General features: G+C 64.5%; 40 protein-coding genes. 17 read left to right on the forward strand and 23 right to left on the reverse strand.

Annotated features, from left to right (window positions below; genetic code table 11):
* Window positions 1-162 precede the first annotated feature (162 nt).
* The 3 genes from mutM to AC13FW_RS05070 form a co-directional block, all read right to left on the reverse strand.
* Window positions 163-975, reverse strand: a complete 813-nt coding sequence (gene mutM / locus AC13FW_RS05060) for a bifunctional DNA-formamidopyrimidine glycosylase/DNA-(apurinic or apyrimidinic site) lyase (RefSeq protein ID WP_296250349.1) — start codon at window positions 973-975, stop codon at window positions 163-165.
* Between the two features lie 312 nt (window positions 976-1,287).
* Complete coding sequence (locus AC13FW_RS05065) at window positions 1,288-1,617, reverse strand: EF-hand domain-containing protein (RefSeq protein WP_482988399.1); 330 nt, start codon at window positions 1,615-1,617, stop codon at window positions 1,288-1,290.
* On the reverse strand, window positions 1,614-2,816 hold the full coding sequence (locus tag AC13FW_RS05070) for a DesA family fatty acid desaturase (RefSeq protein ID WP_482988400.1): 1,203 nt from the start codon (window positions 2,814-2,816) through the stop codon (window positions 1,614-1,616). The genes AC13FW_RS05065 and AC13FW_RS05070 overlap by 4 nt, the downstream gene beginning before the upstream one ends.
* A 126-nt stretch (window positions 2,817-2,942) precedes the next feature.
* Here AC13FW_RS05070 and AC13FW_RS05075 point away from each other — a divergent pair, with 126 nt between their 5' ends.
* The 3 genes from AC13FW_RS05075 (at window position 2,943) to AC13FW_RS05085 (ending at window position 6,399) form a co-directional block, all read left to right on the forward strand.
* The gene (locus AC13FW_RS05075) at window positions 2,943-3,767 is read left to right on the forward strand and encodes an ABC transporter ATP-binding protein (protein ID WP_482988401.1); all 825 of its coding nucleotides are present in this window, start codon (window positions 2,943-2,945) and stop codon (window positions 3,765-3,767) included.
* A gap of 340 nt (window positions 3,768-4,107) precedes the next feature.
* A complete protein-coding gene (locus AC13FW_RS05080; protein WP_482988402.1) occupies window positions 4,108-4,947 on the forward strand; it encodes an acid phosphatase in 840 nt (279 codons plus the stop codon).
* A 300-nt stretch (window positions 4,948-5,247) separates the two neighbouring features.
* Window positions 5,248-6,399, forward strand: a complete 1,152-nt coding sequence (locus AC13FW_RS05085; RefSeq protein ID WP_482988403.1) for a glycoside hydrolase family 18 protein — start codon at window positions 5,248-5,250, stop codon at window positions 6,397-6,399.
* 304 nt (window positions 6,400-6,703) lie between these two features.
* Here the strand turns inward: AC13FW_RS05085 and AC13FW_RS05090 are convergent, their stop codons facing one another.
* On the reverse strand, window positions 6,704-9,031 hold the full coding sequence (locus tag AC13FW_RS05090; RefSeq protein ID WP_482988404.1) for a TonB-dependent receptor: 2,328 nt from the start codon (window positions 9,029-9,031) through the stop codon (window positions 6,704-6,706).
* A 173-nt stretch (window positions 9,032-9,204) separates the two neighbouring features.
* On the opposite strand from AC13FW_RS05090, the gene AC13FW_RS05095 reads away from it, so the two are divergent.
* Entirely contained in the window at window positions 9,205-10,218 is a 1,014-nt protein-coding gene (locus tag AC13FW_RS05095; RefSeq protein ID WP_296250363.1) for a TIGR00266 family protein, read from the forward strand.
* Between the two features lie 110 nt (window positions 10,219-10,328).
* Here AC13FW_RS05095 and AC13FW_RS05100 read toward each other — a convergent pair whose 3' ends face one another.
* Entirely contained in the window at window positions 10,329-11,204 is an 876-nt protein-coding gene (locus AC13FW_RS05100) for an HNH endonuclease (protein WP_482988405.1), read from the reverse strand.
* A 231-nt stretch (window positions 11,205-11,435) separates the two neighbouring features.
* Between AC13FW_RS05100 and AC13FW_RS05105 the strand changes: the two genes are divergently transcribed.
* Window positions 11,436-12,503 carry a patatin-like phospholipase family protein gene (locus AC13FW_RS05105; protein WP_482988406.1) on the forward strand — a complete coding sequence of 356 codons (1,068 nt, stop codon included), beginning with the start codon at window positions 11,436-11,438 and terminating at the stop codon, window positions 12,501-12,503.
* Window positions 12,504-12,646: 143 nt separating this feature from the next.
* Here the strand turns inward: AC13FW_RS05105 and AC13FW_RS05110 are convergent, their stop codons facing one another.
* Window positions 12,647-13,129 carry an Lrp/AsnC family transcriptional regulator gene (locus AC13FW_RS05110; RefSeq protein WP_282271903.1) on the reverse strand — a complete coding sequence of 161 codons (483 nt, stop codon included), beginning with the start codon at window positions 13,127-13,129 and terminating at the stop codon, window positions 12,647-12,649.
* Between the two features lie 132 nt (window positions 13,130-13,261).
* On the opposite strand from AC13FW_RS05110, the gene phhA reads away from it, so the two are divergent.
* Window positions 13,262-14,152, forward strand: a complete 891-nt coding sequence (phhA, locus tag AC13FW_RS05115; RefSeq protein ID WP_482988407.1) for a phenylalanine 4-monooxygenase — start codon at window positions 13,262-13,264, stop codon at window positions 14,150-14,152.
* 111 nt (window positions 14,153-14,263) lie between these two features.
* On the opposite strand, the gene AC13FW_RS05120 is transcribed toward phhA, so the two are convergent.
* Window positions 14,264-14,971 carry a DUF2306 domain-containing protein gene (locus AC13FW_RS05120; protein WP_482986993.1) on the reverse strand — a complete coding sequence of 236 codons (708 nt, stop codon included), beginning with the start codon at window positions 14,969-14,971 and terminating at the stop codon, window positions 14,264-14,266.
* A gap of 166 nt (window positions 14,972-15,137) precedes the next feature.
* Between AC13FW_RS05120 and AC13FW_RS05125 the strand changes: the two genes are divergently transcribed.
* Both AC13FW_RS05125 and AC13FW_RS05130 read left to right on the forward strand, forming a co-directional pair.
* Window positions 15,138-16,244, forward strand: coding sequence for a sensor histidine kinase (locus AC13FW_RS05125; protein WP_482988408.1), 1,107 nt, complete (start codon window positions 15,138-15,140; stop codon window positions 16,242-16,244).
* Entirely contained in the window at window positions 16,241-16,876 is a 636-nt protein-coding gene (locus AC13FW_RS05130) for a response regulator transcription factor (RefSeq protein WP_482988409.1), read from the forward strand. The genes AC13FW_RS05125 and AC13FW_RS05130 overlap by 4 nt, the downstream gene beginning before the upstream one ends.
* 207 nt (window positions 16,877-17,083) lie before the next feature.
* On the opposite strand, the gene dmeF is transcribed toward AC13FW_RS05130, so the two are convergent.
* Window positions 17,084-18,037, reverse strand: a complete 954-nt coding sequence (dmeF, locus tag AC13FW_RS05135; RefSeq protein WP_482988410.1) for a CDF family Co(II)/Ni(II) efflux transporter DmeF — start codon at window positions 18,035-18,037, stop codon at window positions 17,084-17,086.
* Window positions 18,038-18,099: 62 nt separating this feature from the next.
* Here dmeF and AC13FW_RS05140 point away from each other — a divergent pair, with 62 nt between their 5' ends.
* Complete coding sequence (locus tag AC13FW_RS05140) at window positions 18,100-18,372, forward strand: metal/formaldehyde-sensitive transcriptional repressor (protein WP_296250379.1); 273 nt, start codon at window positions 18,100-18,102, stop codon at window positions 18,370-18,372.
* Between the two features lie 148 nt (window positions 18,373-18,520).
* Here the strand turns inward: AC13FW_RS05140 and AC13FW_RS05145 are convergent, their stop codons facing one another.
* The 4 genes from AC13FW_RS05145 to AC13FW_RS05160 all read right to left on the reverse strand — a co-directional run bounded on the left by AC13FW_RS05145 (window position 18,521) and on the right by AC13FW_RS05160 (window position 23,075).
* Window positions 18,521-20,131 (reverse strand): PepSY-associated TM helix domain-containing protein, encoded by a 1,611-nt coding sequence (locus tag AC13FW_RS05145; protein WP_482988411.1) that lies wholly within the window; start codon window positions 20,129-20,131, stop codon window positions 18,521-18,523.
* 10 nt (window positions 20,132-20,141) lie between these two features.
* Window positions 20,142-20,444: a hypothetical protein gene (locus tag AC13FW_RS05150; RefSeq protein ID WP_482988412.1), complete on the reverse strand. Its 303-nt coding sequence runs from the start codon at window positions 20,442-20,444 to the stop codon at window positions 20,142-20,144.
* The gene (locus AC13FW_RS05155) at window positions 20,441-20,728 is read right to left on the reverse strand and encodes a hypothetical protein (RefSeq protein ID WP_482988413.1); all 288 of its coding nucleotides are present in this window, start codon (window positions 20,726-20,728) and stop codon (window positions 20,441-20,443) included. Before AC13FW_RS05155 ends, AC13FW_RS05150 begins: the two co-directional genes overlap by 4 nt.
* A 130-nt stretch (window positions 20,729-20,858) precedes the next feature.
* Window positions 20,859-23,075: a TonB-dependent siderophore receptor gene (locus tag AC13FW_RS05160; RefSeq protein ID WP_482988414.1), complete on the reverse strand. Its 2,217-nt coding sequence runs from the start codon at window positions 23,073-23,075 to the stop codon at window positions 20,859-20,861.
* Window positions 23,076-23,281: 206 nt separating this feature from the next.
* Here AC13FW_RS05160 and AC13FW_RS05165 point away from each other — a divergent pair, with 206 nt between their 5' ends.
* The 4 genes from AC13FW_RS05165 to AC13FW_RS05180 are packed head-to-tail and all read left to right on the forward strand — an operon-like array spanning window position 23,282 to window position 27,396.
* The gene (locus tag AC13FW_RS05165) at window positions 23,282-23,998 is read left to right on the forward strand and encodes a DUF3348 domain-containing protein (protein WP_482988415.1); all 717 of its coding nucleotides are present in this window, start codon (window positions 23,282-23,284) and stop codon (window positions 23,996-23,998) included.
* Between the two features lie 10 nt (window positions 23,999-24,008).
* Window positions 24,009-26,096, forward strand: a complete 2,088-nt coding sequence (locus AC13FW_RS05170) for a DUF802 domain-containing protein (protein ID WP_482988416.1) — start codon at window positions 24,009-24,011, stop codon at window positions 26,094-26,096.
* A 5-nt stretch (window positions 26,097-26,101) separates the two neighbouring features.
* Window positions 26,102-26,752 (forward strand): OmpA family protein, encoded by a 651-nt coding sequence (locus tag AC13FW_RS05175; RefSeq protein ID WP_296250394.1) that lies wholly within the window; start codon window positions 26,102-26,104, stop codon window positions 26,750-26,752.
* Window positions 26,749-27,396 carry a DUF2894 domain-containing protein gene (locus AC13FW_RS05180; RefSeq protein WP_482988417.1) on the forward strand — a complete coding sequence of 216 codons (648 nt, stop codon included), beginning with the start codon at window positions 26,749-26,751 and terminating at the stop codon, window positions 27,394-27,396. Before AC13FW_RS05175 ends, AC13FW_RS05180 begins: the two co-directional genes overlap by 4 nt.
* A gap of 349 nt (window positions 27,397-27,745) precedes the next feature.
* Here AC13FW_RS05180 and AC13FW_RS05185 read toward each other — a convergent pair whose 3' ends face one another.
* Entirely contained in the window at window positions 27,746-28,456 is a 711-nt protein-coding gene (locus AC13FW_RS05185; RefSeq protein WP_296250398.1) for a pirin family protein, read from the reverse strand.
* 137 nt (window positions 28,457-28,593) lie between these two features.
* Here AC13FW_RS05185 and AC13FW_RS05190 point away from each other — a divergent pair, with 137 nt between their 5' ends.
* Window positions 28,594-29,520 (forward strand): LysR family transcriptional regulator, encoded by a 927-nt coding sequence (locus AC13FW_RS05190; RefSeq protein ID WP_482988418.1) that lies wholly within the window; start codon window positions 28,594-28,596, stop codon window positions 29,518-29,520.
* Window positions 29,521-29,566: 46 nt separating this feature from the next.
* Here AC13FW_RS05190 and AC13FW_RS05195 read toward each other — a convergent pair whose 3' ends face one another.
* The 10 genes from AC13FW_RS05195 to AC13FW_RS05240 form a co-directional block, all read right to left on the reverse strand.
* Window positions 29,567-30,298, reverse strand: a complete 732-nt coding sequence (locus AC13FW_RS05195; protein ID WP_482988419.1) for an outer membrane beta-barrel protein — start codon at window positions 30,296-30,298, stop codon at window positions 29,567-29,569.
* A 278-nt stretch (window positions 30,299-30,576) separates the two neighbouring features.
* Window positions 30,577-31,752 (reverse strand): GDSL-type esterase/lipase family protein, encoded by a 1,176-nt coding sequence (locus AC13FW_RS05200; protein ID WP_482988420.1) that lies wholly within the window; start codon window positions 31,750-31,752, stop codon window positions 30,577-30,579.
* Window positions 31,753-32,129: 377 nt separating this feature from the next.
* The gene (locus tag AC13FW_RS05205; RefSeq protein WP_296250408.1) at window positions 32,130-32,768 is read right to left on the reverse strand and encodes an RpiB/LacA/LacB family sugar-phosphate isomerase; all 639 of its coding nucleotides are present in this window, start codon (window positions 32,766-32,768) and stop codon (window positions 32,130-32,132) included.
* Window positions 32,769-33,148: 380 nt separating this feature from the next.
* Window positions 33,149-33,904, reverse strand: coding sequence for a 2-dehydro-3-deoxy-D-gluconate 5-dehydrogenase KduD (kduD, locus tag AC13FW_RS05210; protein ID WP_282270993.1), 756 nt, complete (start codon window positions 33,902-33,904; stop codon window positions 33,149-33,151).
* Between the two features lie 218 nt (window positions 33,905-34,122).
* Entirely contained in the window at window positions 34,123-35,208 is a 1,086-nt protein-coding gene (locus AC13FW_RS05215) for a LacI family DNA-binding transcriptional regulator (RefSeq protein ID WP_282270996.1), read from the reverse strand.
* A 15-nt stretch (window positions 35,209-35,223) separates the two neighbouring features.
* Complete coding sequence (locus AC13FW_RS05220) at window positions 35,224-36,801, reverse strand: family 43 glycosylhydrolase (protein WP_482988421.1); 1,578 nt, start codon at window positions 36,799-36,801, stop codon at window positions 35,224-35,226.
* An 88-nt stretch (window positions 36,802-36,889) separates the two neighbouring features.
* Window positions 36,890-38,173, reverse strand: a complete 1,284-nt coding sequence (locus tag AC13FW_RS05225; protein ID WP_282271000.1) for a TRAP transporter large permease — start codon at window positions 38,171-38,173, stop codon at window positions 36,890-36,892.
* A gap of 3 nt (window positions 38,174-38,176) precedes the next feature.
* Window positions 38,177-38,713 (reverse strand): TRAP transporter small permease, encoded by a 537-nt coding sequence (locus AC13FW_RS05230; RefSeq protein ID WP_482987008.1) that lies wholly within the window; start codon window positions 38,711-38,713, stop codon window positions 38,177-38,179.
* Between the two features lie 13 nt (window positions 38,714-38,726).
* Window positions 38,727-39,731, reverse strand: a complete 1,005-nt coding sequence (locus AC13FW_RS05235; RefSeq protein ID WP_482988422.1) for a TRAP transporter substrate-binding protein — start codon at window positions 39,729-39,731, stop codon at window positions 38,727-38,729.
* A 37-nt stretch (window positions 39,732-39,768) separates the two neighbouring features.
* Window positions 39,769-40,596 carry a 2-keto-4-pentenoate hydratase gene (locus tag AC13FW_RS05240; protein ID WP_296247406.1) on the reverse strand — a complete coding sequence of 276 codons (828 nt, stop codon included), beginning with the start codon at window positions 40,594-40,596 and terminating at the stop codon, window positions 39,769-39,771.
* Between the two features lie 140 nt (window positions 40,597-40,736).
* Here AC13FW_RS05240 and AC13FW_RS05245 point away from each other — a divergent pair, with 140 nt between their 5' ends.
* The 3 genes from AC13FW_RS05245 to AC13FW_RS05255 all read left to right on the forward strand — a co-directional run bounded on the left by AC13FW_RS05245 (window position 40,737) and on the right by AC13FW_RS05255 (window position 44,055).
* Window positions 40,737-41,723, forward strand: coding sequence for an alpha/beta hydrolase (locus tag AC13FW_RS05245; RefSeq protein ID WP_482988423.1), 987 nt, complete (start codon window positions 40,737-40,739; stop codon window positions 41,721-41,723).
* A gap of 80 nt (window positions 41,724-41,803) precedes the next feature.
* The gene (locus tag AC13FW_RS05250; RefSeq protein WP_482988424.1) at window positions 41,804-43,408 is read left to right on the forward strand and encodes a carboxylesterase/lipase family protein; all 1,605 of its coding nucleotides are present in this window, start codon (window positions 41,804-41,806) and stop codon (window positions 43,406-43,408) included.
* Between the two features lie 56 nt (window positions 43,409-43,464).
* A complete protein-coding gene (locus AC13FW_RS05255; RefSeq protein ID WP_482988425.1) occupies window positions 43,465-44,055 on the forward strand; it encodes a cysteine dioxygenase family protein in 591 nt (196 codons plus the stop codon).
* The last annotated feature ends 126 nt before the right edge of the window (window positions 44,056-44,181 follow it).

Here is a 44,181-nt window from a genome sequence, read left to right on the forward strand (position 1 = left end):
TCGGCTGAAGCTTTACCGGTAATGCCGCTGCCGAGCATGGCTCGGCACTACAGGTGAGGCTCTGCCGGTAAAGCCGCTGCCGAGCATGGCTCGGCACTACAGGTGGGACTCTGCCGGTAGAGCTTCTGCCGAGCATGGCTCTGCACTACAGGCGTTCGGCCCTCAGCGCTGGCAGTTCCCGCACCACACCGTTGCGCGCTGGCCAATGCTGGCATAGCGCAGCGCGCGCCCACATTGTTTGCAGTTCTCGCCTTCGCGCCCGTACACCAGCAGCTCCTGCTCGAAGTAACCCGGCGCGCCATCGGGACTGATGAAGTCACGCAGGGTCGTGCCCCCCCGGGTGATCGCATGCCCCAGGATTTCCTTCACCGCATCGGCAAGCCGCTGGTAGCGCGCCCGCGATACCTTGCCGGCCTCGCGTAGGGGATTGATGCCTGCCATGAACAGGCTTTCCGCCGCATAGATATTGCCGACGCCGACGACAATGCCCTGGTCCATCAGGAAGGTCTTGATCGGCGCCTTGCGGCCACGGCTGCGCTGGAACAGATAATCGCCGTCGAACGCATCCTCCAGCGGTTCCGGACCAAGTCCAGCCAGCAGCTCATGCGTTTCACCTGCAGGCTGCCACAACAGGCAACCAAACCGACGCGGATCGTTGAAGCGCAGCAGGCGACCGTCTTCCAGGCTGATATCCACATGGTCGTGCGCACGCACCGGGGTGTCACCGGGCAAGACGCGCAGGCTGCCGGACATGCCCAGGTGCAACACCGCACTTCCCGCTTCAGTATCCAGCAGCAGGTATTTGGCACGGCGACGGATGGCCTCGATGCGCTTGCCCGGCAGCTGCTGTTCGATCTCGGCGGGAATCGGCCAACGCAGGTCCGGCCGGCGCAGGATCACACCGTGGATGCGGCGGTCTACCAGATGTGGTTCCAGGCCGCGTCGGGTGGTTTCTACTTCGGGTAGTTCTGGCATGCGGGCCTCAAAGCGTAGGTATCTGATTGTTCTTGTGGGAACGGCGTGAGCCGTGAAACTGATGATGGCGAATGGCGCGGCGGTATCAACTGCAAAGCGCTACCGGCTGCGGCTGGATTAGTGGCTTCGCGGCTTACACCGCTCCTACAAGCGCACATCCTGGAGCCTTCGTGGATGATTTGTGGGAACGGCGTGAGCCGTGAAGCTGATGGTGGTGAACAGCGGGCCGGTATCGATTGCAATGCGCTATCGGCTTCGGTTGGATGTTTGGCTTCGCGGCTTACGCCGCTCCCACATTCAATGTCCCGTGGCTCAGCGTGGTGGTGCCATCAGCTCGCGGGCACTGAGGTAGCCGTCGCCGTTGGCATCCTGGCGGGCGAAGCGGGCCAGGATCACCTGCCGCTGTTCCTCGCGGCTGATCGGCTTGCCGCGTCCGCCCGGCTGCTCATCCGGCTGCAGGACGCCATCGCCATTGCGGTCCATCTTGTCGAAGGCGTACAGCATCCACTGCAGGTACTCATCCGGGCTGACCCGGCCATCACCATCGCTGTCCATGCGCTGCAGGTAGGCATTGGTGTCCTGTACCTGGGCGATCGCAGGCAAGGAAGCACCAAGCAGGAAAAGGAGGGCAATGGTCTTCATGCAGCGTTGAGCGAATAGCCTTTCAGGCGCGCCGCATACGCCTGCAATGCCGCGCTGCCGCTGGCCTCGGCGTCCTGGCACCACTGCTGCAGTTGGCGCAGGCGCTCGGCGGCGTCATGGCTGCGAGCTTCCAACAACGCCGACAGGCGCGCGCGGTGCTCGACCAACAGCTGGATGCGTGGGCGCTGCTGCACCCAGCTCTGCAACTGCGCGCGGCAATCGGGTTTGAGCCAGCGACCATCATTGACCAGGCCCTTGCGCATGCGCCGCGGCAACAGCTTGCGCAACTTGGCACCTGCTGCTGCAGCCTCTTCCTTCAAAGCCGGTGCGAATACATTGCGCTGGTAATCGGTCATCGCCTGGAAGCGATGCGACAACAATGCCTTCAAGGTATCGGCATCGGGCACGGCGATGTTCGGACGGATGTCCATCGTCGGTGCCACCCGCAGCACCTTGGCCAGGCGCAGGAACTGCAGCAGGCGGATCACCTGCCAACCGATGTCGAACTCCCAGCGCCGCATCGAGAAGCGCGCCGAGCTGGGGAAGGCGTGATGGTTGTTATGCAGTTCTTCGCCGCCGATCCAGAACGCCCACGGGGTGAGGTTGGTCGATGTGTCGGCCGATTCGAAATTGCGATACCCCCACCAATGGCCAAGGCCATTGACCACGCCGGCGGCCCAGAACGGAATCCACGCCATCTGGATCGCCCACAAGGCGATGCCGGACAGGCCGAACAACACGGTGTTGAGCACGAACAGCAGGATCGGGCCGAGATTGGCATGCGGGGTATAGAGCCTGCGCTCGATCCAGTCTTCCGGCGCACCGCGCCCGTATTGTTCAATGTCACCCCGCAGCGTGCGCGCCTCGCGGTACAACTCCACGCCACGCCAGAACACGGTGCGGATGCCCTTGGTGACCGGGCTGTGCGGGTCGTCCTCGGTCTCGACCTTGGCGTGGTGCTTGCGATGGATGGCCACCCACTCGCGGGTGATCATCGAGGTGGTCAGCCACACCCAGAAGCGGAAGAAGTGCGACACCAGCGGGTGGAAATCGACGCCGCGATGGGCCTGGCTGCGGTGCAGGTACAAGGTGACCGCGAAGATGGTGAGCTGGGTGAACACCAGCAGCACCGCCAGCATGCCCCACCAGCCCAGGCCGACGATGCCACCGGTAAGGAAAACGAGCAGGGCGTCGGACATCACGAATACTCCAGGCAGTCGGTGCCAGATGAAACAACTGCTACACATCATGGGGGCTGTCGGCGCAAACTTCATCCACCGGCGGCAGGTCCGTTGGTCGAATCCTCAGCTGCCACCTACTCCTGAATGTCCATTGCACCTGCCGCCGAAGCGGCACCCCTGATCGAACTGGACCATGCCTGCGTCATCCGCGGCCAGGTCCGCGTGCTGCACGAACTGAACCTGCGCATCGAGCAGGGCCAGCACACCGCCATCCTCGGGCCGAACGGCTGCGGCAAGTCCTCATTCATCAAGCTGATCACCCGCGAGCTTTATCCCTTGGCGCGCGCCGACGGCCACGTGCCGGTCAAGGTGATGGGCCAGACCCGCTGGCAGGTGGACCGACTGCGCGCGCAACTGGGCATCGTCACCGGCGATTTGTCCAGCAACCTGTCCAGCATGCCCGGGCTGACCGTCGAGGAAGCGGTGATCGCCGGCTTCTTTGCCAGCTTTGTGGTGCCTGCGCACCGCGATGTCACCGATGCCATGCGCCAACGCGCGCGGCATGCGTTGGAACTGGCGCGTGCCCTGCCCTTGCTCGGCCGCAGCTATGCCGAGCTGTCTGCCGGCGAAACCCGCCGCGTGCTGATCGCCAGAGCGCTGGTCAACCAGCCCAAGGCCTTGCTGCTGGACGAGCCGTCCACCGGCCTGGACCTGATCTCGCGCCAGCATCTGGTCGACAGCATGCGCAACCTTGCCCAGCAGGGCATCACCCTGGTGCTGGTCACCCACCACATCGAGGAGGTGATCCCGGAGATCAACCGGGTGGTGCTGATGAAGGGTGGTCGGATCTTTGCTGATGACAGTCGTGCTGAGCTGCTGCGCTCGGGGCCGCTGTCGGAAGTGTTCGGCGGCCCGATCGAGGTGCGCGAGGATGATGGGCGGATGTCGGCCTGGGTGGGCAGTTTGTAAGTTGGCGATTGCTTGAAAGGCAAAAGCACCCCTCCCAAACCCTCCCGGCCCGAGGCATAGCCTTCGGTCGTTCATCAGGCCGCGCGCCAATGGCGCGCAAGCAGGCCTTCTTCACCCCCTGCGCGTTGCGCAAGGGAGGGAGCTCTGGCCCCTCCCCTTTGGCGCAGCCAAGGGGGAGGCTGGGAGGGGGTGGCTTTGGCCGTTGCTTGTGCTGGTTGCTGAAGCTCATGCGAAGAGCCCCCTCCCCAGCCCTCCCCCGCGCTACGCGCAAGGGAGAGAGCACGGCCAAGCCGTTGGTGCGATGATGCCCGTCCGCTCCCGTAATCCCCTTGTCGTCGCAATGTCACTTCCTGCTTCCCCGCTGCGCGTTGGCGCAGCCCTCGCGCTGGCCGCCGTGCTCAGCGCCTGTTCCAGCACCCCTACCCTGTCCTCCACTTCGGGCGGCGACTCCAGCAGCAAGGCCACCGGCTATCTGACCGGCACCGCCATCCCCGACAGCCTCGCCCTGAGCCCGGCACCACCGGCGCCCGGCTCGGCATCGGCACAGCTGGATGACGCCGTCGCCAGCCAAGCCCTGAGCATGCAGGGCAGCGCGCGCTTCGCGCAGGCACATACGGACGCCGACCTGAGCTTCCCGGCCGGCGCCGACCAGTTCAGCTGCGCGCTGGGCGTGGCGGTCACCGCCAAGACCACGCCGGTGCTGTACCGCCTGCTGGAACGCAGCCGCATCGACGCCAGCGCCGCCACCAAGGCAGCAAAGACGCACTACCAGCGGCCGCGCCCGTTCATGGTCAACAACGCGCCGACCTGTACGCCCGACGATGAGGAAGGCCTGCGCAAGAGTGGTTCCTACCCGTCCGGCCACACGTCGATCGGCTGGGCCTGGGGCCTGATCCTGTCGGAAATCGATCCCGACCATGCCACCGCCTTGATCGAACGCGGCCGCAACTACGGCCACAGCCGTCTGGTCTGCAACGTGCATTGGTATAGCGATGTGCAACAGGGCCAGTTCATGGGCGCGGCCACGGTCGCGCGCTTGCACGACAACCCGGCGTTTGTCGCCGATCTGGCCAAGGCACGCGAAGAGCTTGCCCATGCACGCACGCTCAATCTGCCGCTGCCACGCGATTGCGCCGCAGAAACCGCAGCGCTGACCTCGGACATCCCCGAAGCGCGCTGAGCAGTCCTACCTGTAGTGCCGAGCCATGCTCGGCATCGCGGTCCTGGCAATCCGCTTTTGTAGGAGCGGCGTCAGCCGCGAAGCTGGCATTGCTTCAATCGCAGGCATATCGGCAATCTGGCTGACCATCAGCTTCGCGGCTGACGCCGCTCCTACAGGAGCTTCGGCAGGCTATCGGTAACGCCCCAGCCGAGCATGGCTCGGCTCTACAGTGGCCGAGATGGTTTCCGACGTCACTGCCTGCCACTGCGCTGTGCGTCCAAGGTTACAGTCCGGGGTCCTCTCATTACGGGACCTCTCATGCCTGTACTCCTTCGCAGTCCACGCCTGCATGCGCTGTTGCTCGCCGCATTGCTGCCCTTCGCCGTACAAGCACAGACGCCGCGTCTGATCGGCTATGTGATGGACAGCCCCGAGCCGTTGCAATTGTCCGCGCAGAAACTCGATGTGGTGAACTTCGCCTTCGCCGTGGTTCGCCTCGACGGCAGCGTCTACCTGCCCGAGAACGTCGATCCGGCACGCCTGCACGCCGTGGTCGCCAAGCGCGCGGACAACCCGTCATTGCAGATCGTGTTGTCGATTGGTGGCTGGGGTGCCGGCAACTTCTCCGAGGCCGCCGCCACTGCACCGGCACGCGCACGTTTCATCGACAGCAGCGTCGCGTTGATGCACCAGTTCAAACTCGACGGCCTGGACATCGACTGGGAATACCCCACGCTCGGTGATGCCGACATCAGCCACAGCCCGGATGATCGCCACAACTTCACCGTGCTGCTGGAAGAACTGCGCGCGCGCCTGGACCGCGAAGGCAACGGCAAGCGTCATTACCTGCTGACCATCGCCGCTGCCGAAGGCCGCGCCGCCGAAGGGCTGGAGCTGCCGCGCATCGCCGAGTCGTTGGATTGGATCAACCTGATGACCTACGACTTCTATGGCAGCCTGACCAAGACCACCGGTCACCATTCCGGGCTTGCGCGTTCCTCGCTGGCTACGCCGCAGGGCCGTACTACCGTGGATGCGGTGAAGTATTTCCTCGATGCCGGCGTGCCTGCCGGGAAGATCAACGTCGGCGTGCCGTTCTACGGCCGCACGTTTGGTGATGTCGGCACGGACAACAACGGCCGCTTCCAGAAGTTCACCAAGGAAGGCGGCTTCATCACCTGGCGTGACATCGTCCATACCCGCCTCAATGCGCCGGGGTGGCAACGTCATTGGGATGACGAGGCGCAGGTGCCGTGGCTATGGAACGCCAGCGAGCGACGCATGATCAGTTACGACGATCCGCAGTCGCTGCTGATCAAAGCCAACTACGTGAAGCAGCAGGGCCTTGGCGGCGTGATGTATTGGGAGCAGCGCGGTGATGACAACGAGCAGTTGCTTGATGTGTTGCATGAGGCGTTGCGCGCTGACCCGGTAGTGCCGAGCCATGCTCGGCAGGAGCTTCACCGGTAACGCCCCAACCGTAGTGCCGAGCCATGCTTGGCAGAGGATTTACTGCCACCCTTTTGTGGGAGCGGCGCTGGGTGGCCTAGGGCCATAAGCCGCGAAGCCTGCATTGCTTGAATCGCAGGCACTACCGCAGTCTGGTCGGCTATCGGCTTCGCGGCTTATGGCCCTAGGCCACCCAGCGCCGCTCCCACACGATGTTTGGCGTGGCTATCGGTAACGCCTCTTGCCGAGCATGGCTCGGCACTACAGGAATGCAGAAGGCGCGGATTGCTCCGCGCCTTCTTCGTTGCATCACACAAACCTGAGCTTAGAAGCGGGTCTTGAACTCCACGCCCCACAGACGCGGCTCGTTGATGAAGCCGGTGAGGTTGTTGAAGTCGATGCCGCCGGTGGCGCGGATCTGGTTGGTGATGTTGCGGCCGTACAGCGCCACGTCGTAGTCACCGTCATTCCACTGGTAACCCACGCGCATACCGCCTTCCAGCAGCGACTTGCCGGTGAATTCCTTGGACTCATACAGGAAGAAATTCACTTCGCTGCGGTACGCCCAGTCGGTGAACACGTACAGCTGGGTGCCATCGGCCAGCGGCAGCGACCAGCGTGCGGTCATGTTGTGGGTCCACTCCGGTGCCTGCGGCAGCGAGTTTCCGTTGATCCGCGCCTTGCCGTTGATGACCGGGTCGGTCACGGTGCAGGAGAAGCACGGCGCCACGTCCAGGTCCGAATCCTTGATCTCGGTATGGTTGTAACCGCTGCCAAGGGTGACCAGCAGGTTGTCGGTCAGGTAGGCCTGCAGGTCCAGCTCGAAGCCCTTGCCTACGCTCTTGTCGGCATTGAGCAGGATGTTGGCATTGCCATCAACACCACCCACGGCGGTCAGCTGCTGATCCTTGACCCGGTAGTGGTAGACGCTGGCGTTCAAGCGCGCACGGTTGTCCCAGAAGTCCGCCTTCACGCCGGCTTCGAAGGACAGCACGGTCTCAGGATCGGCCACAGTCTTGTTGTTGAAAGCGCCAGCGGACTGGATCGAGCTGCCACGGAAGCCGGTGGCGACGCGGCCGTAGACGTTGACCGTGTCATTGACCGCGTAGGTAGCCGAGAAGTCCCAGTTGAACTTCTTGTCCTTGGTCGAGGCCGACAGGTAGGGATCAACAGCATCACCCTTGGCGTAGGCGTCCTGCTGCGCGGCAAGCAGACCGGCGAGGTCGCACTTGGCGATACCCGGGGGCGTGGTCTGGGTCGGTGCAATGCACGGCGAGAAGCCAGTGTTCCAGTAATCCTTGACCTTCAAGTCCTTCTTGTCGACGGTGTAACGCACGCCGGCGCGCAGTTCCAGCTTGTCGGTCGCCTGGAAGTTCAGGCCGCCGAACACCGCCCAGGCATCATTGGTCTGGTTGATGCGCTGGAAGCCGTCCTGCTTGCTGCCGTTGGTGCTGTCGTAGCTGACGCTGTCGACGTCGTAGTCTTCCTTGAAATAGAACACGCCGGCCTGCCAGTTCAGCGGGCCTTCGTTCTGCGATTCAAGACGCAGCTCCTGGGTCCACTGCGAGTGGCTGGGGATGCCATCGGCGGTTTCCGAGGCGAACGGCACGTCTTCGGTGAAGTACGGGCCGGAGGTGCCGTCGATGTCGCCGACGCTGAAGGTATCGACGGTCTCGTAACCGGTGATCGAGGACAGCTTGTAGTTGCCAAGGTCCCAGCTCAGGCGTGCATTGGCACCGCTGCTGTCGAGCTCGGAGTGGTTCAAACCATCGATCGAGACCTTGTTCTCGTCGAAGCCGGGCACGAAGTCGTTGCTGCCCTTCTTGAAGATGTTGCCGCGGAACAGGCGCGCGGTACCGTTGAGGTGACGCTTGTGTGCGCCCAACAGTGCTTCGAAATTGTCGCCTTCGTACAGGAACTGCGCACGCACGGCCGATTCGTCATAGCCTTCCAGGCCGTCGTTCGGGCCGGTGCCGGTGTTCTTCACCCAGTCGTCGCGGCGCTGGTACAGGGCCGACACGCGTGCCGACCAGCGCGCGCTCAGCGCGCCACCGACGGCGGCTTCCACGTTCCACAGGTTGTCACTGCCGTAGCCGACCTTGCCGTAGCCCTCGAACTCCTGCGACGGACGCACCGAGTCGAACTTGACCACGCCAGCCGGCGTGTTGCGGCCGAACAGCGAACCCTGCGGGCCGCGCAGCACTTCCACCTGCTCCACGTCGAAGATCGGGAAGCCCTTGAGGATCGGGTTTTCCTGCACGATGTCGTCATACACCAGCGAGACCGGCTGCGAGGTGTTGAGACGGAAGTCGGTGTTGCCGTAGCCGCGGATGTAGAAGCGCGGGAAGGCACGGCCGAACGAGGATTCGATGTTCAGGCTGGGCACGCGGCCGGACAGGTAACGCACGTCGGTACCGCCGGAAGCCAGCGCGTCGAGCTTCTCGCCGCTGACGGTGCTGATCGACACCGGCACGTCCTGGATGTTTTCCACCTTGCGTGCGGCGGTGACCTTCACCGCATCCAGCGTGGCGGCTTCCTTCTGGGCCGGGGTCGCATCCTGCGCGGCAGCGGTGAGTGGCAGTACGGCGAGAACGGCGACAAACAGCGGATGCGCTGCCGGCAGGCGGCGGCGGACGGTACGGGTCGGGGACATGGCGGAGAAGGGCCTGTTGAGGAGGAATGGGGAACTGCGCCTAGCATGGAATTGTTGCAGTACAACATTCGTATCGCAATCGTTCAGGTATTCAGCGGCATGACGCCTGTCAGGGGTAACCGCCCCTTCCGCCGCATAGACTGGGGGCTTCCTTCCCGCCCAGGCACGTTGTCATGACCCAGTGGTATTTCCATATTCCCGGCCAGGCCGACCGCGTCGGCCCCTTGGACGACGAGGCCGCGCGTCGCTTTGCCCAGGGCAGCCGCCAGGCACTGGCCTGGCGCGAGGGCATGCAGGGCTGGCAGGCGGTGACCGAGATCGCCGACTTCGGCGGCCAGGCCGGCCCGCCGCCGACCCCGCCGCCGGTGGGTGGCAGGGGCAACCGTGCCGACGATATCGACTTCCGCATCATCGGGCATGAGATGCAGTTCGTGGAAATCGAACTGGACCCGGGCGAAAGCGCGATTGCCGAGGCCGGCGCACTGATGTTCAAGGATTCCACGGTACAGATGGACACCGTGTTCGGTGACGGCCGCCACGAGGGCCAGGGCGGCGGCTTCATGGACAAGCTGATGTCGGCCGGCAAGCGCGTGATCACCGGCGAGAGCCTGTTCGCCACCGTGTTCACCCACACCGGCAACGGCAAGGCCAAGGTCGCCTTCGCCGCGCCCTATCCCGGCACCGTCATCCCCATGAAGCTGGACCAGCACGGCGGCAAGCTGATCTGCCAGAAGGACAGCTTCCTGGCCGGCGCGCGCGGCGTGCAGGTTGGCGTGCACTTCCAGCGCAAGGTGATGACCGGCCTGTTCGGCGGCGAGGGTTTCATCATGCAGAAGCTCGAAGGCGACGGCTGGGTATTCGTGCACGCCGGTGGCTGCGTGGTGGAACGCGAGCTGGCTGCAGGCGAACGCATCGATGTGGATACCGGCTGCGTGGTCGCCTACCACGCTGGCGTGGACATGGATGTGCGCCGTGTCGCTGGCCTGAAGAGCATGTTCTTCGGTGGCGAAGGCGTGTTCCTGGCGACCCTGACCGGCCCCGGCAAGGTGTGGCTGCAGTCACTGCCGTTCTCCCGCCTGGCCGGCCGCATGTTTGCCGCCGCACCGCAGGGCGGTGGCCAGAGCCGCGGTGAGGGCTCGGTGCTGGGTGGGCTGGGTCGCTTGCTGGATGGTGACAACAAGTTCTGAGCTGAATCGCTTGCGTGATATGACATCCACGTGTGGACCGTATGTCGATACTTACGGTGCCGGCACGTGGATGTCATGCCGCATTGCAGCTCCCAATTGGCTACGTTCAATTAAGCCAAGCCAGCACTGTGCCTATGCATACCCAGGTAGCTCTTCTGCTTTTCACTTGGGGTACGCAGCAGCCTCATCCCCGGTCGGATCCCAAGCTGTTCGTACTTGCCCTCCAATTCGTCGGCGATCAGCATCGTTCCGTCTTCAGCGAACGAAACAAGACCGCGATCGAACAGTGCGTCCAATGTCGCCACCAAAGGAAGACCGTTCTCCGGGTCGAGTTTTTCCTCGTCGTTCGCCTTGTTCCAGGCAACGATATGGGACGCCCGCAGCGCCTGCAGAACCCCAGATCCGGTAACAGCACAACATCCACCCCATCTGGTGAGAACCTGATCCCGGAACTTTCCTTGACCTATTCTCGCATCGACCATCTGCTTGCGGACTGTTGGTTCAAGATTATTCGACGCCGCAATACGCAGGATATCGTCGGAAGCAGCCTGGTCGATTTCGACTAGGCCGGCTCCCTCCATCCGCTGTGCCAGCTCAAGCTTTGTTGCGGACCATTGCAAATACTTCTGCAACTCATCCCGATCTTCCACAACACGCCCAAGCTCGAATCGCTGGTGGTAGCTATACCTCTCACCTTCCAGCGCTGCTCGCAGTTTTTTGTCCTCGAAGCGCAAGCCAAAGGTAACGTTTGCGCCGGATGATTTCGGCCCATAGAACGCGAATACCGGCTTGTTTCGGCCTGCTCGATAAGTACCAAAAATCACGCATTGAGTGGGACCACGCAAAGTACCTGCCCAAACGTCATGCCGCGGAAACACAGTACGAATCATCCCGAGGATGGAATCAACGCCATTGCGCTCTGCAATATGGAACGAACCCAGACGACCTTTATCGAAGACAACCTGTTCAACCGCACCTGCATCCATTCATTCGCTCCAAGATTGAACTCACCGGACCTGCATGATTGCAGGCCCCACCCAGGCCCATGCGCCTGGATAAACCATCCAAATTGACACAACTGCTTTGCGTTATCGGCGCACAGCGCAAGAAGTTGACCCTGCGATTCAAAGCAGAGAAGGTCTGCTGATGCTCTCCAAGCACTTGACGTGCCCATGCCACAACCTGGCCTGTTACTTCCCATTGAACGATTTGGAGCTATGCTGGCGCCCTTTCCAACACCCCTGTTCATCATGAAAGCGCGCAACGTCCGTCTGCTGCTGTCCCTTTCCCTGTTTGGCCTGCTGGCAGCCTGCGGCGGTGAGAACACCAAGCCCACCCCGCCGGCAGCGGTGCAGCCGACCACGCCGGTAAGGCCGGTCAAGATCGGCGTGGCACTGGGCGGTGGCGCGGCCAAGGGGTTTGCCCATATCGGCGTGATCAAGATGCTGGAGGCCAATGGCTTCGAGCCGGTGGTGGTGTCCGGCACCAGCGCCGGCAGCGTGGTCGGTGCCCTGTATGCCAGCGGCATGAACGCCTTCCAGATGCAGCAGAAAGCCGTCGCACTGGATGAAGCCAGCATCCGCGATATCCGCCTGTTCTCCGGTGGCCTGGTGCAAGGCCAGAAGCTGCAGGACTACGTCAACGCGCAGGTCGGCAACAAGCGCGCCGAGCAGCTGCAGAAGCCATTCGCCGCAGTCGCCACGCAGCTGGAAACCGGCGAACGCGCGGTATTCGTGCGCGGCAATGTCGGCCAGGCGGTGCGGGCGTCCAGCTCCATCCCCGGCGTGTTCGAGCCGGTGATCATCGGTGGCAAGAGTTATGTTGACGGCGGCGTGGTCAGCCCGGTGCCGGTGGATGCGGCCAAGCAGCTGGGTGCCGAATTCGTTATCGCAGTGGATATTTCCAGCCGCGCCACCGGCCAGCGCCCGACCGGCCTGCTGGGTGCGGTGGGCCAGTCCATCACCATCATGGGCCAGCGCCTGGGTGAGCAGGAACTGGCGCGCGCCGACGTGGTGATCCGCCCGGCGGTGCTGGACATCGGCGCAGCCGATTTCGAGCAGCGTGGCCGCGCCATCCTCGAAGGCGAGAAGGCCGCGATGGCCGCAATGCCGCAGATCCGTGCGGGCATTGCCCGCCTGCAGCAGGCGCGTGCTGCCAGCGCGCGCAATGCCGATGCACGCGCCGCCGCCGTACAGGCCGAAGCGCACCAGCGCTGCCAGGACAGCCGCAGCCGCATCGAAAAACTGCGTGGCATCGAGAAGAACTGCAGCGCCCCAGCGCGCTGAGGTTTGAAGCCCCTCTCCAATGGGAGAGGGGTTGGGGTGAGGGTACGGTTGAAGCGAGTTGCTGCAGGGTGTTCCATTGGCTTCGCCCCTTACCCTCATCCGCCCCTGCGGGGCACCTTATCCCGCAGGGAGAAGGAACTTCCTTACCGCCCCAATTGCGACAGGGGCAGGGCACGGAACTCCTTCACCGTGCGCAGCACGAAGCTGGAATTGACGTCGGCCACACCGGCTGCGTTGAGCAGCTTGTCGAGCAGGAATTCCGAGAAATGGTCCAGGTCGCGCACGTAGACCTGCAGCAGATAGTCCATGTCGCCGGTCAGCGCATGGCAGGCCACTACTTCATCCCATAGCTGCACCGCCTGCACGAAGTGATCGATCGCCGCCTGGCCGTGCTTGGACAACTGCACGCGCACGAAGGCCTGCAGGCCCAGCCCGATCGCGCGTGGCTCCAGCCGTGCGCCATAACCGGCGATCACGCCTTCCGCTTCCAGCCGCTGCACCCGCCGCAGGCAGGCCGACGGCGAAAGATTCACCCGCGCCGCAAGCTCAGCGTTGGTGGCGCGGCCATGCTGCTGGATTTCGACCAGAAGCCGCAGATCCGTGCGATCAAGATTCACCGACGCCATCTTTGTTGCTCCGCACCATTGAATGGACGCAACAATATTGCGTCATAACCAACTGACAGCGCAATTACGCACACCTGTTGCGCGGCAGGCTTCCTACCATGCGGTTATCTATTCCCTTCAGGAGCTGCCGCCATGGAAGCCAACCCGCGCCGCGTCGAACACCAACAGACCGACAAGGGTTACGTGCCGGTCTATACCACCGCCGTGGTGGAGCAGCCCTGGGACGGCTACAGCGCCGACGACCATGCCACCTGGAGCACCTTGTACCAGCGCCAGCGCGAGCTGCTGGTTGGCCGTGCCTGCCAGGAGTTCCTCGACGCCCAGGACGAAATGGGCATGAGCGAGCACATGATTCCGCGCTTCGACCAGCTCAATGAAGTGCTGGGCGCGGCCACCGGCTGGACCCTGGTCGGGGTGGAAGGCCTGCTGCCGGAACTCGATTTCTTCGATCACCTGGCCAACCGCCGCTTCCCGGTGACCTGGTGGATCCGCCGCCCGGACCAGATCGACTACATCGCCGAACCCGACCTGTTCCACGACCTGTTCGGCCACGTGCCGCTGCTGATGAACCCGGTGTTCGCCGACTACATGGCCGCCTACGGCCGAGGTGGCGTCAAGGCGCATGCGATCGGCCCGGACGCGCTGCAGAACCTGACCCGCCTGTACTGGTACACGGTGGAGTTCGGCCTGATCAACACCGCCGAGGGCCTGCGCATCTACGGCGCTGGCATCGTCTCCTCCAAGGGCGAGTCGCTGTACTCGCTGGAGTCGGCCGCGCCGAACCGGATTGGCTTCGACCTGGAGCGGATCATGCGCACCCGCTACCGCATCGACACCTTCCAGAAGAGCTACTTCGTCATCGACGGCTTCGAACAGCTGATGGCCGCGACCGAACCGGACTTCACCCCGATCTACGCACGCCTGGCCAACGCCGAACATCTGCCTGCCGGTGACGTGCAGGAAGGTGACACGGTGTTCCAGCGCGGCAGCGGCGAAGGCTGGGCTGACGGCGGCGACGTCTGAGCCAACACAGATCGCTGCAACGGAAGAAGCCGCCCAAGGGCGGCTTCTTCGTCTGCGTCCCACGTAGCCCGGGTAAGCAAAGCGCACCCGGGGCTCACAGAATCATGCAGCTCACTGCGCCGCCTTGGCCACCCGCCGACCGCCGTACTTGCGGTCCAGGTAGACGCCAACCAATACCGCCACCAGCAACGGTGCCGCCCACGGGAACAGCTCGATCAGCAATGCCGGCACCGTGGTATGGCTGTGCAGCCACTGCCATACCGGCCGCATGCCGATGCCGAGGAAGGCCACATGGGTAGCGATGCCCGCACCCAGGATCGACTGGTAGTGCTGGCGGAACGCCCAGTCCGGACGCGACGGGCCACGGCGGGCGAACTTCAGCATGCGCCAGCCCACCCACAGGCCAATCGACGAGAAGCCCAGGAACAGGGGCTGGCGATGCTGGATGCCGGTGCCCACCACCACCAGGGCCAGGATCACCATCGGCCACAGCGCCAGATGCCAGCCCGGCCGTGACACCAGCTGCTTCCAATCGCGCTTGTCGGTGACCGCACGCCAGGCCAGCCACGTCGCGTTGCCGGTGATCGCCATCAGGTAGGCCAGGAACAAGGCCGACAACGGCTGCTGGCGGAAGAAGGCGAACTGGACGGTGATCGGCAGCGCGGTAACCACGATCACCGCCATCGCCACCAGATACACCTTGCCCAGCAAACGATGCCGGGGCGAGCCTTTCTTCATGAACGCCGCCGACCAGAAGCCAACCAGGGCGACCACGCCGGCCAGCACATGCAGCGCAACGATCAGGGAATATCCGGGCATGACAGCGATCTCTTCGGTGGTGGCCGGCGAATGCGATGGCCTATGCACAGCGTGCGTTTTCGGGCGCACGCACGGCAGTCGCGGCAGTCATTGATCGACCCTGCCGGAAGTCACTTTCTGCTCCGCCCCCCTTGCCGCTGCGGCCTGCGCCCACCAGCATGCGTGTATGGAAATCACTCCCCGTTCGCGCTGGCACAGGCTGCTGCACCCGCTCAACCTCGCCGGCCTGCTGACCTGGCTGGCGGTAGCGGCCACCCTGCCCTATGGCTCCGCCGAGCAACTCGCCCTGCGCTGGGGCAGCGCTTTGCTGTTCCTGGTCGCCTTTCTGTTTGCTGCCAGCTACGAGCGTCCCTCGGCGCAACGCAGCGTGGCGCTGCTGGTCGAGGCAGTGGCGGCGCTGGCGGTGATCCGCCTGGCCGCCAGCAGCGGTGTGGCGCCCGCCCTGCTGGTGATGCTGGCCGCGCAGGTGGCGATGAGCTGGCCACTGCGTATCACACTGGTGATGATGCTGCTGGTCAACCTGGGCATGTACCTGGTGTTGCGCGAGGTGCACAGTCACCCGGCCGCGGTGGTGCTGATCTTCGCCGGCTTCCAGGCTTTCGCCATGCTCACCACGCACTACGCAAGCAGCGCCGAACAGGCGCGCGACCGACTGGCACTGGTCAACGCCGACCTGCTGGCCACCCGCGCCCTGCTCGCCGAGAGATCGCGCGACATGGAGCGGCTGCGGCTGTCGCGTGAACTGCACGATGTGGCCGGGCACAAGCTCACGGCGCTGAGGTTGCACCTGCGCGCGCTTGCCGGCCGCACGGACGCAGCGCCTGAGCTGGCCCTGTGCGAACAGCTGTCCGCCGAGCTGCTGGGCGATATCCGCGCCGTGGTGCATTGCCTGCGCGACAGCGGCCAGCTCGACATGGATACCGCCCTGCACGCACTGGCCGCACCCTTGCCACGCCCACGCCTGCAGCTGCAGTTGGATGACGACGTACAGGTCAGCGATACCGCCAAGGCCGAAACCCTGCTGCGCTGCGTGCAGGAGGCGCTGACCAACAGTGCACGCCACAGCGATGCCAAGGTACTGCAGGTTACCCTGCAACGCCGTGACAGACGCTTGCTGCTGGCGATGGAAGACGATGGCCAGTTGCGCGGCGAACCACGCCCTGGCAATGGCCTGACCGGCATGCGCGAACGCGTGGACGAACAAGGCGGCAGCCTGCAGCTGCAACGTGCGGCTTCCGGTGCCCTGCAGATTCGTGTGGAATTGCCGGCATGAACGACTCCCCCCGCATTGCCCTGGTCGACGACCAGGCCCTGATCCGCGCCGGCCTGCGCGCCCTGTTGCAGCAGCTTGGCATCACCATCGTGTTCGAAGCCGACAGCGGCGACGCCCTGCTCGAACAGATCGCGCAGCAGCCGGTGCAGTTGATCCTGTCGGACATCCGCATGCCCGGCATGGACGGCATCCAGGCCTTGAAGGCCCTGCGCGGGCGCGGCGATCAAACGCCGTGCGTGTTCCTGACCACCTTCGACGAGAGTGATCTGCTGTTGCGTGCCACCGAGGCCGGTGCGCAGGGTTTCCTGCTGAAGGATGCAGCCCCGGAAGACCTGCACGACGCCATCGGCCGCGCCATCGCCGGGCAGACCTTGTTGCAGCCGGTAAGTACCGATGCGGTACGGCAGCGCTATCGCTACCACGCCGACGATGCGCCGAAGGAGTTGTTCACCCAGAAGGAAGTCGCGGTATTGCGGCTGATGGCCGGCGGCTACAGCAACCGCGAGATCGCCGGCAGCCTGTTCCTGGCCGAAGGCACGGTGAAGAACTACGTGTCGACCATCCTCGACAAGCTCGACACCCGCGACCGCACCCGCGCAGTGTTGAAAGCCATCACCCTGCGGGTGATCTAGCGCTATCGAACGAAGCCGTAGTGCCGAGCCATGCTCGGCAGGGCTTTGCCGTTAACCTGTCCGCCATTGTGGGAGCGGCGTAAGCCGCGAAGCCGGTGGACCTCCAGATTGCGGAAATGTCGGTTGTTCCAGCGTTGTTAGCTTCGCGGCTGACGCCGCTCCTACAACCGGTGCACAGGTAGAGCCCCTGCCGAGCACGGCTCGGCACTACGGCGCGGCTGCGCTGCGCACCTCAACTGTCACGTGCACGATCTCCTCGTGGATCGCCAAGGCGCGATGGAACACTTCCGGCGCCACCGCGGTTTCGGTCACCACTTCCATCGCACAGGCATAGCGGCCACGGCCAACCTGCCAGACATGCAGGTCACTGATCCGGGCAGGCACCTCGCCCTGCTCCACCGCCTCGCGGATCTCGGCCACCACCGGCGCGTCCATCTCCGCATCCAGCAGCACGCCGCCGGTCTGCCTGATCAGACCCCAGGCCCAGACCGACACCAGTACCGCGCCAACGATGCCCATCAGCGGGTCCAGCCAGGAGGCGCCGAAGTACAGGCCACCGAGCAGGGCGATGATCGCCAGCACCGAGGTCGCCGCATCGGCCAGCACATGCAGGTAGGCCGAGCGCTGGTTCAGATCATGGTGATGATGATGGTGGCCGCCATGCGCGTGGTGGTCATGCCCATGATCGTGACCATGATGATGGTGTTGATCGCGCAGCCACCATGCACACAGCAGGTTCACCGCCAAGCCGACCACCGCGATCGCAATGGCCTGCTGGTAGTGGATGGGACTGGGTTTGAACACGCGCAGGATGGACTCGAAGGCCATGATCGCGGCAACCCCCAGCAACAGGATCGCGCTGGTGAACCCCGCCAGAATCTCGATCTTCCAGGTCCCGAAGGCAAAACGTGGATCATCGCGGTAGCGCCGTGCGCAGGCATAGGCAAACGCCGCCAAACCGAGCGCCAGCGCATGCGAGCTCATATGCCAGCCATCGGCCAGCACCGCCATCGAGTTGAACCACCAGCCGCCGACGATCTCGATCACCATCATCACAATGGTCAGCACCATCGCGCACCGGGTGTTCTTCTCCGCCATCGGATTGCCTTCGCTGAAGGCATGGCTGTGGCGGCGGGATTGGGCGAGCGCGTCGAGTTGCATGGCAGTGGGTTGGGAGAAGGACGGCGTGATTCTATACCCCCAAGGGGTATATGATGCCAGCCATGGCTCATATCCAACGCGACAAGAAGAAACTACTGACCCGGGTGCGGCGCATCGCCGGCCAGGTAGCGGCCCTGGAACAGGCACTGGAGAACGGCGACGACTGCGACGGCGTGCTGGTGCAGATCGCCGCCGCCAAAGGCGCCATGCACGGGCTGATGCTGGAAGTGATGGCCGGCCACCTCAGCGACCATGTCGTCGCCGAAAAGGACCCGGCCAAGCGCGCGCAGGAAGCCGAGGTGCTGCTGGAGCTGATGAAGCGCCACGCAAAATGACCGGTAGTGCCGAGCCATGCTCGGCAAGGGCGTCACCCGCAAGCCATCAGCGCTTGTGGGAGCGGCGTCAGCCGCGAAGCTGACGAACCATCAGATTGCCAACACCTCGGTGATTGCAGCATTGCCAGCTTCGCGGCTGACGCCGCTCCTACAGCTGGTTTGCCGGCACGGCCTCTGCCGAGCATGGCTCGGCACTACCTTTTGACCAGACGCTGTCGGTATGGCCTTGCTGCAGGCGCATCCGCGTTCGTCTGGCGATGTACAGCATCACCGGCACTGACAGCAGTGCGGTCAGGTCGATCGGCCAGCTGCCGGCGTGGTACCAGCTTCCGCCTATTCCAAAGGCACCAGCAATGCTCGACAGCGGAATCGCCAACGTACACAGCGCACTCAAGCGCAGCAGTTCCACCGCAGCACGCGGCGCACCGCGCAGGAACGCCCAGGCGATGGCGGCGACGAATACCGCGTAGTAGATGCCCGTGTGCCAGGCCTTCAGATCGGTGACCAGCGACGGCAGCCATTTGGTGGCAGCGATGCTGGCCGATATGCCGGCCACGCAACCCAGCGAGACGCCAACCGTCAGGCAGGCCAACACCCAGGCCGAACGCTTCTGCACCGGCGTCTCCGCACCCTTGCGCTTGCGTCGCCGCGATTCCACCCACAGCAGGTTGCCGGTGTAGAACAGGGCAGCGCCGGCCAGGCCCATCAGCAGGTACAACCAACGCACCGGGTTGCCACCGAAGCTGCCGAAATGCAGCGCGAAGAACGCATTGACCGCGCCGTTCCAGCCATCCATGTGGCCAGGCAGGTCATGCGCATCCACCTCACCGCTATACGGATCCAGATGGGTGCTGGCATACACCCGCGCACGCGTGCCATGGCGGATATCCAGTCCGGTCACCGTTGCTTCAACATGGCCGTCCTTGTTCTGGAAGCCGAAGCTCTGCACCTCGAAGCCGGGCAACTGCTGCTCTACCCGGCGCAGCAACTCAGCGGCCGGCAACACTGCTGCCCCTCCGGGCGCTTCGGCGTGCTCCTCGCTCCACTCGATGCCCTGCGGATACACCACCGCCCCCTGGGCATCGTAGAACTGGTCATGGAAAGCGAACACCACGCTGGTCAGCGCGATGACGATGTGGAACGGCAGGCTGAACAGCCCCAAGGCGTTGTGTGCATCCAGCCACATACGCTTGATGTTCTTGCCGATGCGCAGCGCGAACACGTCCTTGCTCAAGGTGATCAGCAGCACGATCAGGCCCGATACCAGGGCAACCGCATACGCCATCGCCACTGCGCCCATGATCGGCCGTGCGATCTTGTCCGGGAATGGCAGGCCGACCAGCTGGTGCAGCGTATCCACCAACTGCGCCACCGGTGCCTTGCGCGTCTGCGCCACCTGCAGGCTGCCGTCGGCGGCGAAGCTGGCGCCATACTCGGTGAACTGGCGACGGCCCTGGCCGGGTGCACGCTCCTGCCAGTACACCCGCGCCGGTTGATCGGCGTGCGGACGCACCGACACGAAGTAGCGCGATGCGGCCTTGGGGTGTTCGGCAAGCACCGCGGCCACCAGCGCGTCGGCCTGTTGCAGTGACGGTGCCGGCGACAGCGCGGAAGGCGGCGTCGCCCAGCGCTCCAGCGGCTTCTCGAACATGGTGACCGAGCCGGCATAGAAAGCGATGAACAGCATCAGCCCGCTGACGATGCCGATCCAGATATGCACGTCCTTGTAGACCTTGATGATGTCGCTGCGGATCTTCATGCGATCGCCTTCATGACATCACTCCACGCACCAGCCACAGCGCGGCGAAGGCCAGCGCATTGGCCGTACCCAACCACTGCCAGGCACGCAGACTGTCGCGGAACAGGTAGACGAAGGACAGCACCGTCGCCCAGATCGGTGCCATCAGCCACATGTTGAACTGGTTCTTGCCGCCGCCGGCATTGATGCCGTCCGGGCCCAGCCACGCGAACAGGCCGGACAGTGCCAGGGCCAGGCCAAAACCCAGCACCACGCCAGCGCAGGTCTTGCCGAACCAGTGGCGGCTTTCCAGCCGCGGTTTCACCGCGCTCATGCCGACCGCCCCGCACGCACGCGTGCACGCCACGCACCGAGAAACGGGGCGAGCGACCACACCAACATCAGCAACACTGACCAGCTCGCGATCGCTTCCAGTGGCGCCAGCAGCGGCCACAGCGCCACCAGTGACAGCAGCACCAGCAGCGTGCCCGGCCACCATGCACGCCGCGTCGGCCAGGGCCCGGCAGCGCGCAGCTGTTGCTGTGGCGAAGCGACATACAACAGCAGCCCGCCAATGGTGCCGGCCAAGGTGCCGGCGATGCCCAGCCACAGGTTCATGCGGCCTGCCTGCCATGCGTGGTCGCGCGCCGGTGCCGGGCGCGCATGCGATAGGGTTTTTTCATCGGATCTGGCTCTTCGCTGGACATGCGCTGGCGGCACCTGCACGAACGCGCAGGCGCCGCGCCGATCACCAACTGAAACGTGCGGTGGCGGTGACGGTACGGCCGGTGCCGTAGTAGCAGGACGACACGCCGCCGCAGGTGGAGACGAAGCGCTTGTCGGTGAGGTTGCTCAGGTTGATCGCGAACTGCGTGCCGACCGCGCCATGCTGACCGGCGTCATAACGGATCGCCGCATCCCACAGGGTGTAGGACGGGATCAGGTAGAGGTTGGCGCTGTCGCCGTAGCTGCGGCCGTTGTAACGCACACCGGCTGCCAGACTCAGGCCTTCCAGGCCACCGGCGAGGAAGGTGTAGTCGGCCCACAACGCCGCCGTCCAGTCCGGCACCATCGCCAGCTGCTTGCCGGTATAGCCATTGTTGCTGCGGGTGACTTCCGAGTCCATCCAGCTGGCCGCACCAATCACGCTGAAGCCTTCCAGCGGGGTGATGCGCCCTTCCAGCTCGGCGCCACGCACGCGGCCTTCGCCGTCCTGCACCTGGCATGCGCTGTCTCCCTTGTTGCCGCACTTGTCCTGGTGCGCCGGGTCCGGATCATTGGTGACGATGTTCTGCTGGCGCAGATCGTAGGCTGAAAGCGTCAGCAGGCCGTCAAAGCTGGCCGGCTGATACTTGATGCCCGCCTCCCACTGCTTGCCCGTCACCGGGTCGAACGGCGTCTGTGTGTAACTCATGTTGATGTTGGTGGCAGCCGGCTGGAACGACTCGGCATAGCTCAGGTACGGGGTCAGGCCGTTATCGGCTACATACAAAACGCCGGCATTGCCGGTGAATGCCTTGTCTTTCACCCGGGTCGGAACTTTGGCAGCGTAGGTATTGCTCGCCACGGTATAGCCTTGGCTCCAAGTGTCATCCTTGCTCCAGTCATGGCGTCCACCAAAGGTCAGCCGCCACTTGTCGATAGCGATCTGGTCCTGCAGGTAGGCACCGGTCTGGCGGTTGATGCCGCCGGTGTAGTTGATGCTGGTGGTGACCGGCACGTAGTTGGTGTAGACCGGATTGAAGATGTCGATATCGGCCGGATTGACCATCCCACCACGTGCACCGGTCCAGTCGGCCTTCTGCCAATCCACGCCCACCAGCACGGTGTGCTCGGCGATGCCTGTGCTGAACTTGCCGGTCAAACGGGTATCGACGGTCTCGCCCTTGGAGTCGCCTTCACCCCAGGTCGCACGGCGCTTCTGGGTACGACCATCAGCATTGAGGCCGCCATTGGTCACCACGGTGCGGAACACCGATTCGACATCGGTATGGCGCGCGCTCTGGCTCAGGGTCCAGTTGTTGTTGAAGCTGTGCTCGAACAGGTAACCGGCGGTCCAGATGGTGCGATCGAAGGTGTTCCAGTTGGGCTCGCCGATGAAGGTGGTGTTCTTCATGTAGCCATACGCGGTGGGGCGCAGCGTACCGGCCATCGGCAGGAACTGGTAGGTCGAGCCGCCGTCGTCCTTCTGGTACAGACCGAGCAGGGTCAGGCGCGTGCGCTCGGCGATCTGGAAGGTGTAGCTGGGTGCCAGGAACCAGTGCTGCTGCTCGGTGCGGTCGATCTGGGTCTGGCCATCACGGTACAGGCCGACCAGGCGCAGCAGGTGACGGTTGTCGTCGCTACCGGTGCCGACGTCAAAAGCACTGCTGTACTGCCCATTGCCGTCGATGCCCAGGCGCAGCACCTGCTGCTGGTCGGGCACCGGCGTCTTGCTGACCTGGTTGACCATGCCGCCCGGAGCCACCTGCCCGTACATCACCGCGGACGGGCCCTTGAGCACTTCCACGCGATCCAGGTTCCAGCTGTCGACCATGCTTCGGTTCCACTGGCTGCCCTGCGGCGCGCGCATGCCGTCGATGGTGACGTTGTTGGCCCAGCTGCCAGCGTCGAAGCCGCGGATGCGGAAGTCATCGACACGGTTGTCGATGCCGCTGCTTTCCAGCGACACGCCGGCCACGTAGCGCATTGCTTCGTTGAGGTTCTGCACGCCACGCGCGTCCAGCTCCTCACGCGCGATCACCGACACCGACTGCGCAGTTTCAGCGATGGCGGTATCGGTCTTGGTCGCGCCGGAGGTGTGGCCGGTGGTGCGGTAGGCGTTGACCCGCACCGTATCCAGGGTCTGCGCGTCGGCAGCCGCTTCGGCTTCGGCGGCGATGGCGGCAAGCGGGAACAGGGCCGAGACGACGGCAAGGGACAGCAAGGCCGGACGGAGACCGGCAGAAATACGGGGGAGGGACACGGATCAACCTGCACAGACAGAAGTATTGGCTGACTGCCCGGGCAGCGGCTGATGTGCTGATTATAGTAAATAATAACCATTCTCAACAACATTGCTGGCACTGCCTGTTCTGCCAGCCGCGCTGGTGCCGCCCGCCGAGGCCTGAATACCCGGCCCAAGGCGCGCTTTGCGCCAGCATGTAAAATGGCCAATTTTTAGTCAGGACCATGGCGAAAGCATCCGAACGGGCGCCCGTTCTGGGCCCGGCGTTCATTCGCCTGCTGGCCCGCTTCAATGACGAGGGTGCATCCCCTGCGGCACCTGCGGTGCCGGAGCGGCTGGCGCAGTGGTTCGACTGGAACCGTGCCATCACCCTGTCCAAGGCGCTGGACAACCCACCGCCGGAGCCCGAACCCGGTGCCGCCTACGATCCGGCTCAGGATGCCGAATACGCCGCTGCGCGAACCAAGCTGGTGGACGCCATCCAGGCCGAGATCGACCTGAGCCCGCCACGCAACCCGGCGCCTGCCGACGCCGAGCTGCCGCCGGGCTTCGCCCCCTACCGCCAGCACTATCTGAACCAACAACGCGCCATGCAGACCGTCACCGGCCGCCTGCGCGGTCGCCTGCGTGACATGCTGGCGCGGCAATCCCCGGCAAAGGCGCGCCTGGCCGAAGTCGACGCGGTGATGGAAGCCACCCTCAGCCCGCGCGAACACAGCCTGCTCTCCCATGTGCCGGTGCTGCTCGGCCTGCACTACCAACGGCTGCTCGCTGCAGCCGCGCACGACCCCGCCGATGCCGCCGCATCGGATTCCACCGCGGCACCCACCGGCCCCTGGCTGGTCACGTTCCGGCAAGACCTGCGCATCGCGCTGCTGGCCGAACTGGATGTCCGTTTCCACCCCATCGATGGCCTGCTCGCAGCGCTACGCACCCGGTAATCCGTACCTCATGTCCAGAAACCTCGTCGCAGTCGTTGTCTTCCTTGTTGGCCTGTTGGCCGTGTGCTGGATCGGCGTCGGCTATGCCGGCACCCATCCGCTGGCCGCGGTGGTCGCCGCGATCATCGCTGCCTGCTACCTGGCCGGCGCGCTTGAATTGTTCCGTTACCGCCAGGCCACCAGCACCTTGCAACAGGCCTTGCCATCCATCGGTGAAGCGGCAGACAACCTCGACGGTTGGCTCAGCCGCCTGCAGCCGGGCCTGCGTGGTCCGGTGCGCCTGCGCGTACAGGGCGAACGCGTCGGCCTGCCCGCACCTGCGCTGACCCCGTATCTGGTCGGCCTGCTGGTGCTGCTGGGCATGCTCGGCACCCTGCTCGGCATGATGGCCACCCTGCGTGGCACCGGCCTGGCACTGGAAAGCGCCACCGACCTGGACGCGATCCGCAGCTCGCTGGCCGCACCGGTCAAGGGTCTGGGTTTTGCCTTCGGCACCTCGATCGCAGGTGTTGCCAGTTCGGCCGCACTCGGCCTGCTGTCAGCCCTGCTGCGCCGCGAACGCGCGCAGGCCGTGCAGGAACTGGATACCGGCATCGCCAGCCAGTTGCGCATGCATTCGCAGAGCTTCCAGCGCGGCGAGACCTTCCGCCTGCTGCAGGAACAGAACGCGCTGATGCCGACCCTGGTCGAGCGCCTGCAGGCCATGATGGGCAGCCTGGAGCAGCAGCACCAGGCCAACAACGAACGCCTGCAGGCCAGCCAGCAGGAGTTCCACCAGCGCACCGAAGCGGCCTATACGCAGCTGGCGGCATCGCTGCAGCAATCGATGCAGGCCGGTATCAGCCAGCAGGCCAATGCGGTGGGCGCCGCACTGCAGCCCGTCGTTGATGCAACCATGGCCGGCCTGGCTGACAAGTCCAATGCCCTGCACGCCAGCATCGACAGCGCCGTGCACAAACAGCTCGAAGGCATCAATGCCGCCGTGCAGAGTGCGGCCGCAACCGCTGGCAGCAGCTGGAACACAGCACTTGAGCAACAGCAACGCAGCAACAGCGCGCTCAACGAACAGTTGCAGCAAGCGTTGGCACAGTTCAGCAGCAACTTCGAGCAGCGTTCCAACAGCTTGATCGAGGGCGTTGCCACGCGCATGGAAGACAATGCTAGCCGCACTGCCGATGCCTGGCGTGATGCACTGGCACAGCAGCACAGCGCGCATGACGAACTGGCGCAGCGCAATGAGCAGGCCTTGCTCGCGGCTTCGTCGTCGTTTGAACAGCACGCGCAGTCGCTGCTGTCTTCGCTGCAGCAATCGCACGAACAACTGCAGAGTGCATTCGCCGAGCGCGACGAACAGCGGCTGGGCCAATGGTCGCAGTCGCTATCGGCAATGGTCGGCACGTTGGACAGCAGCTGGCAGCGCAACGGCCAAGCCGTCGCACAGCGCCAACAGCAGATCTGCGACAGCCTGGCGCAGACCACGCAGGCCATGAGCGAACAGCAGCAGGCGCAGGCCCGCGACACCATCGCCGAGATCTCGCGCCTGGTGCAGACCGCCTCCGAGGCACCGCGCGCCGCCGCCGAAGTGGTGGCCGAGCTGCGCCAGAAGCTGTCCGACAGCATGGTCCGCGACACCGCCATGCTGGAAGAACGCGGCCACCTGTTGTCGACCCTGGAAACCCTGCTCGGCGCAGTCACCCACGCATCGACGGAACAGCGCAGCGCGGTCGACGCCTTGGTCAGCACCTCGGCCGAGCTGCTTGAACGCGTCGGCAGCCGCTTCAGCACCCAGCTTGAAAGCGAGGCCAGCAAGCTCGACCACGCCGCCGCCAACGTCACCGCCAGCGCGGTGGAGATGGCCAGCCTGGGCGATGCCTTCGGCAGCGCCGTGCAGCTGTTCGGCCAGTCCACCGCGGCCTTGAACGAGCGCCTGCAACTGATCGAAAGCGCGCTGGACAAGTCATTGGCCCGCAGCGACGAGCAGCTGGCCTACTACGTCGCGCAGGCACGTGAAGTGGTGGACCTGAGCATGCTCTCGCAGAAACAGATCATCGGTGAGCTGCAGCAGCTGGCCGAAGCCCGCGACAACGCCGGAGCCTGAGCGCGATGAGCGACGAAATCGAGTTCGACGCCGAATCCAGCGCCACCACCTGGGCCGCGTTCGGCGACCTGATGTCGGTGCTGCTCGGCGCGTTCGTGCTTATCCTGGCCAGCGTGATCGGCATCCAGCTGCTGTTGCACAACCGCCTGGATGAAGAGGTCAAGCAGCGCCAGGAACAGACCGCCAAGCTCAAGACGCTGGAGCAGGCTCTGGCCGCGCCATTGGCGGCTGGGCGCGTCACCGTCATCAATGGCCGCATCGGCATCAGCGGCAGCGTGTTGTTCGCGCTCAACTCCGACCAGCTGCAGCCGGAAGGCCGTGAACTGCTGCAGAGCATCGCCGCGCCGTTGCGCGACTATCTGGGCGCACGCGAGGAAATCCTGATGGTCAGCGGCTTTACCGACAACCAGCCCGTGCGCGTGGCCAACGGCCGCTTTGCCGACAACCTGGAGCTGTCCGCCGCGCGCGCGCTCACCGTCACCCGCACCCTGATCGCCGATGGCGTGCCCTCGCAATCGGTGTTCGCCGCCGCCTTCGGCGCGGAGCAGCCGGTCAGCAGCAACGATGATGAAGCTGGCCGCGCGAAAAACCGCCGCGTCGAGATCGCACCGATCCCGCGCCCCAAGCAGGACGGCAAGGCCGATGCCGCGCAATGATGCACGCTGATTCGACAGCACTGGCACAGCTGCAGGCCTGGCGCGACAGCGGCGCTGATCGCTGCGATCCGCCACGTTTCGAACTGATCGCGGCGCTGGCGCAGCGTGCACAGCGCTATGCGGGCAGCGCGCGCGCGCAGCTGGATGCGCGCCTGTCACAGCTGACCGATGCGTATGCACAGCTTGTTGCTGTTGAAGTTGCCAAGCCTGCGGCGACAACCAGCGTGGAAAGACCGTTGCAATCACTGCTGCAGCAGCTGGAGGCAGATCCGCTGCAATACCAGTTGCCGCTGAGTACCGCCAACGCAGTCGTCATCGACAGCGACAGCGACAGCGGTGATGGCAACGACACAGCGTTGATGCCCGCGCTGGATGAGTTCCAGCAGTTGTGGAGCCGCATCCGCATCGACAGCCTGCTCCGCCAGTGCCTGGATTCACTGCCCGAAGACGCCGGCCCGCTGCATTCCAGCGTGCTCACCTATCGCGCGATGGCGCTGATGCAGGAGTTGTCACCGGAGTACCTGCAGCACTTCATCGCCTACGTGGATGTGCTGACGTGGATGGAGCCGGTAAGCGGCACCAACACCGTGGTGGAACCGACCCGCGCCGCCAGCAAGCGCAAGGCCAGCCGCAAGAAGGCGTAAGCGAACAACCTGCAGCAGGCGATCGGTACAAGTGATCGAGTGCGAACAAAGCAACAAAGGCGCGGATATCCGCGCCTTTGTTGTTTGCAAAAGTGTGAGCGGAAAACCTGACTCTGACCCCGGTTTCTCGCTTGCTGTTGTAGGAGCGGCGTAAGCCGCGAAGCTGATACATCAACAGATGGCACTGCCGCTCACGACTTCAACAATGTCAGCTTCGCGGCTTACGCCGCTCCCACAAACAACTGGCCGCCCTGAGCGAATCGCGAAGCTGGTACACCACCAGCTTCGCAACCCTTGCAACGCAACTCCGCTTGGGTAAACGGAAACCTGACTCTGACCCCGGTTTTGCTTACTGCAGTGCTGGGGTATCCACCAACACCAGCTCGGAGTCTTCCAAAGCGGTGATGCGGATGCTGGTCTCGCCGGTGATGGCAGCACCATCGCGGGCTTCCAGCAGCACGCCGCTGACCTCAACCTTGCCGGTGTTCGGCACCAGGTAGCCGTAACGGTTGGCGTCGGTGAAGTGGTACTCGGTGCTCTCGCCGGCCTTCAGCGTGGCGCCCAGCACGCGGGCGTTGGCGCGGATCGGCAGTGCATCGTCGTCACCTTCCATGCCGCTGGCCAGGGTGATGAAGCGGCCCGAGCGCTCGCCCTTGGGGAAGGGCTTGCTGCCCCAGGACGGCTTGCCACCGCGCTGGTCCGGGAAGATCCAGATCTGGAAGATCCTGGTGACGCCTGCTTCCAGGTTGTATTCGGCGTGGCGGATGCCGGTGCCGGCACTCATCACCTGCACGTCGCCGGCTTCGGTACGGCCCTGGTTACCCTGGTCGTCCTTGTGGCTGATGGCACCTTCGCGGACGTAGGTGATGATTTCCATCTCGGCATGCGGGTGCGGCGGGAAGCCGGTGCCGGGCTGGATGGTGTCGTCATTCCAGACCCGCATCGTGCCCCAGTTCATGCGCTTGCTGTCCTGGTACTCGGCGAAGGAAAAGTGGTGCTTGGCATCGAGCCAGCCGTGATTGGCTCCACCAAGGCTGGCAAATGGGCGACGTTCAATCATGGCGTTCTCCTGAAGGCGGTGGGGTTTCGATGTGGGAAAGTCTAGGCCTGCACCTCGATGCCGAGAATAGAAAGTATGGAAAAGCATTCTTTCCATTTATGACATGATCTCCCTACCCCGCCCTGCGAGCCGCCGCCATGAACCGCCTGCCTGACCTGGAAGCCTGGGCCATCTTCGCCAAGGTTGCCGAAGCCGGCTCCTTCGCCCGCGCTGCCGAGGAACTGCAGCTGTCGCAGGCCACCGTTTCCAAGGCCATCACCCGGCTGGAGACGCGCATCGGCACCAGTCTGTTCCATCGCACCTCACGGCGCATGTCATTGACCGCTGCCGGTGAAGCGGCGCTGCAGCGTGCGGCGCGCATCCTCGACGAAGGCGAGGCAGTGGAAGCCGAAGTAGCCGACCGTTCGGCGGCGCTGCGTGGCCTGATCCGGCTGGCCGCACCGATGTCGTTCGGTGTGTCGCGGCTGGCACCGTTGCTGCCAGCGTTCATGCAGGCGCATCCGGACGTGGAACTGGATATCCAGCTCAGCGACCAGATGGTGGACCTGGTGGCGGAGCGCTTCGACATGGCGCTGCGCATCTCGACCTTGGCCGACTCCAGCCTGCGCGCGCGCCAGCTATGCCAGGTCCGCATCCTGCTGGTCGGGTCGCCGGCCTACTTCGAGGCACACGGGCGTCCCAGCCATCCGCGCGACCTGGTCCAGCACCGCGGTTTCCAGTACAGCTATACGCGCAGCGGCAACACCTGGCGCTTCCGCCACCCGCGCCATGGCGAGTTCGCGCAGACCGTGCCGCGCCAGCTGCAGGCCAACAATGCCGAGATATTCGATGCCGCCCTGCAGGCTGGACTGGGCTTGGCCTTGCAGCCGGAGTTCCTGGTCTGGGAGCAACTGCGTGATGGCCGCCTGCAGACCGCCATGGACGACTGGAAAATCGAACCACTGGCGCTGAGCATCATCACCCCGCCCGGCCTGCACCGGCCGGCACGGGTGCAGGCGCTGATCGATTACCTGGCACAACGCCTGGAACGCGAACCGTGGGCGACGCCTGGCCAGGCCAGCTGATGAAGCCAGAGGTCAAGCCGGTCTCCATCGACCGGCTTGCAGGCAATCAGAAGCGGACTTCCGCACCCAGGGTGAGGGTGTCGGCGCCATTCACTTCGTACTCTTCATCGTTGTAGTTGTAGTCCGCCGAGTACAGGTAGCCGGTGTACATCAGCTGCAGGTTGAAGTGGCGGCTGACGTCCACACCAACGCCCACGCCTCCGTAAAGACCATCGGTGCTGACCTTGCCCCAGTAATCATCCGACTTGGCGCGCCAGTAGCCAGCACGCACGGTGCCGAACCAGGCGCTGTTCCTGCCGAAGCTGAAACGCGCATTCGCGCCGATATTGGTGAACCTGACCTCCGGTACCAGGAAGTCCTTATCGTGCGTTTCCCGCAGCTTGCCTGCGCCGAGCTCGATGCCCACCTGGGCGAAATCTTCGATCTGCCAGCGATAGCCCGCGCTGGCGGAGACCGCACGCTGGTCAGCATCCTCATAGACCCAGCCAGCACCACCCTGCACGCCGACGAAGAAGCCCGACTGCGGCTGCTCGCGCTTGGACGATGGGCCGCCCCATTGCGGTGCGGGCGCCGCTGCAGGTGTCGGGGCGACGGGCGAAGCGGAAGTCACTTGCGGTGTAGTCTCCCCGGCCACCGGGGGCTGGGCTGGCCTTGCAGCGGCGGGTGCGGTCTGCTGGGCGCGGTAGGCAGTCCAACCCTCGGAAATGGACTGCGCATCGGCGGCGCCGGCAGTCAGCAGCAACAACGGAACGAGTGCGGCAAGGCTGTTCTTCTTCATCGGTTTCCATCCTGGATGATGCGTATTCCATTCTTCCTGAGCCGAACCGCCGCGCCCGCAGGACGCAGGTCGCCCGGTTCTGCTTGCGCAGAACCGGCGTTTGTCTGGATCGGAAGCCCCTAGGGACGGCACATTGGGGGCGGCCCGGGGCCGTGTCAAGCCAGCCCGGCCACGGCAGCGTTGGCCTGCACAAAGGTGCCGATGAAACAGCAGCATTGGAACGAAGCCGCTGCAGAACACCGCTGTGATGCGCCAGCCATTCCCCCCGAACTGCGCAATCAACGCGCCGCCGGATACGCCAACATCACCACCAGATCCTCTTCACCAGTCTGCTGCAGCGCATGGCTGCTGCCGCTGCGGGTGAGCAGCGCGTGGCCGGGGCCGACTTCGTATTGCTTGCCGTCCAACACGTAGAGGCCACGCCCGCTGACGATGTAGTAGATCTCGTCCTTGTGCTGCGGATGCAGGCCGATGCCCGCGCCTTTGTGCAGCACGCGCTTGCGCATCACGAACGGCAGATCACTCACATCGGCGAAGAACGAGTAGGCGGTGGTCGGTCCCGCGCCACCGTGCGGGCCCGGTTGCTGGCGACCGATGTCCTGTTCGCGGATGACCTGCGAGCCGTGGGTATTGCCTGCCTCCGGTTTTGGCGTGGCAACAACAGGTGCGGCAGCGCTTGGCGTGGAAGCCACCACGCCCTGCCCCGCAGTGATCGCACCACAGTCGATATCGCGCTTGAGCGTGGGCTTCAGCTGCGGCGCGATATCCACCCAGCCGCGCATTACCAGGCAAGCCACCGCGGTCGCGCCGGCTGCGCTGAAGTGGGTACCGTCGGCCTTGTTCTGCTCGGGCACGAACATGAAGTAAGGTTTTGCGCCCTGCTCGCCCAGCGCGCGTATCCACGCCATCGAACTGGCGTTGAGATCGATCAGCTGCACGTCCTGCTCCTTGGCGACCTGCTTCATTGCCAGCGTGTAACGACCGTGCGTGTCGAGCAACGCACCGAAGTCGTAGAGCAGGCGTGCGACCGGCGTGATCAGGATCGGGGTTGCGCCTTTTGCACGTGCGGCGGCGATGTAGCGTGAGAGGAATTGTGGATAGTCGCTGTCGGGATCGGCGTAGCGCGTGGCGTCTTCCAGCTTGGCATCGTTGTGGCCGAACTGGATCAGCAATACGTCGCCGGGTTGCAGCTCTTTCTCGATTGCATCCAGCCGCCCTTCGTTTATGAAGCTGCGGGTACTGCGGCCGCCGACGGCGTGGTTGCGCACCTGCCATTGGTTGTCGTCGAGCCAGCTCTGCAGCACCTGGCCCCAACCGGTCAGCGGTGCACGTTCGGGGCCATAGCTGGCGGCGGTGGAGTCTGCGGCTATGAAGACGCGGTGGGCGGATTCGTTTGCGCGGGCGCTGGAAAAGAGAGCGCAAAGGGCGATGAGGAAAAATGCTGAGGTCTTCATGCTTTGCTGTTTGCCTTGAAGTCCTTCTCCCCTTGCGGGGTGAGAGGGGACGGTTGACGAACCGAAGGTTCGTGGACCCTTGAACGCCCTTGCGCCGGCGCAAGGGCTGGGGCGCGGAGCGGGGGTTGGGGAGAGGGGGCGATCGAAGATCGCTGGCTTGATGAGTTCCAGCACCAAGAAGCATGCGTGCGATGCACGCCTCCCCTCTTCCGCCCCCCGCCTCCGCGGGGGCAGGCTCTTCGGGCACCTTCTCCCACGAGGGGAGAAGGGCTGGATACCATTTACAGGAAACGCTTGTAGAACACCGGTTCCACAAACAACAAAGGCGCCCGCAGGCGCCCTTGTCTGCCCGCAAGGGCGCTACTGCATGCGTGGGCTTACTTGCCCAGCACGCTCTTCACGTAGGCGACGATGTTGTCGTCCTGCGCGTTGTCGAAGAACGCCTTCTGGAAGCGCTCGCCGCCGACGGCCTGCTTCACCAGTTCCTGGTCGATGGACTTCAGGCCCTCGACGAAGTCCTTGGAGGCGCCCTGCTTTACCTGCGCCAGGATGCCGGCATTGGCCATCTGCGATTCCTTGCGCTCGGCCGGGTAACCCTGGCCACGCTCACCGGCAAATGCCTTCTCGAAGATGTAGCGGATGTTGATTTCCGCGCCCCAGCCGAAGCCCTTGGCGAACGGCAGTGCCAGCGCGTTGCCGCTGTTGACCTGGGCGAACAGGAAGGCATCGGTCGGTTCGATGCAGTAGCCGCAGAACACGCCCGGCCATGCATTGAGCGACATCATCGCGCCCTGCCCGGTACCGCAGCCGGCAACCACGAAATCCACGGCCTTGGCGTTGAGCAGCAGCGCGGCGCAGATGCCGAGGTGGATGTAGGTCAGGCGGTGATCGTTGTCACCGTCCATGCCAACGTTGAACACGTCGTGGCCCTGTGCGGCGGCGACGGTGTTGAGCTGCTCCAGCACCACCGGGTTCTTGGCGGCCTGGCTGAACTCCTGCATCAATGCGATTTTCATTGCGTGACTCTCGATTAGGGGGAAACGTTGTTGTTGATGAGGTGGAAGCAAAAGCAAAAGCTCCCCTCATCCGCCCCTTCGGGGCACCTTCTCCCGCATGCGGGAGAAGGGAAATCTGTGCTGCTGGCGTCTGCTGCTTGGCTGGCGTCGCTCGTTATTGCTATGGCCGTTGCCATCGCTGTAGCCAATGTTGCCTTTAGCTTCTGCTTTAGCTTCTGCTTTGGCTTTGGCTTTGGCTGTTGCTTCGGCTTCGGCTCCTGCCTTGGCTCTTGCTTTCCCCTCTCCCGCCTGCGGGAGAGGGGTAGGGGTGAGGGCGCTTCTGGCTCTTCAGCTTTACGCTGCTTACCAGCCTTTCAACCGCGCCTCACCACCTTCAATCCTCAGCGTGCCAACCAACCACCATCCACCGGAATGATCGCGCCGTTGACGTAATCCGACGCGCTCGAGGCCAGGAACACCGCGGTGCCGCCCAGATCTTCCGGCTTGCCCCAGCGGCCGGCCGGGATGCGGTCCAGGATCGCCTTGTTGCGGTCTTCATCAGCGCGCAGCTGCGCAGTGTTATCGGTGGCCATATAGCCCGGGGCGATAGCGTTGATGGTCACGCCCTTGCCTGCCCACTCATTGGCCAGCAGGCGGGTGATGCCGGCGATGCCGCTCTTGGAAGCGGTATACGACGGCACCCGCACGCCGCCCTGGAAGGACAGCATCGAGGCGATGTTGATGATCTTGCCGCTGCCCTGGGCGATGAAATGCTTGCCGGCGGCCTGGCTCATGAAGAACGCGGACTTGATGTTGACGTTCATCACGTCGTCCCAATCCTTCTCGCTGAAATCCACGGCATCGGCGCGACGGATCAGGCCGGCGTTGTTGACCAGGATATCCAGGCGGCCCAGGCCGGCAACGGTCTCGGCAACCACGCGCTCGACCGGCTCGATGCTGATCAGGTTGGCTTCGATGTTGAGGAAGCGGCGGCCCAGCGCGCGCACCTTCTCGGCGGTCTCGTCGGCCGGGACGATGCCGGCGCCGGCAATGTCGGCACCGGCGGCGGCCAGCGCCAGCGCGATGCCCTGGCCCAGACCGGTATTGGCACCGGTTACCAGGGCGACCTTGCCTTCGAGACTGAATGGATTCGTCATGCTGTTCCTCTCCCAGAGCGGTAGTTCGATGGTGCTGCCGGCGGCGGGTGCCGGAGCGGGGCGATGGCACCGGAGCGGGTCCGGTCAGCGCATCTGTCCAGTGGCCCGCGACTGCAATCCGCGGGCCTGCCGGGCGATTCTAGCCAATTATGGAAACCGGTGTCATTTTGCACTGCAAGATAAGCGGTTTTCTTTGAAAAACAAAAACTTGGATTCAATCAGTCCTGCGGCGGCTGGCAGGAATCGCGCACGATCAGATGTGGGCGAACGCTAGCCAGGGGCATGGCGGTCTTGCCCTCGGGCTGGATCAGCATGGCCGCTGCTGTTCTCCCGGTGTCACGGGTGTTGCGGCGTACCGAGGTCAACGATGGCCACAGGCGTGAGGCCAGCGGGCTGTCGTCGTAACCGACGATCGACAATTCGCGGGGAATGCTGATGCCGGCGCGCATGGCGACCTTGTAGACGCCGGCGGCCATTTCATCGTTACCGGTGAAGATGGCGGTCGGCCGTTGCTTGCCCAGCAGCAGCTTCTCGGCCGCGGCCACACCGGATTCGAAGGTGTAACCGGCCTCGATGATGCGCGCCGGCGGCAGCTCGATGCCACGCCGCTCCAGGGCTTCAAGGAAGCCCGCGGTGCGCTCATGGGCCGAGCGGTAGGCGGTGGGGCCGGTGATCAGGGCGATGTCGCGGTGGCCCAGCGACAGCAGGTAATCGGCCGCTTCGGCGGCGCCGTCACGGTCGTGGGTGATCACCATCTGCGAGGTTTCATCCAGCGGCAGCGAGGCGATGCGGGTGAAGCGGCAGCCGATCTCGTCCAGCATGTCGGCCAGCGCCTGGTCTTCGGACGCGCGCGGCACCAGGATCACGCCGTGCAGCTTCTGCTGCTGCACGAAGCGCTTCACGCCCTCGATGTAGCCGGGGCTGCGGGTGTCGCAGGGGTGCACCACCAGCTCGAAACTGGAGCCGCGCAGCGCATCCAATGCACCGTTCTGCATGTCCACCACGTACTGCGCGGTGGGGTTGTCGTAGACCATGCCGATCAGGAACGAGCGCCGGAACGCCAGCCCGCGGGCCAGCGGGTCGGGCGTGTAGCCGACCTCGCGCATCAATGCTTCCACCTTGTCGCGGGTGTCTTTACGCACCAGCGGCGAGTTGTTGATGATCCGCGAGACCGTCTTCTTGGAAACACCCGACAGCCGCGCGATGTCGTTGATGGTGGCGGGCCGCCCCAGTGACTGGGGCGTGGCGGCGGCGTCGGCTTTCTTGCGCAAGGCGATGTCCTTGAAACCGTTCAATACATTCATTCTATCGGGCCGCGCTCAATCCAGTGCGCGGTAGCGGAACTGGCGGAAATGGACCTTGCCGTTGCCGGCGGCATAGATGGCCGGCTTCAGTGCAAGGAATTTCCCCGCCACATTGTGATGGTAGCCGGAGACTTCCATCTGAACAGGATACTTCTGCCACGAGGTTCCGTCCTTCGAGGTATGTACCGTAAGGATGTGGCGGTTGTTGGTGACCCGCAGCCACAGCTTGCCGCCGGTGGCGCTGGGCTGGGGCCGGGTGGGGCGCTCCTCGCCATAGCGGTGCAGGATGAACTGCTCGCCATTGCTGCCCACGCCGGCGTACAGGCGGTCGCTGTAGTACAGCAGGGCGCCACCAAAGGCACCCGGCTCGATGTCCATCTCCACTTCAAACTGATAGGCAACGTCGCCGGCAATGGCGGTCAGCGGTGAGCTGTCACGCGGGGTGCTGCCCTTGCCTTGCAGGGTCATGCCGTCCTTGTCGAAGGACAGACGCTGGTACTCCTCGCGGGTCGGGTTGAAGAACGACCACTGCGGGCCGAGCTTGCCACCCTTGAAGTCATCGGACAGCGCCATGCCATGCGGTACCGCTTCACCGGACGGTTTGGCCAGCGGCGCGCCCAGATCGCCGCCCTTGGCCACGAACCAACCATCGTCGGTCCACTCGATTGGTTCCAGCAGCATCTGCCGGCCCAGCGTCCAGTAACCGTTCTCGTAGCCGTGGTACATCATCCAGCCGCGGCCATCGGTGCCTTCGATCAGGGTGGCATGGCCACGCGACCACCACGGCTCGGCGCGATCGACGGTGCGGGTGATGGGGTTGTTGGGTGCGTTTTCCCACGGCCCGTGGATCGAGCGCGAGCGTGCGGTGATGACCATGTGCCCGGTCGGTGGACCGGCGGTGCCGCCGACCGCGGTGGTCATGTAATACCAGCCATTGCGCTGGCTGATCTTCGGGCCTTCCTGGGCATAGGACTCCACGTCCCAGCTTTCCGGGTAACGCCAGCCATCATAGACATGCTTGGGCTTGCCGACCACGCTCAGGCCGTCATCGCTGATCTGCACGTAATCGCCACCGGACAGGAACAGGTAGCGCTTGCCGTCCTCGCCCACGGCGTGGCCGGGATCGATATAGCCGGACAGGCCGATGTCGATCGGCTCGCTCCACGGGCCCTTGATGTCGTCGGCCCAGACCACGAAGTTGCTGCGCGAATCACCGGTGCGCGCCGGGAAGTAGATGAAGTAGCGGCCCTTGTGCTTGATGATGTCCGGTGCCCAGATCGCGCCGACGTTGGTGGTGATGGCATGGCCCAGCGGCTGCCAGTTGACCAGGTCGCGCGAATGCCAGATCGGCAGGCCGGGATAGGCGTCGAAGGAGGACAGGGTGAGGTAGTAATCATCACCGTCCTTGAGCACCGATGGATCCGGGTGATCGCCGGCCAGCACCGGGTTGAGGAAGCTGCCATTGCCCAGATCGGCCATGCGCTGGTGTTCGATGCCACGCTTGGGACTGGCCGGTGCATCGGCAGCCCAAGCCGGTGCGGCGGCCAGCAGGCATGCGGTGGCCAGCGCGGCCAGGGTACGGGTCACGTTCATCGTCATCTCCAGATTGTTGGCGCGGCGAGCGCGCCAGCGACAAATCACGGCTGCGGACAGGCACGAACCTGTCCGCAGCGTGCATGCATCAGCTACGCAGCAAAGCCGGCAGCCACAGCGACAGTTCGGGGAAGAAGGTCACAATCAACAGCACCACCAACCCGGCCATCCAGAACGGCCAGATGGTCTTCATGCTTTCGCCGACGCTGATCTTGCCGATGGCGGTGCCGATGAACAGCACCGAGCCCACCGGCGGTGTGACCAGGCCGAGGCCACCGGTCAGCACCAGCACCAGGCCGAAGTGGATCGGATCGATGCCATAGGCCTTGGCCACCGGCAGGAAGATCGGCGTGCAGATCAGGATCATCGGCGCCAGGTCCATGAAGGTGCCCAGCAACAGGAGCATCACCACGATCATCAACAGCACCATGTACTTGCTGTGGGCGAACGACTGCAGGAACTCCACCGCCGCCGCAGGCACCTGCAGGTAGGCCAGCAGCCAACCGAACACCGCAGCGGTGGCGATCACGAACAGGATCACGCCGGTGCTGCGCGCCGCATGGATGACGGTCTCGAAGAACTCCTTGATGCGCAGCTGGCGGTACAGCACGGTGGTCACCAGCAAGGCGTACACCACGGCGATTGCCGCCGATTCCACCGCGGTGAAGATACCGGCGCGGATGCCGAAGAAGATCAGGCCGACCAGGCCGAGGCCGGGCAGGGCGGCAACCAGTCGCAACAGCACCGCACGCCAACCCGGGAACGCTTCCACGCCATAGCCTCGGCGCCGTGCAACCACGTAGCCGGTGACCATCAGCACCACCGTCATCAACAGCGCCGGCACGATGCCTGCGGCGAACAGATCGGCGATGGACAGGCCACCACCGGCCGCGGCCGAGAACAGGATCAGGTTATGCGACGGCGGCACCAGCAGCGCCACCAGTGCGGCGGTGATGCTGACGTTGACCGCGAAGTCACGGTCATAACCACGCTTGACCATCTGCGGAATCATCGTGCCGCCGACCGCCGACACGTCGGCGATGGCCGAGCCGGATACGCCGCCGAAGAACAGCGAGGACAGGATCGAGACCTGGCCCAGGCCACCACGCATGCGCCCAACCAGCGATGAGGCCAGGGAAATAAGACGCTCGGAAATGCCACCGCGCATCATGATTTCACCGGCGAAGATGAAAAGCGGAATGGCGATCAGCGACGCCGAGCCGGTACCGGCCGAGATCTGCTGCACCAGCACGATGCTGGGGATATCCAGGTACAACAAGGTCGCCAGCGCGGCAGCGGCAAGCGCATAGGCCACCGGTACGCCGATCAACAACAGCACGCCGAATACGGCGAAAAGAATTGCGATACCCATGACTCAGCGGTCCCCTTCGGCAGCGTTGGCAGCGGTGCCGGCGCCAACGCGCAGCGACAACAGCAGGCGATTGAGTGCGAACAGCGCCATCAGCGCACCACCGATGCTCAGCGGCAGGTAGTTCACGCTCTGCGGCAGGTTGGCGCCGGCGGCCTTGATGTGCAGGCCGTCCAGCCACAACACCCAGCCCCACCAGGCCAGGAAACCACCGATGGTGCCGACGATCAGTGGCACCAGCGCATCGATCAGGCGCTTGACCAGCGGGTGCATGTGCTCGGCCAGCAGGAAGAAGCCGAAATGGCGGTTGGTATACACGCCAGCCGCCGCGCCCATGCTCATCGTGGTGCTCAGCAGCAACAGCGTGACCGGCTCGGTCCAGCTCGGCGAATCATTGATGACGTAACGGGCGAAGACCTGCCAGCCCTGCACCACCACCAGCCCGAGCAGGGCGGCGACGGCGATGTAGATGACCACGTTGGCGAGTTTCTCCAGCGCGCGCTGGAGTCCTGCCGGGGCCGCTTGTACGTTGGAATCAGACATCGGTACGGCCCCCTCAGGCGAAGTCGCGGATGCGACGGTGCAGCGCGGCGATATCGGCCTGCTGCAGGTAGTCACGCAGCAGCGGTTCGGCAGCGGCGCGGAACGCCGGCATGTCGACCGCATTCGACTTCACACCGGCAGCCAGTACCGCCTCGCGGGCCTTGTCTTCGGATGCGTCCCAAGCGGTGCGCATCACCTGCACCGATTGCCGCGCCAGGTCGATCACCAGGCGGCGATCTGATGGCGTCAATGCATCCAGGCTGCGACGCGACATCAGCAGGATGTCCGGCGCGTACGAGTGTTGGCTTTCCGACCAGTAATGCGCGGCCTCGAAATGGCGGCTGGAATGGAAGCTGCGCATGTTGTTCTCGGCGCCGTCGATCATGTGCGTCTCCATGCCGGAGAACGTGTCGCCCAGCGACATCGGCGTGGGATTGGCACCGAACAGACGCATCAGCTGCAGGAAGATGTCCGAGCTGGCCACGCGCAGCTTCAAGCCGTGCAGGTCCTTGGGGGTGATGATCGGGTGCTTGGTGTTGTAGAAGCTGCGCGCACCGGAGTCGTAGACCGCCAGACCGACCAGTTCGCGGCTTTCAAAGCCCTGCAGCACCGCATCGGCGATGCCACCATCGAGCGCGCGGCGCATATGTTCGACCGAGTCGAAGACATACGGCAGGCACAGCGCGCGGGTCAGCGGGAACGCATTGTTGAGCGCGCCGGAATAGACGCGGGTGATGTCGATGGCACCGAAGCGCGCCATGTCGATCGCCTCGGACTCACGGCCGAGCTGGCCGGAATGGAACTGGTTCAAGCCCAGGCGGCCGCCGGTTTCGCGCAGCAGCTGTTCGCCGATCCACTTCACCGCGGTGACGGTCGGATAGTCCGCCACGTGCACATCGGTGGCGGTCAGCAGCTGACTGCCACCGGCCGCACCCTTGCTGCCACCAGAGCAGGCGGCGAGTACCGGCATGGCCAATGCCCCCATGCCGGTTTTGAGAAAGCCTCTTCGAGTAACCATAGCGCCCTCCAACGCGTTGCTACCGTGGCGGCCGGGATTACCCGGCTGGCACGGCCTTGCAGGAAATGTCGCCGTAACCGGCGAAGCGAATCAATGCCTGTTGGCCCACGGCGATGTCGTGGATGCCGGTGGCATTGCCGGTAGCGATCAGTTCGCCCTTCTTCAGCGGCCGGCCACGCTTGGCCGAACGCGACAGTGCGAACGCGTACGCCGCACGCAGGCCACCGGGCAGGGTGGTAGCGCCACCGGTGCCAACCACGACGCCGTCGATCTCGGTCTGCGCACGCAGCTCCGGCTCGTCGCAGCGGATCCAGTTCGGCACCTCGCCGCCCAGCACCAGGCCGTTGTTGTTGCCGAAATCGGACACCACCACGCGCGGACCGAGCACGTTGATGGTCTTCAACGGGCTGCTGGCCACTTCCACGCCGATGTAGAGCTTGGCCGGCAGCGCTTCGGCCTCTTCCGGGGTCCAGTCGAGCTTGTCGGCCGGGGCATCGGCGAGCAGTTCCAGCACGTATTCGGCTTCCACCGCGGCAAAGCCGCCTGCGGCTTCAAATACGGGGATCTCCACGATGCTACCGGTAGCATTCCAGAGATTACGTTTGAAAATCGGGCCGAGCAGGCGATCGTCGCCGGAGCTGTCGCGGCGCTCGGCGGCGATGTAGCCGACCTTCCAGCCAACCACGCTGTCATCCCAGCGGCCGATCGCCAGATCCTGCACCTGATAGGCGGTGACCAGATCGTCCGGGATGGTCCCGGGGAAATCCGGAAGCGAACGGCCATCGCGGCGTGCTTCCACAAAGGTGCGGGCAATCTCGTCCAGCGCGGCTGGCGCCTGCGGCTGGCTGCCTTGGTCGTTGCTCAAGTGCGTCTCCTGGTGACTTTGCTGCACTGCCCATCGACAGTGCTGTGACTGGCTGTATAAGGTAAACCGGTGTCATCTGACAATGTGCACTGCACCAGAAGCTGTACCTCGCCCTCGGCCCAGACCTGACCGCCACGCCCATGATTCGACTGAAACCCTTGTTGCAGCTGGCTTTCGCCGCTTTTGTCGGACTGCTTCCGGCAATTGTATTGGCCGCCACCGATGGTGAACCCGCAGCGGGGTCGGCCGACCGTATCGCGCTGTGGCCGCAGGGTATGGCACCGGGGGACAAGCCGCTGGCACAAGCGCAGCGCATCGTCGAACGCAGCAGCGATCCCGCCTTGCCTGACCGCTATATCGACCACGTCAGCGCGCCGTATCTGGTGGCCTATCGCCCGGCCAAACCCAATGGCAGCAGCTTGCTGGTAATCCCCGGCGGCGGCTACCAACGCGTTGTGCTGGACAAGGAGGGCACCGCGCTGGTGCCGGCCCTGGTGGAGCAGGGCGGAGTGACCCTGTTCGTGTTGCGCTACCGGCTGCCGGGCGAAGGTCGTGCCGACCGCGAAGCGGCGCTGGCCGATGCGCAGCGTGCACTGCGGCTGATCCGCCACCACGCCAAGAACTGGGGCCTGGATCCGCAGCGTATCGGCACGATGGGTTTCTCGGCCGGCGGCCACCTGGCCGCGCGATTGGGCAACGGCTTTGACCGCAACGTCTATCCGCACAACGACGCAATCGACGCGGAAAGCGCACGCCCCGACTTCCAGCTGCTGGTGTACCCGGTCATCACGATGCGCGGCGACGACGTGCATGCAGGTTCACGCGACCGCCTGCTCGGCAGCGCGCCCAGCGACGAACTGCTGCAGCACTACTCGATGCAGCTGCAGGTCCGTGCCGATACACCAGCCACCTTCCTGCTGCATGCTGCCGATGACGACGTGGTGCCGGTAGGCAACAGCCTGCTTTTCTACAACAGCCTGCGCCGTGCAAACGTCAGCAGCGAAATGCACCTGTTCCCCCACGGCGGCCACGGCTTCGGCACACGTGGCACCGTTGGTCTCACAACCGCTGCATGGCCACAACTGGCCCTGAGCTGGATGGCATCGCAGACAACTCAACCGAAGTAGCGCTCAAGCCCCTCTCCCCCGGGAGAGGGGTTGGGGAGAGGGCGAAGCACGCCCAATCCCCAACACCCCAGGACACCACCATGCCGCAAACCCCAAACAACCCCACCCGCCGCAGCTTCCTCCAGCAAACCACCCTGCTGGCCGCAGCAACCGGCCTGAGCGCCCTAAGCAACACCAGCTGGGCCAACGCTCCAGCCAGCCCCATCGCCCGCATCCGCAGCGGTCGCCTGGCCGGCCAGACCGAGAACGGCACGCACGTATTCCGCGGCATCCCCTACGGCGCCGACACCGCGCCTCGCCGCTTTCAATCCGCCCTGCAGGAACACCCCTGGCGCGGCATACGCGATGCGCTCGACTACGCAGCCGCGGCCCCGCAAACCGGCAGCGAAGGCCCGGGCAGCGAAGACTGCCTCTACCTCAACGTGTGGACGCCAGCACTGCGCGACGGCGGCAAGCGGCCGATCCTGTTCTACATCCATGGCGGCGCCTACAACAACGGCTCCGGCAGCGACCCGCTGTATGACGGCGGCAACCTGAGCCGACGCGGTGACGTGGTGGTGGTGACAGTCAACCACCGCCTCAATCTGTTCGGCTATCTGTACCTGGCCCAGCTCGGCGATGAGACCTTCGCCGACTCCGGCAATGTCGGCCAGCTTGATCTGGTGCAGGCACTGCAGTGGGTACGTCAGCACGCCGCCGAATTTGGCGGCGATGCCGACAACGTCACCGTGTTCGGCCAGTCCGGCGGCGGCGCCAAGATCGCCACGCTGATGGCGATGCCGGCGGCCAAGGGCCTGTTCCACCGCGCCTGGACGATGAGCGGCCAGCAGGCCACCGCCGCCGGCCCGCGCGCGGCCACGCAACGCGCGCAGCTGGTGCTCGATCACCTCAAGGCCGATCCCGAGGCATTGCGGCGCATGCCAATGCAGCAGCTGCTGGAGGCGGTGAGAGTGCGCGATCCCTCGCGCGTGGAGAACAGCAGCCTCTACGTCGGCCCGGTGCTGGATGCGCGCAACCTGCCGGTGCATCCGTTCTGGCCGCAGGCACCGCAGCAGTCAGCGACCATCCCGATGGTGATCGGCAACACCCACGACGAAACCCGTGCCTTCCTCGGCAACGATCCAAAGAATTTCGAACTGAGCTGGGAGGATTTGCCAGCCAAGCTCGAAGCCCAGCAATACGTGGACCTGCTGCCATCGGTGGTGATTGCCGAATACCGCCGCCTGTATCCGCAGTACACGCCGTCGGAGGTGTTCTTCGCCGCCACCACCGCCGGCCGCTCATGGCGCGGTGCAGTGGAAGAACTGGAAGCGCGCGCGCGCCAGGGCGCACCGACCTGGGCGTATCAGCTGGACGGTTATGACCGTGATGGCGACGCCGCCAGGCTGCGTGCCTTCCATACCCTGGATATCCCGCTGGTGTTCCACAACAACACCCAGCCCGGCTCCCGCACCGGCAACGGTGCCGCGATGCAGCAGCTTGCCGACACGATGAGTGATGCCTTGCTGGCCTTCGCGCGAAGCGGTGATCCCAACCACGCCGGCCTGCCGCAGTGGCAGCAATACGGGCTGGAACGCCGACAAACCATGCTGTTCGACACACAAAGCCGGCAGATGGACGACCCGCGCGGCGGCGAACGCCAGCTTTATCAGCAGGCGCCCTTCATCCAGCGCGGCACCTTCTGAGCTGGTTGGCAGATAGTTTCAACGGAATCTTTACCTGCCTTGCCTAGACTGCGGTGATGACATTGCAATCGCCGCATCTCGAATTCGCTGGTCGCCAGCGCCTGCTGGACGGTATCGACGCCGCCTTGCAGGCCAGCGATACCCACAGCACGGTCGCCCAGGTGCAGGCTGTGCTGGAACGCGCCATCCGCGATCCGCAGATCGTGCTGCCGGCCTGCGTGCACGCACCGGTGCACGATCACTACGCGCGCCGCGAGATCTACCGCAGCCCGGACCACGGCTACAGCATCATCGCCATGACCTGGGGGCCGGGGCAGGGCACGCCGCTGCATGACCACGATGGCCTGTGGTGCGTGGAGGGCGTGTGGCAGGGCACGCTGGAGATCACCCCGTACCGGATGCTGGAGCGCGATGGTGAACGCTACCAGTTCGCGCCACGGGAGTGCCTGCACGGCTGCAAGGGCAGCGCCGGCAACCTGATTCCGCCGGATGAATTCCATACGCTGCGCAACAGCGACGCCGAACGGATTGCGATCTCGGTGCACGTCTACCAGCGCGTGATGGAGCGCAGCCACGTATTCCAGCCGATTGACGACGCACCGCGCTGGTATGCGCGTGAGTGCAGAGAACTGGGCCTGGATGCCTGAGCTGGCCGTTTTTGCAGGAGCGGCGTAAGCCGCGAAGCCGGCAATGCAAGCAACACCTGTAGTGCCGAGCCATGCTCGGCATAGGGCATTACCGGTAAGGCCTCTGCCGAGCATGGCTCGGCACTA

This window comes from Stenotrophomonas sp. 21LCFQ19 (genome assembly GCF_056861425.1).

Coding starts and splice junctions, on each gene's coding strand:
- dmeF (WP_482988410.1), bottom strand. CDS start 18,037: ATGCAACTCGACGCGCTCGCCCAATCCCGCCGCCACAGCCATGCCTTC.
- kduD (WP_282270993.1), bottom strand. CDS start 33,904: ATGACGAATCCATTCAGTCTCGAAGGCAAGGTCGCCCTGGTAACCGGT.
- AC13FW_RS05255 (WP_482988425.1), top strand. CDS start 43,465: ATGACATTGCAATCGCCGCATCTCGAATTCGCTGGTCGCCAGCGCCTG.
- AC13FW_RS05170 (WP_482988416.1), top strand. CDS start 24,009: ATGTCCAGAAACCTCGTCGCAGTCGTTGTCTTCCTTGTTGGCCTGTTG.
- AC13FW_RS05165 (WP_482988415.1), top strand. CDS start 23,282: ATGGCGAAAGCATCCGAACGGGCGCCCGTTCTGGGCCCGGCGTTCATT.
- AC13FW_RS05190 (WP_482988418.1), top strand. CDS start 28,594: ATGAACCGCCTGCCTGACCTGGAAGCCTGGGCCATCTTCGCCAAGGTT.
- AC13FW_RS05125 (WP_482988408.1), top strand. CDS start 15,138: ATGGAAATCACTCCCCGTTCGCGCTGGCACAGGCTGCTGCACCCGCTC.
- AC13FW_RS05105 (WP_482988406.1), top strand. CDS start 11,436: ATGCTGGCGCCCTTTCCAACACCCCTGTTCATCATGAAAGCGCGCAAC.
- AC13FW_RS05185 (WP_296250398.1), bottom strand. CDS start 28,456: ATGATTGAACGTCGCCCATTTGCCAGCCTTGGTGGAGCCAATCACGGC.
- AC13FW_RS05085 (WP_482988403.1), top strand. CDS start 5,248: ATGCCTGTACTCCTTCGCAGTCCACGCCTGCATGCGCTGTTGCTCGCC.
- AC13FW_RS05070 (WP_482988400.1), bottom strand. CDS start 2,816: ATGTCCGACGCCCTGCTCGTTTTCCTTACCGGTGGCATCGTCGGCCTG.
- AC13FW_RS05205 (WP_296250408.1), bottom strand. CDS start 32,768: ATGAAAATCGCATTGATGCAGGAGTTCAGCCAGGCCGCCAAGAACCCG.
- AC13FW_RS05220 (WP_482988421.1), bottom strand. CDS start 36,801: ATGAACGTGACCCGTACCCTGGCCGCGCTGGCCACCGCATGCCTGCTG.
- AC13FW_RS05195 (WP_482988419.1), bottom strand. CDS start 30,298: ATGAAGAAGAACAGCCTTGCCGCACTCGTTCCGTTGTTGCTGCTGACT.
- AC13FW_RS05235 (WP_482988422.1), bottom strand. CDS start 39,731: ATGGTTACTCGAAGAGGCTTTCTCAAAACCGGCATGGGGGCATTGGCC.
- AC13FW_RS05100 (WP_482988405.1), bottom strand. CDS start 11,204: ATGGATGCAGGTGCGGTTGAACAGGTTGTCTTCGATAAAGGTCGTCTG.
- phhA (WP_482988407.1), top strand. CDS start 13,262: ATGGAAGCCAACCCGCGCCGCGTCGAACACCAACAGACCGACAAGGGT.
- AC13FW_RS05150 (WP_482988412.1), bottom strand. CDS start 20,444: ATGAGCGCGGTGAAACCGCGGCTGGAAAGCCGCCACTGGTTCGGCAAG.
- AC13FW_RS05155 (WP_482988413.1), bottom strand. CDS start 20,728: ATGAACCTGTGGCTGGGCATCGCCGGCACCTTGGCCGGCACCATTGGC.
- AC13FW_RS05225 (WP_282271000.1), bottom strand. CDS start 38,173: ATGGGTATCGCAATTCTTTTCGCCGTATTCGGCGTGCTGTTGTTGATC.
- AC13FW_RS05140 (WP_296250379.1), top strand. CDS start 18,100: ATGGCTCATATCCAACGCGACAAGAAGAAACTACTGACCCGGGTGCGG.
- AC13FW_RS05065 (WP_482988399.1), bottom strand. CDS start 1,617: ATGAAGACCATTGCCCTCCTTTTCCTGCTTGGTGCTTCCTTGCCTGCG.
- AC13FW_RS05215 (WP_282270996.1), bottom strand. CDS start 35,208: ATGAATGTATTGAACGGTTTCAAGGACATCGCCTTGCGCAAGAAAGCC.
- AC13FW_RS05090 (WP_482988404.1), bottom strand. CDS start 9,031: ATGTCCCCGACCCGTACCGTCCGCCGCCGCCTGCCGGCAGCGCATCCG.
- AC13FW_RS05145 (WP_482988411.1), bottom strand. CDS start 20,131: ATGAAGATCCGCAGCGACATCATCAAGGTCTACAAGGACGTGCATATC.
- AC13FW_RS05230 (WP_482987008.1), bottom strand. CDS start 38,713: ATGTCTGATTCCAACGTACAAGCGGCCCCGGCAGGACTCCAGCGCGCG.
- AC13FW_RS05095 (WP_296250363.1), top strand. CDS start 9,205: ATGACCCAGTGGTATTTCCATATTCCCGGCCAGGCCGACCGCGTCGGC.
- AC13FW_RS05175 (WP_296250394.1), top strand. CDS start 26,102: ATGAGCGACGAAATCGAGTTCGACGCCGAATCCAGCGCCACCACCTGG.
- AC13FW_RS05120 (WP_482986993.1), bottom strand. CDS start 14,971: ATGCCCGGATATTCCCTGATCGTTGCGCTGCATGTGCTGGCCGGCGTG.
- AC13FW_RS05130 (WP_482988409.1), top strand. CDS start 16,241: ATGAACGACTCCCCCCGCATTGCCCTGGTCGACGACCAGGCCCTGATC.
- AC13FW_RS05200 (WP_482988420.1), bottom strand. CDS start 31,752: ATGAAGACCTCAGCATTTTTCCTCATCGCCCTTTGCGCTCTCTTTTCC.
- AC13FW_RS05180 (WP_482988417.1), top strand. CDS start 26,749: ATGATGCACGCTGATTCGACAGCACTGGCACAGCTGCAGGCCTGGCGC.
- AC13FW_RS05080 (WP_482988402.1), top strand. CDS start 4,108: ATGTCACTTCCTGCTTCCCCGCTGCGCGTTGGCGCAGCCCTCGCGCTG.
- AC13FW_RS05110 (WP_282271903.1), bottom strand. CDS start 13,129: ATGGCGTCGGTGAATCTTGATCGCACGGATCTGCGGCTTCTGGTCGAA.
- AC13FW_RS05250 (WP_482988424.1), top strand. CDS start 41,804: ATGCCGCAAACCCCAAACAACCCCACCCGCCGCAGCTTCCTCCAGCAA.
- AC13FW_RS05245 (WP_482988423.1), top strand. CDS start 40,737: ATGATTCGACTGAAACCCTTGTTGCAGCTGGCTTTCGCCGCTTTTGTC.
- AC13FW_RS05075 (WP_482988401.1), top strand. CDS start 2,943: ATGTCCATTGCACCTGCCGCCGAAGCGGCACCCCTGATCGAACTGGAC.
- mutM (WP_296250349.1), bottom strand. CDS start 975: ATGCCAGAACTACCCGAAGTAGAAACCACCCGACGCGGCCTGGAACCA.